The sequence below is a fragment of the Kiloniella litopenaei genome (assembly GCF_000982415.1).
Classification (GTDB): domain Bacteria; phylum Pseudomonadota; class Alphaproteobacteria; order Kiloniellales; family Kiloniellaceae; genus Kiloniella; species Kiloniella litopenaei.
The window spans coordinates 460377-518047 of sequence record NZ_LANI01000002.1; the positions used below are offsets into that span (position 1 = coordinate 460377).

Here is a 57671-nt window from a genome sequence, read left to right on the forward strand (position 1 = left end):
GAGGTTGTTGCATCCAATGTTCCTGTTGGATTGGGTGATCCTGTCTATGACAAGCTTGATTCAGATCTGGCAAAGGCCATGATGTCAATCAACGCGGTCAAAGGCGTTGAAATTGGCGACGGTTTTGAAACGGCGGCCTATAGCGGCGAAGAAAATGCTGATGAAATTCGCATGGTCGATGGCAAACCACATTTCACCACCAATCATGCTGGCGGCATACTCGGCGGGATATCAACGGGTCAGGATGTTGTCGTTCGTTTTGCCATAAAACCAACCAGCTCGATCCTGACGCCGCGCAAAACGGTCACAACTGATGGTGAAGAAACAGATATCTTTACCAAAGGACGCCATGATCCCTGTGTCGGTATTCGCGGGGTTCCGGTTGGGGAAGCAATGATGGCCTTGACACTTGCCGATCACTGGCTACGCCATAAAGCCCAAAACAAATAGCACGACAAAAAATAGTACCTTACCGTATTCAACCAACTTTAATCTGTTTCGCAACAATGAATTAAAGCTGTTTTAACTTGTGATCAATATTATCCGATATCGGATAACAGGGGTATTTTGATCACGATGCAGAGCACGCGTAACGACATAGAAATAACAACGAATGCAACGAACAGCGTTACTGTCCGCTACCTGTTCATTCTAACGCTTTGTACCAGTGCCTTTCTATTATTCTTAATTCAGCCAATGTTCACCAAACTTGTGCTGCCTTTACTCGGCGGTGCCCCAGCTGTTTGGAACACTGCGATGATATTTTTCCAAACAATGTTGTTGGCGGGCTATCTCTATGCACATTTCTTGTCCGCAACTTTTGAACTTAAAAAACAGCTGATTATTCATCTGGCCTTGATGATCGCAGCCTTGCTATTTCTACCAATCTCTATTCCTTCTGGATACGAACTGCCCTCAGAAGAATGGCCATCCTTATGGCTGTTAAGCCTCTTTTCGCTGGCTATTGGTCTTCCCTTTTTCATTATTTCTGCGAATGCCCCCCTTTTACAGGATTGGTTTCGTTCCTCTGGCGACACTGAAGCTCATGATCCCTATTTTCTCTATGCAGCAAGCAATGTAGGCAGTATTACAGCTTTAGTTGCCTACCCACTTTTCATCGAAATTCAATTTGGCTTAAAAACGCAAACCTGGCTTTGGTCTTTTGGTTTTATTGTACTGTTATTTTTGATCTTCACTTGCGGTATAGCACTGCGGCCCAACAGAAAAAATATAGAGGCCGCGACGCAGGAAAATAACAAAAGGCAAAAAGACCAACAAGACGAACAGCTCGTCCCAACGCCCACTTCTCCAGATTTTAAATATTACGCGAAATGGATAGTTCTGGCTTTTGTTCCATCGGCCCTTTTGCTCAGTGTTACCAATAAAATTACGACCGATTTGCTTTCAACACCATTGCTCTGGGTTTTTCCGTTAATTCTTTACTTGCTGACATTTGTTATTGTCTTCTCCAGACGTCCGATAATTCCCCATCGTTTCATAGAAAAGTTTGCGCCTTATTGCCTGATCTTAATTGTTTTTTTTAATACTTCAGTTACTCACGCAAACACCCTACTTTTCTTTACCTTTGGGAATTTATTTTGTTTTTTCGTGCTCGCCCTTTATTTTCACGGGCTTTTGGCATCGAAACGCCCCCCAGCAAAGCACTTAACAAACTTTTATATTGCGATGTCTTTTGGGGGCGTTTTAGGGGGTATTTTCATTGGACTTATCGCCCCAATAACCTTTTCTGATATATACGAATACATCATCTTATTGGTTATTGCCGCCCTTTTGATGCCCACCAAAGCAACAACACTTGTTGCCATAATTAAAAGCAGAATAGGACCGAAAGCACAAAGCTATCGAGCAGATATAATCTTTTCCCTGTGTCTCATCGGGTTGCTGCTCATCGCCCTGCAGGTGGGAACAGAAACCATAAGTACAAAGCTAATCTCAATCGTAGCACTCACGATGTTCTTTTTGCTAATGCTTGAAGGGGTCGGGCGCCCTCTGCGCCTTGCCTTAATCGTTACAACTGGATTATTTATTGTACCTTATATTCTTGGATCCCATAAAGATGTGCTTTTCCAAGAACGAAGTTTTTTTGGTGTTTATGCCGTAAAAGAAATGAGTTCGGGCAAAGCTGCCGCTCCTTCATCAAACAAAATCGCACATGTTGCCAAACACGGTACAACAATACATGGCATTCAGGTCTTGGGATCACTGGAACCACAAAGCTATTATCATCAGGAATCTGGGCTCGGAAAACTATTTGAATCTTATGAGGCTAAAGATAAAAAAATCAGATCAGTTGGAGCAATCGGTTTGGGTGCTGGCACAGCTATCTGTTATAGACAAGCCGAACAGAACTGGACGTTCTTTGAAATTGATCCCTTGATTGAAACCATGGCCAGAGATCCAAAACTTTTTACCTATATGCAAGAATGTGCTGATCAAGCAGAGATCATCATTGGTGATGCGCGTCTCTCCTTACAAAACATTCCCGATGGGACTTATGACCTGCTTATTGCCGATGCCTTCTCCTCAGATGCCATTCCCCTTCATTTGATGACAAAAGAGGCATTTGATCTCTACAAGAACAAAGTGAAGGAAAACGGCATCGTTGTTTTGCATATTTCCAATCGGTATTTTGATCTGGAACATATCGTCGCCGCGACGGCAAAAGCATCTGGACTGACCTCACGCATGTATCACTACACACGACAAGAAAGTGACATTGCGGAACATCCCTTTCGTTATTCCGCAACATGGGTGGCCTTGGCCCAGAACACCAAAATCCTGGATGACCTTATTCCAATAACAAATAACACTGTTGATAAAGAGATCAGTGGATGGAGAGAACTTTCATTCGAAGAAACCGACAGCCCCTGGACAGATGACTATTCCAACGTTCTTTCTGCCCTTAAATAACATCAGGGCTAGACCCATCCCTGGAGTTCACGAAGCGTAATTTCTTTAATCACGTCCATGCCCGCATCGCTATCGTTCAAACAGGGAATAAAAGCGAAGTTTTCGCCCCCGTTTTCCAAGAAGGCTTCGCGCACACCAATATCGATCTCTTCCAAGGTTTCCACACAATCGACCGAGAACCCAGGCGTTAGAATAACCAAATTTTTCACCCCATTACGGGCCATTTCTTCTACGGTTGGCTGCGTATAAGGTTTTAGCCATTCTTTTGGTCCAAAAAGTGACTGAAAACATAGTTTCAATTTATCTTCGGACCACCCCAATTTCTCGCGTAGCAAACGTGTGGTCTTGGCGCAATGACAGTAATAAGGATCACCTTTTTCATGATATTCAACAGGCAGACCGTGAAAAGACGCTATAGTTACATCCGGTTCCCATGACAGTTCGGCGATGCCTTCCCTTACCGATTTAGCAAGTGCGTCAATATAAACCGGGGCATCATGGTATGCTGGTACGCACCGAACAGCTGGCTGCCATCTCATGGTCTTCAAGGCATCGAAACACTTGTCATAGGCCGTTGCCGTTGTTGTGGCAGAATACTGTGGATACAGCGCAAACAGAAGAATACGGTTACACCCTTGTTTCTGTAGCTCTTCTATTCGCTCTTTCACAGCCGGATTACCATAACGCCATCCCCAATCAACAACGACATTTGGGTAATCCTTTGCCAGTGCCTTTTGTAGCTTGGTTGCCTGTTCCCGCGTGATTGTACGCAGAGGGGATTCATCTTTTTCCTTGTTCCATATTTCTTTATAGGCCTCGCCACTCTTGCTTGGCCGCGTCGTCAGAATAATACCCTGCAGGATTATCTGCCAGAGCCATTTCGGAGCCTCTATCACCCGGGGATCACTTAGAAATTCACTAAGGTAACGGCGCATAGACCAATAGTCTGTACCATCGGGCGTTCCCAAATTCATTAATAACACGCCGACTTTTTCATTTGGTATTTTCGGATGATCTTCGGGGGTAAATTGCAAGGTCATAAAACTATCAAAGGCCATATAATTATAGAAGAAACTCAGCTGGGCATACAGACTAATATGGAGTTCAAGAAACCATATAAGTAAATGACTGACCAGCAAAGCGTGTATTTGTTACTTTTGGCAATTACGCCATAATGCCTCATACAAAACTATATATGTTATTTAGGAAAAGGGTTTATCTCTACAAGTCCTGTTCATCATTTTCATCATCCATAAAATCATCAAGTTCAAAACAACCAACCACTTCAAGATGACCGCTCCAGATGAACTGATCCACTGGGGTCACTTCTTTAAGGGTATAGCCCCCTTCGACCAGAATTCTGGCATCACGGGCAAAGGTATTGGGATTACAGGAAACATAGATAATGGTTTTGATATCTGATTGCGCCAATTCGGAACATTGTTCTTTCGCCCCTGTTCTTGGCGGATCCAATACCACGCAATCCCCCCCTTGCAATTCATCAGCTGTTACAGGGTCCTTTACAAGGTCCCGACAGTCAGATGTAATCCGGTGAAGAGTATCGTTTCGGCGTGAAGCTGACGTCAATGCTGTAATAGCCCGTTCGTCACCTTCTACAGCATGGACCTGTGCACGCTTGGAAAGCGGAAAGGTAAATGTTCCACAGCCAGAAAACAGATCTGCAACAGTTTCCAGTTCTTCTGGCAAATAGCCTAACACCAAATCTGTCAGTGCATCTTGCCCTTCCTGGCTAGGTTGCAAGAACGCACCTTCGGGCGGCAGCACCTGAACATCGCCGAATTTCTGATAGGGATTATCTCTGATGGCAACAGGTTCCGGTTCCTGTTTCGGACGGCTCCATGCAAAACGGGCGACTGAATGTTTGTCAGCAAATGCCGTGATTGCTTCGCGACCTTCAAGAACCAACTTGGCATCTGTCACTATCAAAATATCCGGACCAGCAGACGAGCCAATAACCGTGACATCTGCTTTTGCCTGTTCCGGCCCTAACAACACTTTGAGCAGCTCTCGCAAAGGTTCAACCAATTGATTGAGCTCAGAAGTCAGCAACTTGCAGTCAACAACATTAACCACCTTGTGGCTTTCACGTTCATGAAACCCAAGATCAATTTTCTTGCCCCGTGCTGCAGCAGCAAAAACAGCACGTCGTCTGGTACCGGCGTCAATCTGAACAAGATCCGCGACTTCACCGCCACTAAAGCCCTTACGGGTCAGCGCCTGAACAACCGCATCCCTTTTCCATTTTCGGTAAAAGTCAGACGCGACATGCTGAACATTACATCCTCCACATGGGCCAAAATGCTCACAAGGTGGTTCAACATGATTTGCGCCCAGTTCTTGTAGTTCCAGGATATCAGCTTTAAACCCGCCCGAGCGTTCGCCCACTAACTTTACCCGAAGTTTGTCCCCCGGCATTGTCATAGGCACATACACAGGACGTCCTTCGTAGTCGGCAACACCGTCACCACGCGCCCCCAGAGTATCAATCTGGATCTCTATTTGCTTCCCGCCACCACGGCGTGCCTTACGTCTCATTATTCCTGACACCTGACTTTATGGTTTACCCCCGGCTATTAATTAGCGGGGTGATTTTCCGCCAATCTAACAGCTTTTTTAAAAGCCGCAATCTTCCGCATTACCTTTTAGCCAAGTCATCCCTGATATTTGCCCAACATTTTTATGAAACTTCCACTAAATTCCAGCCCTCAGGATATCCGGCACTTGCAAAAACGCCTTTGGCCTATCATCCTTGTGCGCAGCTGTTGCCAAATAAATTTCAGGTTTTGAATTCATGTCTTTTTTTAAGTTTATCTTTAAAGGTATCGTCGGGCTATTTGCAGCCCTAGGCCTACTTGTCATTCTTATCGGCGTCTTAATTGGTGTAACCCTGAGCAACGTCGAAGAAGTAGGCAAAACCGTCGATAACCAAAGCTTGCCACAGGAAATAATTCTAACAATAGATCTTGCCGAAGGTCTTTTCGAGGGACCAACAAAAGCATCTTATTTCAGCAGCTCGTTTCAACCTGGGTTACCCTTGCATGATGCCATCGATGCCCTTTATCGCGCGCAAGATGACAACCGGGTAAAAGGCCTATTGATAAAGGCAGGACAAGGACCACTTCAACTGGCTCAGGCACAAGAACTCAGAAAAGCGATCCGCGCCTTTGCCAAGACAGGAAAGTGGACGGCCTCTTTTGCTGAAACCTATGGCGAAACAGGGCATGGCACGCTGCACTATTACCTTGCCAGCGCCGCAGAGAATGTATGGGTACAGCCATCCGGTGATCTTGATATTTCCGGTTTCAGTATGGAAAGCCCCTACTTGCGTCCTGTTTTGGACGAACTGGGTATCCTGCCTCAGTTCAGCCAGCGTTATGAATACAAAGGTGTCATGAATATGTTCACGGACGATCATATGCCAGCACCAGTTAAAAGAAACACACAAGGCGTTCTGGATTCAATTTTTGGCGAAATCGAAAAAGAGATTTCTATTAGCCGAGAGAAACCAGGTGAAATTGGCAGTTTAATGGATAGATCCCCCCTTAGCGCTGTCGAAGCGATTGATGCTGATTTGGTTGACCGTGTTGGTTATTGGGACGAGATTTCGGATGAAGCCCTCACAGGAGATCGTGAATTCGTACATTTGGCTGACTATGCCATGAGCACGACGCCCGAAGTTTCTGAAACAGCATCCAGAATTGCGGTCATTTATGGCATTGGCGAAATTCATCTGGGGCAAAGCCGTGGTGATCCCTTCTTCGGTGGGGGCATAACCATGGGGTCAGATACAATTGCCCAGGCAATTTCGGATGCAATTGATGATGATTCTATCGAGGCTATTGTTCTGCGTGTCGATAGCCCCGGGGGATCCTATGTCGCATCAGATGTTATGTGGCGAGAAGTGGTCCGGGCCAAAGAGGTTGGCAAACCCGTTATTATCTCTATGGGCGATGTTGCAGCATCTGGCGGATATTTTGTATCGGCCCCAGCCCACAAAATCCTTGCCAATCCAGTGACAATAACCGGGTCAATCGGCGTTGCCGGTGGTAAAATGGTTCTTACAGATTTGTGGAATAAAGTCGGGATCAAATGGGACGGTGTAAAAGCAGGGGAAAATGCTGATCTCTACAGTGCAAACAAAGCTTTCTCAGATGAAGGTTGGACTAGATTACAAGGTTCCTTAGACCGTATTTACGAAGACTTCACCGTTAAAGTAGGCGAAGGTCGCGGTAAAAGCCCACAAGAGATCCACACAATTGCCAAGGGACAAATCTGGAGTGGGGCACAGGCGAAAGAGAACGGCCTGATTGATCAACTTGGTGGTTTCAGAGAAGCCATCCAGGTCGCGCGCGAAGCTGCAATGATCGACGCAGATACAGATCACCAGCTTGTCTATTTCCCCGAACCCAAAGATCCACTTGAAGAACTGTTGGAAAGCGCAATGGGGGGGCAAATGATCTTAACCGATCCAGCTGCTCTCCAATCACTAGGTGCACTGATCAAAATAACAGCCCCTATTCTGAAACCTTTTGAACAGGCTGTTCAGAACCCCAAGGCTAATGTTTTGAATTCCCGTGTAAAACCTATCGGCCAGCAATAGACAAAATATCCCTCAAGAGGATTTCGCAACCGTTTGCTGGAGTAATGATGCCCGATCAATCAAACGATCAGACGGGAAATTAATTGTTACCGAAGTACCTTGATCAGGCTCGCTCTCGATAGAGAGTGAGCCTTGATTGCGTTCAATGATTGCCTTCACAATACTCAAGCCCAAACCGCTTCTTTCTTCAGCATCTTCATCCGCTTTCCAAAAGGGATCTGTAATAAAGGGCAAGTCTTCTTCTTTGATGCCGACACCCGTGTCAGAAAACCGAATGCTTAAACCGGAATAGGCATCATGAAGTACCGTGATATCAACTTTACCATCACGTGGCGTAAAGTGAATCGCATTACTCAACAGATTGACAATGATTTGCTTAAAGCCCTGCGCATTGGTTCTAAGATAAGGCAAATCATCCTGGATAGAGCATTCAACTTTGACCCCTTCATCAGATGCCCGCAAATCCAATGCCCGAACACAGCCCAAAATCTCATCACTGACATCAAGCTCTTCGTCCTGCAACCCGGCTTCTGCAGACTCAAGTCTGGATATTTGTTGAATATCGGTCACCATGGTCATCAAACTAGAACCAGCTTCAAAGATATAGCCCAGATATTCTTCTCTGCGTTTTTGATCGACTTTATAGTCGTCCTCTTTCATTAGAATTTCAGAGAACCCAATAATGGCATTAAGGGGTGTTCTGAGTTCATGACTCATATTAGCTAGAAAAGATGTCTTCGCGCGGTTGGCAATTTCTGCGGTTTCCTTGGCTTCGGTCAACGCCCTGTCATGCTGTTCGATCGTGATCAACATATTATTATAGGCTTCGACAGTTTGGCCCAATTCATCATCAGACCGCCATTTCACCAAAACAGGCTTCTTCTGATTAGCCATTTCGTCAATAGAATTGGACAACAGTTTCAAAGGGCGCCCAACAGCGCGATTAATGGCAATCGCAGCGCCGCCCCCTAGGGTTGTCAAAATCAGTAAGAAAATAAAAGCATCGACAAAAACCCGGGTCCACACGTCGGAATAGGCACGTTCAGTCGTATACCCAACTTCTAAATGCCCCAAGGTTTCATTGTTATCAAAAACCGAATAGATCAACGGAATACGGATATATTCCACTTCGGATAAATCCAGGTCATTTTCTGGAGTGTCTTCTACAGGATGGAATTCTCCCGCACCGTCCGGCAGAATAATTTTTACACGAACAAGATCAGGATCCCTTACCAAGGTTTCAAGCACTAATATCACTGTGCTTTCATCATAATCCCAAAGGGACCTGGTCAAAGGAATTGAAACTTTCGTTGCGACATCACGAGCACGTTGGGCGATACGTTCTTCTTCCAAACGAAAAAAGCGTGCCTCAAAAAAGAGGAACGGCACCAACCCCGTGACCAGAACGCACAGGGTACAAATCACCAGTAATTTAGTACGGACAGATTTAAAAGCCATCTTGATCTAACGCCTATTATTCCCCGCAACTCCATGTACAGACGGGTAAAAGACTATGATCGTTGTCTTTTTTATTTCCACACCCCTGCCCCAAAGTAATTATCTCTATCGATAGTGGGTCGTCTTTGCAAAACAACCACAGTCTTACGGTCTACCAGACATCCGTTTGGAAGACGTTTTCTGTACGTTAAAAGCAAATCCGACGATTCTTATACCTGTTTTCTATGACAAAGATACCGCGAGACAGTTAACAGGGAATAAAGATATTAACCTTATAAAAAGAATGCATTCACAAGGGCTTGCTTATTACTAAGCCGTTTCAAGACAGGTTCGTTAACCATTTTCTGGTTAGCAAAATGCACAACCTATATAAATTTACGCGCCGCGATCAAAAACTCGATATTCCCCTCGGGTCCTTTAATCGGGCTTTCTGTTAGGCCCAATACGGCCCAGTCGGTTTCTTCATTTAACCAGGTTTCGATGCGGTCACAAACTTCCTGATGCAACTCAGGTTCGCGCACAACCCCACCTTTTCCGACACGTCCCTTTCCAACCTCGAACTGAGGTTTAATCAGGGCGATCATTAAGGCACCCGGTCCGGCCAGCGCCATCGCAGCTGGCAAAACAGTTTCCAAACCGATGAAACTGGCATCACAAACGATCATATCCAAAGCTTCGGGAATTTGCTCGGCCGTCAAGTGGCGCGCATTTGTTCGCTCCATGACCACAACCCGTTCATCCTTGCGTATTTTCCAAGCAAGTTGTCCGTGACCAACATCAACCGCATAAACCTTCTCGGCGCCATTGGTCAGCAGTACATCCGTAAAACCACCTGTTGACGCGCCAACGTCCATACAAACTTTGCCAGTTGGATCAATATCAAATTCCTTGAGGCCCTTTTCCAGTTTAAGCCCCCCCCTGCTAACCCAAGGGTGATCTTCGCCCTTAACAGTAAGGGGGGCATCCTCTGCCAAGGGTTGCCCGGGTTTATCGATCCGTTTGGTATCCGTGTAAACTTGCCCTGCCATGATCCGTGCCTGAGCCTTGGTCTTGCTTTCGACCAAACCTCTATCCACCAGTAATTGATCAGCTCTTTTTTTCCCGACTTTAGCCACGTTCGATGCTCTTGTAATTCATTAATCCCAGACGCTCTCGCCATGCAAAGCGTATTACAAAAACAACCGAGACAAAAGCAAGACCAGCCGCCAAACCTAACCAAATACCTGTGCCACCACCGCCAAGCACGAAGCCGCAATAATACGAAATAGGCAAACCAAGCACCCAATATCCCACGATAGCCCAGATCATCGGAACTTTGGTATCACTCAATCCACGCAACACCCCGGCAGCAACGACCTGACATCCATCAACCAGTTGAAAAAGTGCCGCAACAGCCAGGTACGAGATCGCAAGTCCAAGAGATACTTGGTTCTCTGGCACATCAAGATCCAGGTAAAACCCGATAAAAAACGTTGGTATCAACCAAAAAGCCAAACAGGTCGTGATCATGAAACCTGTCCCCATGATAATAGAAACCCATCCCGCTTTTTTAATACCTTCAGGATCATTTTTACCCAACGCCAACCCAACACGGATTGTCGCCGCCTGGCTAATTCCCAGAGGCACCATAAATGCGATAGAAGCACATTGCAGAGCAATCGCATGAGCAGCCAACTCGTTTGTCCCAAGCCAACCCATCAAAATTGTTGCGGCAGCAAACAATCCTGTTTCAGCTGTCAGAGTGCATCCAATTGGTAATCCAATACGAAATATCTCTTTAAAGCGTGCCCAATCGGGTTTCCACAAACGCACAAGGATAGCATAGCGCTTATACCGTTTATGGGTCATAATATAGCCGAGTGTTAGCAAAAACATCACCGAGTTTACGAAGGTTGTGCTAATCCCGGCCCCGGCAAGTTCAAGCCTTGGAAAGCCCCAATGACCAAACATCAGTGCATAGTTACAAATGGCGTTTACGAAAATACCGATAATTGTAATGTTCAAAATGATCGTTGTCTTGCCATGAGCAGACAGCAAGCACCGCAAAACAAGAAACAGAAATGCCGGTAAGAAGCTCCAGACAGCAAAACGAATATATCCCTCTGCCAAAGCAGCATTTTGCTCGGTCTGCCCAAGAAAAAGGAAGAGTGCTTCTGCATTCCATATCACTGTAATAAGAACAGCTGTAACAACAACGGAAACCCAAAAACCCTGTCGTGTTGTACGGCGAACCGATTTAAAATCGCTCCCCCCGATTGCCTGTGCCATCATGGGCGCAACAGCGCTTATGATACCAATCCCAAAGAGTAAGAAAGGACTCATAAAACTGGTTGCCAAAGTCCCAGCCGCCAGAAACTTGGGACCAAGCCACCCCATCATGATGACATCAGTTGTGTAGAGAGCCATCTGCGCCACCTGCGCGACCACAAGCGGCCAGGCAAGACGGAAACTTGCTTTGACTTCACCTGTCCACCCGATAGAAGGCGGCAATGGCTGGCCAGAAGCCCCAGGGGCTCTGCCTGCTATAAGTCCGGTTGACATTATACGGATCCCAAAATTGAAATTTGCCAACGCACGCAGCCGATTATACGGTTGTTCGTCGCCCCTATAGGTATGGCAAACTTGACTCGAAGAAGAATACCCTAGCTTCTTGCAGCTAAGTTGTATAGAGCTTTTGTAAAGTTACTTAAAGTCGAGATGTTTTAGAAACAAACTCCCGAGATTAAAGTGCCTAGGCAATTGACGAAGAAGACTTTGCGACTTCCTGTCCCAATGCGCTCATCGCTTTCCTAAAGATTCCATCCACATCCAGACCAGCCTGTTCCAATTGTTTTGCCGGACTATCATGATCAATAAAGATATCCGGCATACAGACAGGGCGGAACTTTAACCCGTTATCAAACAGGCCTTCGTTCGCCAACAGATTGGACACCAGTGAAGAGAAGCCACCGATTGATCCCTCTTCAACCGTCAGGAAAACGTCATGATTAGCCGCCAAATTTTTGACAAGGTCAACATCTAATGGCTTGGCAAATCGTGCATCAGCAACAGTTGCACTATATCCATGTGCAGCCAATTTGTCCGCAGCTTCCAGACAATCAGCAAGACGCGTCCCCAACGCAAGAATAGCAACATGCTTTCCTTCGCGAAGCACACGGCCTTTACCAATTTCCAGAACAGTTCCTCTTTCTGGCAGATCGACTTTTCCAGTGGCTTCGCCGCGCGGGAATCTGATGGCACTCGGCTTGTCATCAATAGTGGCAGAAGTTGCCACCATGTTCATTAATTCAAGCTCGTCAGAAGGCGCCATAATAACCATATCCGGAATACAGCCAAGATAAGCAAGGTCATAACTGCCCTGATGCGTCACGCCGTCTGCGCCAACCATACCAGCACGATCAATAATGAAACGCACGGGCAGACTTTGGATGGCAACATCGTGAATCACCTGATCATAGGCGCGTTGCAAAAAGGTTGAGTAGATCGTCGCATAGGGCTTATAGCCATCACAAGCCATCCCTGCACAAAAAGTTACCCCGTGTTGTTCGGCAATACCGACATCAAAAGTACGGTCCGGAAATTCTTCCTGAAACAGGTTCAACCCTGTACCGGATGGCATCGCAGCCGTCATGGCAACAACTTTGTCATCATGCTTGGCTTCGGCAATCAGCGCCTTGGCAAAAACATTCTGGTACAAAGGTGCCTTTGGCGGTGTTTTCTCTTGCTTACCGCTCACCACATCAAATTTAGAAACACCATGATACTTATCAGCAGCCTTTTCAGCTGGCTCATAGCCCTTACCCTTTTGTGTAACGGCGTGGATAAGAACCGGCCCATCAAACCCACAATCACGAACATTTTTCAGAACAGGTAAAAGATGAGAGAAATCGTGTCCATCAACAGGGCCTATATAGAAAAAGCCCAACTCTTCAAACAGCGTTCCGCCCGTAAAAAATCCACGTGCATATTCTTCGGCACGTTTGGCCGCAGTCTCAAGACGTGGGGGGAACTTGCTAATAATTTCTTTAGCAAGATGGCGCATGGATTGATAAGGTTTGGCAGAAATCAACCGCGACAGATATGCACTAAGGGCACCAACGGGCGGTGCAATAGACATGTCGTTATCATTCAAAATCACAACCAAACGTGAATTCATGGCCCCGGCATTATTCATGGCCTCATAGGCCATACCAGCTGTCATGGACCCATCACCGATAACCGAAATGACGTTATTGGTTTTGCCGGCCAAGTCACGTGCAACTGCATACCCAAGTCCCGCAGAAATAGACGTAGAGCTATGCGCTGCGCCAAAGGGATCATAGATAGATTCTTTACGCGTCGTAAAACCGGATAGCCCGCCACCCTGCCTGATGGTACGCATTTCATCCCGACGTTCAGTCAAGATTTTATGTGGATAGCATTGGTGCCCGACATCCCAAATCAGCTTGTCATCGGGTGTATTAAAAACATGATGAATAGCAACGGTGAGCTCAACAACCCCCAGTCCGGCGCCCAGATGACCACCAGTTCGAGAGACAGCATTGATCATGTCCAAACGCACTTCTTCAGCCAACTGAGGCAGTTGACTTTCATCCAGTTTTCTCAGATCAGCTGGATTGTGAATTGTGTCTAACAACGGGGTCTGACGATTGTGCCCGAACTGGCTCACCCTTATCTCCATCACATCTTTTCCCAAGATCCGTTATCCACAGATTTGAGATTATTTATGTCCCTCAACAGCTAATCCTAAAGTATAATTCCTTTTGGGTTAACAATTCCATAGGAACTAACTCGTCCATAGGAACCTGCTGGGACCTAATCTTGTACCTTAAGACCTACGTTCGACTATAAATGTGGCCGTATCGCGAAGTAACTGCGCCTTTCCTGCGAAAATATCAAGTCTAGATTTTGCAGAATCAATTAATACATTCGCCTTTTCGCGCGCATTTTCCAGCCCCAACTGCCCAACAAAGGTGGCTTTGCCGGCACCACTATCAACCCCTGTAGGTTTTCCTGTTTCTTCTGGCGTTGCTTCGTGATCAAGTAAATCATCGACAATCTGAAAGGCCAGTCCAATATCTTCAGCATACAGGCTCAGCGCCTGATACTCTTCTGGTTTGGCATTTCCTAAAATAGCACCAGCCTCACAGGCATAACGAATAAGCGCCCCGGTTTTGAGGGCTTGCAATCTTGTTATACCCGCTAAATTCAGATCTGCGCGGGATGGAGACAGATCAATCATCTGGCCACCGACCATACCTTTGGCCCCCGAAGCCACAGCCAGACCGGATATCAACTTCAAACGAACAGCCATATCGGGATGTGTCGCAGGATCGGCCATCACGGCAAAAGCCTCGGTCAGCAATCCATCACCAGCCAAAATCGCGGTCGCATCATCCCATTTTTTATGGACCGTCATCTGTCCACGACGCAAATCACTATCGTCCATTGCCGGAAGATCATCGTGCACCAAACTATAACAGTGCACCATTTCTAACGCAGCCGCGACCTGTAAGGCATAATCTTTTTCAACATTAAAAAGACTGGCGGTTTCCATGACCAAAAATGGGCGCAACCGCTTCCCTCCACCCAAAGCACTATATCGCATGGCTTCGACGACTTCGCCTTCTGGGGTTCGCACTGTCGGCAAAAGCTTATCGAGCTTTTCTTCCACAGCACGCGCGCAATTCGTCAAGGCCCCGAAAATATCAGATGAAATATCGGTCATGAAAATACTTAATCTATTACAAATTTAGATGTAGCAAAAAAACCAAAACACACTAAGACCAAAACACACTAAGAAACGTCAAACGGCTCAGTACGTGGTTGCCCATCTGGCCCCATGGCAATCTTTTCAATTTTCTCCTGCGCTTCACGCAGCTTTGCTTCACAATGTGCCTTTAGCTTTGCACCGCGATCATAAGCATCGATCGCCTCATCCAGCTTACCTTCGCCTTGTTCAAGGCGCTCAACAATTGTTTTCAACTCTGCAAGAGCAACCTCAAAACTCATGGTATTGATATCGGTCAAGCTATCTGCGGGTTGCGTATTTTCCATAGAGAAACCTCAAATTACAAATTCTTCTGCACTCTACGTCTTAAGGCAGCTGTAAACAAGGATAAGTCTCGCCTCTTTGAGCTTAATTTTCGGTGGTAATTTTCTTAAATAATTCCAGTAATAACACTCGGCAAAAAATCCAAACTAATCTGTTGCATTCATCAACGCCCGAACATGCAGAGCAACCGATCTCGACAAGGCCCCCGTATCATACCCCCCCTCAAGAATCGAAACGAGACGCCCTTGGCAAAGTTCCAGGGACAGTTCGACAATGCGTTTGCTCACCCATCCAAAATCTTCATCTTCCAAATTCAAGGAAGCCAGAGGGTCTTCGCGATGCGCATCAAAACCTGCAGACACAATAATAAGCTCGGGCTTAAAGTCCCGGACACCCGGGAAAATATTGTCTTCTATCACCTTGCGAAATTCGTAAGAGCCAGCCCCACTGGGCAAGGGGCAATTCAATATGTTTCCCGCAACACCAACCTCGCCCTCGCTCCCTGTGCCGGGGAATAGAGGCGATCCATGTGTTGATCCATAAAACATATCGGGATCATTCCAAAAAACGTCTTGCGTACCATTCCCATGATGAACATCGAAATCAATGACAGCTATTTTTTGCAGGCCGTGTTCATTTCTGGCCTGATAAGCACCAATAGCCGGATTGCAAAACAAGCAAAACCCCATAGCACGATCACGCTCGGCATGATGTCCCGGCGGCCTGCTCAAACAGAAAGCATTGTTTACTTCACCATTCAAGACAGCATCAACCGCATCACAAATACCACCCGCGGCCCGCAATGCCGCCTCGCCTGAATCTTTGCAGATAACAGTATCACCATCAATGGCAACATACCCTGTATCCGGTATCGCCCGAAAAACACGGTCAACATGATCACCTGTATGCGCCCACAATAACTTCGCAGTATCGATGACAGTTGCTTCGCGTCTATCCAGCGCATCAAAATCTGTTTCAGACAGAATGCTAAGAATTTTTTCAATTCTGCGCGGTGATTCAGGATGATGAATCCCTGTATCATGCAGAAGACTGACCGGATGATAAAAAAGCGCCGTTGCCATCAAAATCTCCTTATAAAACGGCGAAACGTCTGAAAAGCGTTACAGGCTTCACCTCACAATTTTCTTAATAGATATAACATTATTTCAAACAGAACGACGGAAAAAACAGAATTGTGCGTTTAACAGAACAAAGGGCTATCAACCCTTTACCTGGCTACCAAAATGTAATTTTATGATTTTGTATTATAAGGTGCTCTTTACAGATCCAGTAACAATCCACTAAAGTACAAAAAGAGAACAGCGCCGTATTTAGTGCATGTTCAGCTACTTTCCTATAACATCGCCAGTGGTGTTGAGCTAATTTTCAGCAACCATTGAGTTAAATCGTTTCAAATATCGATCAGACACATTTGTCTGGTTTCATGTCGGGAGGCCGGTTTGCGCCATCTGTTTGTCACTTCTTATCTTCTGATAGCTGCAAGCTTGACGATTGTCCCTCTATCAGCATCAGCACAGCAACCCTCACTGGTTGGTGTTGATAAAGTACGCATAGAGTCCATGAGCCAGACAGTTCCCGTTATTGGACGTCTGGTTGCTCAACAAACGGGTAATGTATCAGCACGCATAGCTGGCCCGGTCGATGAATTGATGGTTGAAGTCGGTGACAAGGTTGTCAAAGACCAAGTCATCGCCAAGTTGAATGCTGCCACCCTCAAGGCAGATCGAGACCTTGCCGCCAGTGAAGTTGCAGCCGCGACAAGCAAACTAGGCACCTTTCAAGCCCGTCTAAAACTGGCCGGACAGGAATTAAAACGTCTGGAAAAACTGAAAAAATCAGCCGCTTTCAACAAATCTCGCTACGAAGATGCCATCCAAAACAGCTCGATAGCCAAGGCTGAAGTATCCCAGGCCCGTGCGGATATAGGTACAGCACAAGCGCGCCTTAAACGGGCAGAGATCAATCTTGCCTATACAGAGATCAAGGCCCCCTATGACGGGATCATCATGTCGAAAGAAACAGAAACGGGTGCGTATGTGGCAACTGGCGATGCCGTTGTAACGTTACTTTCACGCGAAAGCCTTGAAATCGAAGTGGATGTCCCTGCTCGCCGCCTTGCCGGGATAAAGCCTGGCATGGAATTTACACTCAGCCTGACAGACGATACGCCGTTACTTGCAACAATCAGGGCTATTTTGCCGCGCGAGAACCCTTTGACTCGCACGCGCCCTGTCAGATTAACAGCAAAGCTTCCCAATCAGGATACTTTGGCAAATAACCAGAGTATCACTCTTCTGGTTCCAGCTGGCCCCAAAAGAGAGGTCGCAACTGTTCATAAAGATGCAATTATCCAAAGCCCGAATGGAGCAATGGTTTTTCTGAATGTTGATGGTAATGCCCAACCACGCCCTGTTCAATTGGGCCAACAGGTTGGTGAGCGTATCGAAGTTATCTACGGCCTAAAGGCAGAAGATGAAGTTGTCATTCGTGGGAACGAAAGACTGTTCCCGGGTGTTCCTCTTCAGATTAATGGCGCGGAACCCCCTGTTGAACAAGACAAAATAGAAGAAAACACAGCAGATCAAGCCCCAAAAGAAGATCTGGATAAAAGCGAGGGAGCCTCGTAATGAATCTGATCAAAATTTCTATCGAACGGCCTATCGCGATCATATCCGCGGTGATTATGGTTGTTCTATTTGGGGCCGTAGCCTTACAGCTTATCCCGATCCAATTGACACCGGATGTGAACCGTCCGGTGATCACCATCAGAACCAGCTGGGCAGGTGCAGCCCCGGCAGAGGTCGAACGCCAAATCATCACAGAGCAGGAAGAAAAGCTTAAGGGCTTGGAGAACCTGCACAGTATGACCAGTAATTCATCCTATGGATCTGGGCGTATTACACTGGAATTCAACGTCGGCACAGACATGGGCAAAGCCCTGCTGCTCACAGCAAATCGACTGGACCGTGTCAGCGGCTATCCTGACGAAGCGGATGAACCGACCCTTGATACTGCTGGTGCTGAAGATAGCCCGATTGCCTGGTTTATATTAACCAGAAAAGACGGAAATACAGCGCCGATCCACACCTATGGTGATTTTGTTGAGGACGTTGTCAAAGACAGGATTGAACGTGTCCAAGGTGTTAGTGGTGTCAATATTTATGGCGGCAGTGAACGCGAGATTGAAATTGTTGTTCTTCCCGAACTTCTTGCTCGATATGGCTTAACTGCAAGCTCGGTCGTCAGCACACTACGAAGCGCAAGCGCATCCATATCCGCTGGGGATGTTGAAGAAGGGAAAAGGCGTTACATTGTCCGAACTGAAGGCGAATTAAACACGCTTGAATCTGTCAGACAAGTTGTCTTGCGAAGTACGCAAGACGCCTTTACCGGTGGCGTATCCCGGGTGACAGTCGGCGATATTGCCCGCGTCAATTTCAGCTACAAAGATCCAAGCGCAAAAATTCGTATGCTTGGGAATGCTGCAATGGCGTTCAATGCCACGCGAGAAACCGGGGCCAACGTTATCGCAACAATGGATGGCATATATCAAGCAGTTGAAGACCTGAATGCCCGGGCAATCCCAGAAGCAGGACTACAGCTCGAACAAGTTTATGACGAAACGGTCTACATCAATTCAGCGATAGATCTTGTACGTCAGAATATCTGGTTTGGTGGGGTACTGGCCGCGATTATTCTTCTGACCTTTTTAAGATCGGTCCGGGCAACAGTCATCATTTCCATGGCTATTCCAGTTTCTGTTGTCGGGTCCTTTGTTGCTATGGCGGCTCTTGGTCGGTCAATCAACGTTATTTCACTCGCAGGGCTCGCCTTTGCTGTCGGCATGGTCGTCGATGCAGCCATCGTTGTTCTGGAAAATATTTTCCGCCTAAAAGAAGAAGGAAAATCACCCGCTGTTGCAGCTTACGAAGGCGCACAACAGGTTTGGGGTGCGATCCTTGTATCTGCTCTGACAACCGTGATGGTCTTTATTCCCATCATGATTATGGAACTGGAAGTTGGACAGCTATTCAGGGATATTGCCGTTGCCATATCCGTGTCAGTTACCTTGTCACTTGTGGTCTCCATTACAGTTATTCCAGCCCTGTCCAGACGCTTTTTGCGTGATCACGACACGGATGGTAGCGATACTGTAAAACGTATCCCTCTTCCCGGAATTGATCAGTTTGGTTCTGGCTTTGTGAAGTTCGTCATGAGCTTCCAGTCAATCGTTGTCCAGAAGAAGATTGTTGCCATCGCTTTGGTTGGCGCAATAACTGCCATTGCCTCCCTGGGAACATGGAAATTCCTGCCCAAGCTTGAATACCTTCCAGAAGGGAACAGGAATCTTGTATTCGGCATAATCATACCGCCCCCCGGTTATAACCTGGATACGATGACATCAATTGCCGTCGAAGTTGAAAACTCCATACGTAATCTGTGGGCAAGCGAGACAGGCCCAGAATCGGAACCCGGTCAGCCCCCCAAAATGGAACGCTTCTTTTTTGTTGCAACGCGTTCAAATACCTTCCTTGGTGCCGTTGCCATCGATGGTCAGCGGGTTGCTGAGCTTATCCCCGTACTTCAAGAACCTGTTTTTAAAGAGCCAGGTACATTCGGTTTCATCAACCAACCCTCTCTCTTTGGGCGCGGGATCGGCGGAGGACGCAAGATAGATCTCGATATATCCGGATCTGATCTCAACGAAATTCTCGCCATTGCAGGACAAGCAACCGGCAAGATGCTATCTGTTTTTCCTGCAAGTGAGGGAAACCAGTTTCGCCCAAGGCCGGGGCTCGAACTCGGTGCGCCGGAAGTACGTGTGTTGCCTGACAGAATAAGACTGGCAGACAGTGGACTATCTGTTAATGAACTAGGCACTTCGATTGATGTCTTTAACGATGGCTTGAGAGTGGAAGAAGTCACCGTCGGTAACAAGCGCCTTGATTTGACCCTCAAGGGGCCGGATAAAGGCGTCACCCAGACACAGGGTATTTCCAGCCTTCCCGTTGTTACATCTGATGGCACTATTGTTCCCGCATCCAGCCTTGCAGAGATTATTCTAACTGCGGGCCCGACAGAAATTCGCCACCGCGAACGCATGCGAACAATTACCTTGGAACTGCGCCCTTCTGCAGGTGTCCCCCTTGAAGCAGCTCTGGAAACCTTGCAGGCAGAAGTCATTGGGCCAATGGAAGAAGCCGGATTGCCAAGTGATGTAAAAATGAGCCTAAGTGGGACAGCTGATAATCTGGCGCAAACCTGGGATGCCATGGTGATCAATCTTTTGCTTGCGATTGTCATTGTTTATCTGGTTATGGCTGTTCTCTTTGAAAGCTTCCTCTATCCCCTGATTATCCTACTGGCGGTTCCATTGGCGACGGCCGGTGGTGTCGCGGGCTTGGTCTTTCTCAACACCTTTGTATTCCAGCCTCTGGATATGTTGACACTCCTCGGCTTCGTCATTCTTGTCGGGATTGTGGTGAACAATGCTATTTTGGTCGTCCATCAAACCCTTCATCATTTGAGGGTCGAAAATCTACCCGCTCAACAGGCTATTTTGGAAGCCACCAGAAACCGTATTCGTCCGATCTTCATGTCAACATTGACATCGGTTGTTGGCATGCTGCCCCTGGTCTTGGTTCCCGGCGCAGGTTCTGAGCTTTACCGTGGTTTGGGGTCTGTTGTGGTCGGAGGCCTATCGTTATCCGCGGTATTAACCCTACTAATCATTCCACCAATGCTATCCTTAATGGAACGTACTCTTGAGAAAGATCGGCGCCATAACCAGGAACTAAAAGCACGACCTGGTTTGGCAGAAGCCGCTGAATAGTGTGATTGTGGTTTGCAAAAAAGAAGCCTTTGGTCCCCAAAGGCTTCTTTTCTTTCTGTCCCCCTCTTGTCCCCCCCCCAAAGAACACCCAATAAGTCTTAATCAGCAACGAGCCTAAGATCATGACCTCAGGTCTTTACACGCCGATAAATACACTTAAACCAATCGGGCAAGACATATGGATTGCGGATGGGCCTTCTGTATCTTTTTACGGTATTCCCTTTCCCACCCGCATGACCGTAGTTCGTTTGGATAAGGGGAAACTCTGGGTGCATTCTCCGATTGCTATCAACAAAGAGTTATTGGATGAGATTAATCTTCTCGGCGATGTAAAACACCTCATCGCCCCCAACAACATTCACTATCTCTCCGTTGGCAAATGGCAAGAAATGTATCCAGATGCTCAAGTATGGGCGGCACCAAATGTTGCCGACCGGGCAAAAAAATACAATGTCGCTTTTCCCACATCTCAGGAATTGGGAAATACGCCCCCCAAGGCCTGGTATCAGGAAATTGATCAGGTCTATGTGCAAGGAAACAAGATACTACACGAAATCGATTTCTTTCATAAAAAGACGAAAACGTTAGTACTCACCGACCTTATTGAGAATTTTGAGGCACAAAAATTGCCTTGGTATTTCGCATTTTTATGCAAGTTGGCTGGCAATCTCTCCCCGGATGGGAAAGCCCCGATCGACATGCGTTTGGCTTTTTCAGGCGGGCGAAGCCAAGCCCGAGAAGCTATTGCGCACATGATATCTTGGAAGCCGGAAAAAATCATCCTCGCCCATGGTAAATGGTATGACAAAAACGGGACAGCGGAACTAAAGCGCGCCTTTCGCTGGTTACTCTCGTAATTCGCAACATTTTCGGCTTAGGTCATTTTTTTAATCTTCATGACAAGAATGTCATCCGCCTGTTCTTCGAATGATATCAACTCGTGCCCCGTCGTCTCGCAAAAATTTTTAAAATCCAATTCTGCGCTTGGATCTGTTGCGTGTATTTCCAGAATTTCACCAATGGCCAACGGTTTCATCGCCTTACGCGCACGTAACACCGGGATAGGACATTTTAACCCTGTTGCATCAAGAAAGTTCTCAGACATCTTCTTTCCCCACAAACTTTGCACCATAGAGCGCAGTTACAAGCCACCCCAAAATATATAGACTTCCGCCCACAGGTATAAAGGGACCACCAAGAGAAATATCAGCAAGTGCTTTGATATAAAGCCCCCCGCTGAAAAGTAAGAGTCCCAAAGAAAAACATGAACAGGCCGCCACAAGAATTTTTGTACGTTTTTGCCCTAGTTCCCCCAACCCAACGATCACAAGCAATGCAACAACGTGGACCAGACCATAAAAGCTACCCGTTTCGGCCCACCCCATACGGGCTTCATTACCATTCAAGCCATGCGCACTATAGGCACTAACGGCAACACAAATTCCGCCCCAAATAGCCGCATAGGCGATAAAAAACCTTAAGAGGTTACGCCCCATATTCATCAACCTCGTCTATTATTTCCTGATCTTGTTTTGGCTGAATTAACGGGATCATTGCAGCAAAGATAAAGAACATAACAAACCAACGATTTTGCCAGATACCATAACCAAGCAAAGCAATAATAAAGGTAGAAACAAGCATGGCCTGGATTTCAATTCTCTCAGACAATTGTCGAGATTTAAGATATCCAAATACGGACCAAATAATCACTGAGATCAGGATTGCGCCTATAAGGCCGAGTTCCAACCAGACCTGCAAAGCAAAGTTATGAGGATGCAAAGAAATAATTCGCCCACCCAAGGCACGCTCATTCCCCTTTGCATTAACATGAACATAGTTTTCCACCCCATTATTTGGGTAGTCCCGCGCAGAATCAAATCCCCAACCTTTAATCGGATTTGTCAGTATCTCCCCACTTACAAAATCCCAGATAAAGAAGCGATGTTTTGCTGAAAAGGGAATGGATTGCGAGGATTCCGCATCATAAAGTGGCTCCACATATCGCGTTGCAAAAGGCATCGAAAGAACAGATATGATCATAAGTATCGGAAGCACTTTAAAACCAGCTTTTGGAAACATAAAAAAGGCGAAATACCATATCCCGGCAAGTACAACAGCCAAAAGTGAGCTCTCACTGGGGGCGAAATAAAGCAGCGCTAAGGGCACAATCGGAAATAATAACTTCCATACCAGAGACAGTTTCTGTGAATAGATTACAAAAACAATCCACAATGATATGCCAAGGAACGATGCCCCCCTGTTAAAGCGAGAGAGATTCATGGCCGCATCAAGTTCTTTGCCCTTTATCGTCTTGGTAATCGGCGCATTTAAAAGGGATTCAACAAGTAAAAGAATGCTTGCAAGAATTACCCCGATCAACAATGCCTTTGCAATGCGACGCCTTGTTTCTTGATCCTGAACCTCTATCGCCTTTAACAACAACAAACCTGTTAAAGTCAGTCCTATTAGACGTAAATCCAGCTTTAAGGCTTCTACCGGATTGATCGTCCAAAAGCATGTAATGGAAATCCAGGCAAAAAGCAGGCCGAACAAAATCACCTGTTTTCTCGAAAACGAAGGGAATGCTTTGTTTTCTATATAGCCAAAAACTGTCGTTAAAACCCCAACAAGAACAACCAACGGGACCAAAGCGTTTGAGCTAAAAACACTAACAATTGGGGCCGCGAAAAAAAACAGTCGCAAAAGATGACTATTCATGCATTCAACATTTCTATTAACAGGCTGAAAAAACGAGCGTTATCTATAGACAGCTTTTTACCGACTGTACAGCCATCAAGCTTTTCTAATATCTGCGTTGATAGCTGAAATATGGCGCAATCTGTCGCATCCACGAAAACCAAACCATACTATAATGTGTTTAAATACACTTTTGATTATCGAGCTATCCCATGCCTGACTTTACACCACACTTCTTAACCTCTCCCCATTCGCTTGCGCAGGCAATGCAGCTTCTGCCAACAGAAGGGGTTGCAGCCTTTCCTTTGGTTGATCAGGCAGGGTGTCAAAAAATGTTGGCTGCGGTGAATGAGCTTCCCTTCAGGGCCTGCACCCCTGTTGTCGGCCCCAAAGGCAAAGAGGTTGAGCAAGATTTTCAAATCGCCATGAACTTTGATCAACCAACTATTCTTGATGATTACCAAAAGGCTTTGGAAAAACAAATCAACCAGGCTTTTTCCCTGATGCAACCATCGCCCTATCCCCAACCCTTTTCTTTTAATGACAAGGCAGCACTTATCTATAAAGAAGGATCCAAAGGCATCACACCACACCGAGATCTTCTGTGTTTTGAAGCAGTCATTGCCATTCTCACATTATCCGGCGAGGCAGGGTTTTATATTTGTGATGACCGCGAGAAACTTAATGCCCGCCGTTATGCAGCTGAACCTGGCGTAATGATACTAATGCGCGGGCGTAATTTTGCTGGCATTGAAGAACGTCCTTACCATTATGTTAAAGGTGTATCCAAAGAGCGTGTTGGATATGGTCTTAGATACAATGTCAAAGAACCTGCTGAAAAAGCCAGATAGAAGTCCGGTATTCCGCTTCATCTTTCGGTACTATACTTTTTAATCATAGCAGTTATCCCGCCTCAGCCCTTTGCGTCTTGGGCTTTCTTCTGCTACCAATCGGCTCGATTTGCTCTGGTATTCTTATAAATACGCAAAGAGCCTCAGGAATAGATGAATGAAAACCGATCTCTTTGATTTTGAATTGCCCCGCGACGTCATTGCCCAACGCCCTGAAAACCCGCGCGATATGGCAAAGCTTCTGTCTGTTGGCAACAACCTGACAGACCACAGAATGATTGACCTGCCAGATCTTATTCAAGCTGGCGATCTGCTGGTGTTTAATGACACCAAAGTCATTCCTGCCCGATTGAAAGGCAAACGTGGGGAAGCTGGTGTCGAGGTTACCCTTCACAAGCAGGAACCACCTTCGGCCGAAGGTGGTGCGAGATGGTGGACATTCGCCAAGCCGGCAAAGAAACTCAAACCAGACGACATAATCCGTTTTGCAAATGGCTTCACAGCAAAGGTAGAAAACAAGTTGGATGGCGGCGAAGTTCTTTTGAACTTTGATCTTACACCGGAAAAGCTGTATCCCCATCTGGAAGAACACGGCAAAATGCCTTTGCCACCCTATATCCAACGCGAAGTCGGATCGGACAAGCAGGATGCAGAAGATTATCAAACACGCTTTGCCAAGCACCGTGGAGCTGTAGCAGCCCCAACCGCCAGTTTGCATTATACGGACAGATTAATGTCTGCACTGGATGCCAAGGGTATAGAACACATTACCCTTACCCTGCACGTTGGCGCAGGTACTTTTTTGCCAGTCAAAGTTGACGATCTTCGTGATCACAAGATGCACAGTGAAATCGGTTTCCTTGACCAGGAAACGGCAGACCGTATCAACCAAGTACGGAAAAACGGCGGACGTATCATTGCCGTGGGAACGACGGCTCTAAGACTATTGGAAAGTGCCGCCGCACAAGATGGAACGCTTCATCCCTTTGATGGCGAGACTGACATTTTCATCACCCCGGGCTATAAGTTTAAAATTGTCGATCTGTTGCTCACCAATTTCCATTTACCCAGATCAACCCTGTTCATGTTGGTGTCCGCCTTTGCGGGGCTTGACCGGATGCGCAACGCCTATAAACACGCCATAGATAATGGCTATCGTTTTTATTCCTACGGAGACTGCAGTCTGTTACAGCGTGAGGATCATCTATGAGTAATACCCCAAAATTTGGATATACCCTGCAAGCAAAAGACGGTCTTGCGCGTCGCGGTGAAGTTACCACGGCCCACGGCACCTTCCAGACGCCAGCCTTTATGACTGTCGGCACCGCTGGAACAGTCAAGGGATTGACTCCGGATCAGTTGCGAACCACAGGTGCAGAAGTTGTCTTGGGCAACACCTATCACCTGATGTTGCGCCCAACGGCTGAATTGGTTGACCGTCATGGGGGACTGCACAAGTTCATGAACTGGCCACATCCGATCCTGACCGATTCAGGTGGCTATCAGGTGATGTCTCTTTCCGGTCTTCGGAAAATCACCGAAGAAGGCGTGAAGTTCCAATCCCATATTGACGGCAGTAAACACAACCTGACACCAGAGCGCTCCATGGAAATTCAGCATCTGCTGGATTCAAACATCACCATGGTACTGGATGAGTGCACACCTTACCCCGCCACGCACGAAGAAGCCGCCCATTCCATGCGCCGTTCCATGCGTTGGGCAGAGCGTTGCCGGAAAGCTTTCAAAGACAGAGACGGATACGGCCTTTTCGGCATTGTGCAGGGGTCAACCTATGAAGATCTGCGCAAGGAATCAGCCGAAGCTCTGATAGACATAGGTTTCGAAGGCTATGCCGTTGGCGGACTTGCTGTTGGTGAAGGCCAGAAAGTCATGTTCGAAGTTCTTGATCATACAATGCCCCACCTGCCAGAAGACAAACCACGCTATCTGATGGGGGTTGGAAAGCCATCAGATCTGGTTGGCGCCGTTGCCCGCGGGATAGATATGTTTGATTGTGTCCTGCCAACCCGTTCTGGCCGGAATGCACAGGCCTTTACTCGTCGTGGAGCTTTGAACATGCGCAATAAGAGGCATCAGGATGATCATCGGCCGGTTGATGATCAGTGTAAATGTGCCTGCTGTACACAATTCAGCCGCGCCTACCTGCGCCATCTGTTCGTGGCAAAAGAAATGCTTGGCCCCATTCTGTTGACCATTCACAATCTTGCCTATTACCAAGAGCTTATGGCCGGCATGAGGGACGCGATTGCCACTGGTACCTTCGAAGCTTTCCAAGAAGAGTTCTACAGACTGCAAGATGGTGGTGATATCCCCGCATTGGATTAAAATAGCAACAGACATGTGCTATAAATAATTGAATCAGTGTAAGATGTAGAGGGAGAGAAAGAGGAAGATGAGCAAAAAATCAAAACAAAGCTCAGCTTCCCTGCTCGACCCTGCGTCGGCTATTCGGGAAAAGGCTCTTGAATTAAAGTTCAACACTGTTGGTTTTTCGCCAGCAAAAATAAATGAGAAAAACCAAAAAAATCTGCGTACATTCCTTGATCTGGGATACCACGGCGATATGGCGTGGATGGAAAACCGGATAGAATGGCGCGAAGACCCAACGGCGATGTGGGAAGACGCAAAAAGCATTATTGTTCTGGGCGTCAATTATGGCCCGGCAGAACCTGCGCTCGCCAATCTCGACTTTGATGATCGCGGCAATATTTCGGTCTATGCCAGAAACAAAGATTACCACGACTTTATCAAAAAACGACTAAAAGCCCTCGCCAGATGGATGGTTGAAAACTTGGGATGTCAGGTCAAAGTTTTTGTTGATACCGCCCCTGTACTAGAGAAAGTTGCAGCTGCACAATCCGGTATTGGCTGGCAAGGTAAAAACACTCATTTGGTTTCCAGAGAATATGGATCATGGCTTTTCCTAGGTGAAATTTATACCGATCTCGACCTCAAAACAGACCGGCACGAGGAAGATCACTGTGGTAGTTGTAACAAGTGTTTATCAATTTGCCCGACAGATGCCTTTCCGTCCCCCTATGTACTAGATGCAAAGCGCTGTATTTCGTACTTAACAATTGAATATCACGGCCATATAGCCGAAGAGTTCCGCGCCCCAATGGGCAATCGTATCTATGGCTGTGATGACTGTATCGCGATTTGCCCCTGGAACAAGTTTGCAGAAGTAACCACTGAAGAACACGTTTTCCCACGGATTGAATTAACAGCACCCCGCCTTGCAGACCTTGCCGAACTTGACGATGCAACATTCCGTCAGGTTTTCTCTGGCTCCCCCGTAAAACGTATCGGTCGGGATCGATTTATAAGAAATGTTCTAATCGGAATAGGAAACTGCGGTGATAAATCCATCGTCAAGCGCATTACACCACTTTTGAAAGACTCATCCCCCTATGTACGGGCCATGGCCGTCTGGGCGATGAAACGCCTGCTCGACAAACAGGAATTCGAAGATTTGAAACTTGAATATAAAGATGACGAACCTGATGCCGATGTATTGGTTGAGTGGCTATAACACAGCCCCTTTTAAAAGCCTTAAATTATCCACCAACGGGGCTGGGCTTTGGGCCACGGGGATAGCAAACAAATGATGCACGTGCTCCTTGGAACATCGGGCAACTATTCCAAAGAAGATCTTCACCCCTAAGTTCTATACGACCATCACCACAGGTTTCTTTTGCAAAGGCCAGAACTTGACCTGGGTCGTTCAATCCCTTGCCATAACAAACCCCAAAGCCCCATGGGGTGTATTTGTTCTTTCCGTATATTTGCGCCCCTTTGGCCACGGCTTTAGCCACAGGCCGTGCAGCATCAACTTTAATGGGTTCGTTCGCACATCCGGCAAGTATGGCAAAAGCAAGCATAGCGCATAACCAGCGCCAACATTGTTTGATATCGTTCATGCTTCTTCTCCTCTCTTCCCGTTCATGACAAACCTGCTCCCCAACCTTTTGTATACTGCTCCTTTTATCTGGGTAATAATGATACCCAACAGAATAACCCCTAATGCAACAAAGGCTTGGGTATCATAACTCTCGGATAAAAAGAGGAACCCCCACACCATCCCGAATACCGGGACCAGATAGTTATTCAACGCGGTAAAATTAGCGCCGACAGCACCCAAAAGATAATACAAAATAATATAGGCAATCGCAGTTGATACAATAGAAAGCATCAAAAGCGCCCCAAAGCTCAAAAGACTTGGCTCTAAAGACATTGGATCTTCAACAATAAACGCCATGGGCAATGCCATTAAAGACGCACAAAGTAAAATTGCCGCTCCATTCACGATTGGATCCTGTTTAACCAGTCCAACTTTACGAGCAAATACAGAACTTGCCCCATAACAAAAACTGGCAAAAGCAACAGCAAGCTGCCCAAGAACAGAATCACCCAACCCCTTTAAAGCCTCTGGCCCGACAAGAAGAACAACACCCCCAAATCCAGTTACCGTCCCGATAACCTTAGGTAATGACATTTTCTCATCTTCTGTCCAGAAATGAGCAATCACCAAAGCCGTAAGGGGTACTACAGCCATCAAAATAGCTGCCAGACCAGAATCTATGTGTAGTTCCCCCCAAGAAATCAGAACAAACGGCAAAATATTTCCCGTCACCCCAATCAATGCATAATACCGCCAGGTTTGAAGATCTCGGGGAAAACGCTTCCCCAAAACCCAAACCAATCCACTTAGAACAATTGATGCAAATAAAAGACGAAAAGCCGTAAGCGTTACAGGCGAAACACTCTCTAAAGTGATTTTAATAAGGAAAAAAGAGCTTCCCCAGATTGCCCCCAATAGTACAAGAAGTACGTATTGATGGAGCTGTGGCTTGTCTGACAGCATGCGAAGGATTCCATTGGGAGTTTGAATTCCCCCCAATGTTTCAAGAAACCAAAGCAAAGGCAATCTCATTTTACGAGATGATTACTTTGCTCTAAATATGACCGAAATCCTTTACGGGATTCAGGTCTCTACAGCCACATCCAAAGTCGTTTCGCTTGATGGCAATCCACCTCTGGCCTGTGTACTGATGTTTTTTAGCTGCTCAACATGTGAGGAAAGAGATTGAACAATACCACCGATTTCTGTTGTTGCCTGACTTGTTTGCCCTGCCAATTGCTTCACTTCGCCCGCAACAACGGCAAAACCTTTACCTGCATCCCCTGCACGCGCAGCTTCAATTGTAGCGTTTAAAGCCAATAAATTCGTCTGACGGGCGATTGCATCAATCTGTTGCGCAACCTGTCCTACATTTTCAATTTCAATACTTAATTGAGCTATCTCGTCAAAAATTTTGTCAATGCTTTGCTCAATAACATCCTGATTTGGATTCATTTAATTCACGCTCCCGTTAGACCTAGATAACACTGATAACAACTTGCCATTAACGCGAGATTAACCAGAACAAGAAAAAGTAATTTTTGGGAAAACATACCTTTTTTGCACGAAATTTTCACGCCTGGGTCATCAGGCCTTGTGATATAATGACAACAACAATCATTTATCACTGACAAGCATCACACTGAAAGGTATCAAAACTGGGGGAGACTGACAGGGAATACGGGATAATTAAAAACATTCGTTTCTATCGGTTGAAAAAACTCCCACAATAATCTTTTGTTCGGTATAAGTAATAACAACGAAACACTATTCATTCATTTTTGCTTAAGAGGATAGTGTTAATTTATAATTGGTCTTTGCTATTAAAAAGCTGGTTGGCAAAAACTACGATTAAGCATTGATACGTTTGGGTGTGGAGCGCCGGTTGAATTTAAATATACGCAACTCCATTTGCGGTAAGCTGCTATCGATCTATATTCCATTGATCAGCATCAGCTTGCTGCTTCTCTTTACCGTTCTTGAAAGCCGGAATATTCATAAACTGAATTCCGAGCTTGGAACGCGTTTAGATAAAATGGTTGATATTCAGGGCACCGCTTTATCAACACCGGTCTGGAACTATGACCTGGATTCAATTCAGGCGATATTACTGGCTTTATCCAGAAACCCGGAATTCCATTCAGCACAGGTTTACGACACTGACGGCCTTATCCTTGCGGAACTGGCCAGCGAAGATGCCAAATCTATTGATGCTGCGCTTTCCAGAGAAACTGAAATTAAACACAATTCCTTTGATCGCCTCGAAACGATCGGAAGTGTCAGGGTTTTATTTCATGACGAATTGATTTCAGCGGAAATAAAAGAACGTTTAATCTTTGACGGTTTGGTAATGGTCGTTACCATTCTTGTCCTCTCTGCCCTCACCTTTCTGGGTGCGAATTCCTATATCGGTGTTCCACTAAAGCTTCTGTTGGAATCAATTCAATCCGAAAAACAGCACAAAACGCGAGTAGCTGTTAACTGGACATCAAATGACGAACTTGGTGCCGTGGTTACCGCCTATAATGATTTGTTGCAAAAACAGTCAGCCTATGAAGCCGCGGTTAAGGCATCTGAGCTTCGAGCCAAAAGATCAGAAGCACAGCTAACACAAGCTATCGAAACCATGTCAGAGGGTTTTGCTCTCTATGATCAAGAAGACAAGCTTGTTCTATGTAATAGCAACTATCGAAACATTTCAGCGAAACGTGCACGTATTATTACGCTGGGTTCTCGATTTGAAGATCAGGTTCGCGAACTCGTTTATGCAGGTGATTTTGTCGGCACAGAAGGACGTGAAGAAGAATTCATTAACGAAACTTGCGCCAGCCACGAATCCCTGCAGGAACGGATGATATTGCACCTCAGCAATGGCACCTGGTTACAATTCAATCACCGCAGGACCCCGGCAAAAGAGATTGTTGTTCTGGCAACTGATATCACGCCATTGAAAAATCAGGAACGAGAAATCAGACGCGCCAAAGAAATTGCAGATCAGGCCAATACAGCAAAATCTCAATTTCTCGCCAATATGAGCCACGAGCTTAGAACGCCACTCAATGCTATTCTTGGTTTTTCCGAGATTATGAAGGGCGAACTTATGGGGCCGCTGGGATCAACTCACTACAAATCCTACTGTCAGGATATCCATTCGTCCGGCACCCATCTTCTTGATTTGATTAATGACATATTAGATCTATCCAAAATTGAAGCAGGTGCCTTTGAGCTTCAGGACGAAACAGTTGATATTACACAAACAGCCCGCGCGGCCCACAAACTGGTTGTGGGGCAAAGCTCTTCTGAATTTGTCCCCGTCACGCTTGATATTCCTGACAACCTTCCCTTTGTTCGTGCAGATCTGAGGGCTATAAAACAAATTCTTCTCAACCTCCTCTCAAATGCGGTTAAATTTACACCACAGGGTGGGGAAGTTATTCTCAAAGCCAACGAAAACGAAGATAACAGTCTAAGTATAGAGATCAGGGATACCGGGATTGGCATTCCAAAACACGAATTAGAACGCATCCTGGAACCATTCATTCGTGCCGATACCCCGATGACACGGGCTTTTGAAGGCACGGGCCTTGGTCTCCCCCTTGTGAAGTCCTTGATGGAACAACATGACGGCCAACTTGGCTTGGAAAGTGAAATTAACAAGGGAACAGTTGCAACCATTACCTTCCCTGCCGCCAGAGTAATTCCGCGCAGAGAAGGTGATACTCTTTTGAACCAGACCGTAAATAGTGCTTGATCCAAAACATGCCTAGCCAAGCAACTAAACGCGATACCCCTCGTCGAAAATGATTGTACTTTTCTTAGCAAAAAGCCCGCAGATAAAACTGCGGGCTTTATTGATATTGATCTACCCCACAATATGAACACTTAAAAGCAGGATAAAAAAGTTTGCTTATTTAGAGATGGTGATATTCACCCATCGCATCCAGAAGCCAATCAACCAGATACTCGGCAAAGGACGGACGGACAAACATCCGGTAAGTCGGCTTGTCATCCAACATTTGCAACAGCACAGGGGCTTTCCCAACACGTGTTTGAACGGCCTGTCCCGGCGCAAAAGACTGTGCATCCATATCCAGACGACAGCTTTTCTTCATCACATTACGTGCCTGTGCCCCTGTCAGATCAAGTGCCGTGCGGTTACCGGAAACATCAATAACCGCAACATGTAATCCATCAAGCGCATCACGCAGTTTTTGAACAAGATCATCTTGCCCGTCAACCGGACCAACAACCTGCCATTCGTCAGGGCCTAGCCAGAAAACAGTAAAGTCGCCTTTGGTGACATAGGTGTTTGGATCTGTTGGCACAGCAACACCAACGACCTTTTTCACCCCGGCAACAAACTTTTTATCTTCGGCATTCCCGCGGATATTCACCTGAGCCAGAAAAGGGACTTCTGACAAGCTGACACCTTGTTCGCCACTGACAGAACCATTGATCATGGCCTGTTCTTTGTGCGCGATAATACTGCTACGGAATGTATCAACCATCACGACGTTCTCCTTTTGGATCGTAGAAGACCGGGCTGACAATTTTCACCTTTGTCACCTTGCCGCGGTCATGCGCGTAAATCCATTGTCCCATACGGTTATGTCCATCCTTTACCAAGGCCATCGCAATAGAATGGCCCAGGTTCGGGCTCCAGTAAGAAGATGTAACATGACCGACCATCGGGGCAGGTGTCGGGTTCACACGCTCATAGGTAAGCTGTGCGCCCTCTTCCAGAACTTCCTTTGGATTTTCTGTAACAAGACCGACAAGCTGTTTACGACCTTCACGGGCCGTATCTTCACGGGCAAATGAACGGCGACCAATAAAGTCACCTTTCTTCTTTGCAACGATCCAGTCCATACCAAGATCCTGTGGTGTCTGTGTCCCATCAGTTTCCTGGCCAATAATGACAAAGCCTTTTTCTGCACGAAGGACGTGCATGGTTTCGGTTCCATACGGCGTAATGTCGTACTTTTCCCCTAGCTCCATACATTTCTTCCACAGGTGAAGACCATGCCAGTTTCTGACATTGATCTCATAGGAAAGATCACCGGTAAAGGAAATCCGGAAAACACGCGCAGGAACACCAGCAACTTCACCTTCGCGCCAAGTCATGAACGGGAAAGCTTCGTTAGAGAAATCCATCTCTGGTGCAAGCTCTTCCAGTAGCTGACGGGCTTTGGGACCACCGATAGAAAGTGTCGACCACTCTTCTGTAACAGACGTACAGTAAACTTCCAGATCGGGCCATTCCGTCTGCAGATACTCTTCCAGCCAATCAAGAACACCGGCGGCACCGCCAGTTGTTGTTGTCATGTGGAAGTGATTTTCGCCAAGACGCGATGTCACACCATCATCAAAGACCATGCCGTCTTCTTTGAGCATAAAGCCATAGCGGCAGGACCCAACAGGAAGTTTTAACCAAGCGTTTGTGTAAACCAGATTAAGGAACTTTGCTGCATCTTTACCCTGAATATCGATTTTACCCAGTGTGGACGCATCAAGAATACCAACACCTTCACGCAGAGCAGCAGTCTCGCGCGCCACGGCCGCATCCATGTCTTCCCCGGCTTTCGGGTAGTACCATGCACGTTGCCACTGACCTACAGGCTCAAAAGCAGCCCCATTTTCCAGATGCCAGCTATACATGGAAGTACGGCGAACAGGATCAGCAAGGTCGCCATTAATGCCACGTCCAGCCAAAGCACCAAAGTTAACAGGGGTATAGGGCGGGCGGAAAGTCGTTGTACCGACCTTCGGGATAGCCTTTTCCAACTGCGACGACAGGATCGCCAAACCGTTTACATTGGAAAGTTTCCCCTGATCCGTCGCCATACCTGTCGTGGTATAACGCTTCATATGTTCGACAGAGTGCATGCCTTCACGCGCCGCCAGCATGATATCTGCGGCGGTAACATCGTGCTGATAATCAACGTAATGCTTGCGCTTGCCCTGACCGACGGGATGATCCGTTGGCACAACCCAATAGGCCTTGATGGCTTTTTCTTCAACAACAAGTGCTTTCGGTGAAGCCTTTGCCTTGCCTTTGCCAAACCCGGCATCTTTGGCCGCCGCAGCACCCGCCGCAGCACCTTCATCAAGGGCAGATTGCAAATCAAAAGAACCTTTACAGGCACCAACAGTACGTTCGTTCTGTGCAGAGATATTCGGTACAAAACAAACTTTCTCTTCATCATAACGGAGCTTGCCGATTGACTGAGAGAAAAGATGGACCGCGGGGTTCCATCCACCAGATGTCAGGATCGTGTCGCAATCAATCTTGCGTCGGCTACCAGTGATCTTGGTGCCATCCGAAGAAACTGTTGCAACCTCAACACCTTTGACACGTTTACTGCCAAGGGTGGCAACAATGCCTGACCCCGTCAGAATTTCAATGCCTTTTTGGCGCGCTGCGTTGGGCAGATCACCATCGACAACTTCACGCAAATCAATAACGGTTGGAATATCCATGCCCGCATCAACCAGATCAATTGCTGCCGAATAAGCACTGTCATTATTCGTGAAAATAACACCGCGACGCCCGGGTAGTGCACCATAACGGTTGGCATAGGCCTGCCCCGCATTGGCCAGCATAATGCCCGGGCGATCATTGTCAGCAAAAACCAGTGGGCGTTCGTGCGATCCAGTTGCGAGCACAACCTGTTTGGCGCGGAAATGCCAGATACGATGTTTGCTCAGACCCGGCTTGGCGCCCGGACCGAAATGATCCGTTCTGCGTTCATGAACCGTGATGTAGTTGTGATCGTAATAGCCAAAAGCATTTGCACGTTTTAACAAACGCACATTATCCATTGCTTCCAGTTCAGCAACAGCAGAATTAACCCATTCCTGAGCCGACTTGCCGTCAATGATCTGTTTTGTGTTCAACAAAGAACCACCAAATTCAGGCTGTTCATCACACAGAACAACGCGGGCGCCGGTACGTCCGGCTTCAAGTGCTGCACTCAACCCGGCAGGCCCGGATCCAACAACCATGACTTCACAGAACTCGTTCATGTGATCATAGGTATCGGGGTCTTTTTCACGTGGCAAAACGCCCAGACCAGCCATACGACGAATGATCGGCTCGTAAACCGTCATCCACATTGACTTCGGATCCATAAAGGTTTTGTAGTAGAAACCTGCAACAAAGATACGGGACGCCACAGAGTTAACTGCAGCAAGGTCAAAGTTTACAGACGGCCAACAGTTGACAGATTTAGCTGTCAAACCTTCGTAAAGTTCAATCTGTGTCGCACGGACGTTCGGCTCGCTACGCGGTCCGGTTTCCAGCTGGATAATTGCATTCGGCTCTTCAGAACCGGCTGTCAAAATACCACGGGGACGGTGCGTCTTGAAACTACGCCCTACCAGATGAACCCCGTTTGCAACCAATGCAGATGCCAGGGTATCCCCTTTGACACCTGTGTAATTTTTACCGTTAAAGGTAAAATTAATGACGTTGGAACGGTCAACCCGTGTTCCCTGTGTCGTACGGAACTTCTCGGTCATCACGCGCCCTCTTTCTTGTTAACAGGGGCCTTTATTGCAACTGCTTTCTTAACCGGGGCTTTCTTAGCCGGAGTTTCTTTCGCAGGCGCAGGTTTGGTCGTTACTTCTGCGGGTAAATCCGGTTTTTCACCCACTTTATAAACAGAGACGATTTCATTGGTTACAGTGTTACGTGCAACATTGAACCAACGACGACATCCGTCAGAGTGCACCCAACGTTCGCGGTGAACACCCTTGGTATTCGTCCGCATGAAAACGTATTCAGCCCATTCTGCATCGGTCAATTCATCGGGGTTTTCAGGGCGCACGATATGTGCCTCGCCACCGTAATGAAATTCTGTTTCGTCGCGTTCACCACACCAGGGACATTTGATATAAAGCATCCAATTTACTCCTTAGTGGGCCACACCGGCAGCACCGTGTTCATCCACAAGCGCACCGGTAATAAAACGATCAATAGAGAACGGCGCATTAAGATCATGCGGTTCGTCTTTGGCGATTGTATGGGCATAGCACCAACCCGCACCCGGTGTTGCCTTAAAGCCACCAGTCCCCCAACCAGCATTAACGTAGAGGTTCTTAACCGGGGTTTTACCAACAATCGGAGACGCATCAGGACAGGTATCAACAATCCCGCCCCAGGAACGCATCATCCGGGTCCGCGAGAACAGAGGGAAAAGTTCCATGGCTGATGCCAACTGATCTTCGATCACATGTAACGAGCCACGCTGGCTATAACCAACATAGGCATCAATACCCGCGCCCATAACCAATTCGCCTTTATCAGACTGTGACACATAAACGTGCACCGCATTTGACATAACCACGCAATCGATGACGGGTTTCATTGGCTCGGAAACAAGCGCCTGCAGCGGATGTGATTCGATTGGCAAACGGATACCAGCCATGTCAGCCACAACAGAAGTATGCCCGGCACAGGCCATCGCAACTTTCTTGGCTTTGATATCGCCAAGTGACGTGCGAACGCCTTTTACAGTACCGTTTTCGATCATCATTCCCTGAACTTCACAGTTCTGAATAACATCGACACCCATATCGTCTGCGCCACGGGCGTAGCCCCAGGCAACCGCATCATGACGGGCGGTACCACCACGACGTTGCAAGGTCGCCCCCATAACCGGGTAACGGCTGTCTTTGGAGATATTTATGATCGGGCAAAACTCTTTTACCTGTTCCGCATTCAGCCATTCAGCATCAATACCGTTGAGGTTATTGGCATTCACGCGGCGAATTGATTCGCGAACGTCGCCAAGGTTATGCGCCAGGTTCAAAACACCCCGCTGAGAGAACATCACGTTGTAGTTCAGTTCCTGGGAAAGGTTTTCCCACAGCTTCATCGCGTTTTCGTAGAACAGGCCAGATTCGTCCCACAGATAGTTCGAGCGAACAATCGTTGTATTACGTCCGGTGTTACCACCGCCAAGCCAGCCTTTTTCAATAACGGCAACATTGGTAATACCGTGTTCTTTTGCCAGATAATAGGCGGTCGCCAAACCGTGGCCACCCGCACCAATAATCACAACATCATATTCCGGCTTCGGATCTGGACTACGCCATTGGCGGGGCCAGTTCTGATGCCAGCTCATGGCATTTCTTGCCAAGCTGAAAATCGAAAAACGGGACATAGCCGTTCACACTCCTCTATTAGTTATCCATATCCTACGCCTAGTTTCAAAACTCTACCATGTACGGCGAAGACAAGATCATTGTATCCTTGCGACATTCTGATAATCTTCATGTTCAGAAGCGACACATAACTCTTAACAACGACAAGAAAAGACAGCAGAGGAGAAGTCATGAACAGACCATCAGACATGACCTCTATAGGTAAACCATCGTTTGAGGTTACTTCAAAAGAGACAACCTCATTAAGTGTCGCATTTATCCTCTTGCCAAACTTTACCCTGACCCCTTTTTCATCGGTAATTGATACACTACGTCTGGCAGCTGACGACGAAGATTATAGCCGACCTTTAAAATGCCGCTGGTCCATCATCAGCCCCAAACCAGGTCGGCCGGTAAAATCCAGCTGCGGCGTTGAGATCACACCACCCAACGACATCAGCGATCTAGCTCAATATGACTACCTCGTTGTTGTCGGAGGCCTGCTACACAAAGGGCCACAGACAGATCTTGAAACCATCAAAGTCCTACAAAAAGCAGCTGATCACGGGGTCTCTATTATCGGGCTTTGTACGGGTACCTTTGCCATGATTCGCGCAGGTCTTATGCAAGGCAAAAGATGTTGTGTAAGCTGGTATCACTACAATGATTTTCTGGAAGAATTTAGCGACGTCAAACCTGTCGCAGATCAGGTCTATGTTATTGATGGAAAACGAATTACTTGTGCTGGAGGTGCCGGTGCTCTCGACCTCGCAGCCTGGTTAGTTGAAAAGCATCTGGGCAAGGCTGTCGCGCAAAAGAGTCTTCGGATTCTTCAGGTAGATAAGGTTCGCTCCGCATCCGCCCCACAGCCTCAACCGCCAGCCATTCAGCTCTCTCATAACGAAAGAGTGCGCAAGGCAGTTCTGACGATGGAACAAAACATGTCTTCCCCACTTTCCATTGAAGAGCTCTCTAACCGAGTGAATATATCCAAAAGGCAACTTGAACGTACCTTTAGCGAGCACCTCGGGGTCTCTCCACAGGCCTGTTATCGGGATCTAAGATTGCGCCATGGGTTATGGCAACTGCTCAACACAGATAAAGCTATAAGTGATATTGCAGCTGATTGTGGCTTTTCGGATGCTTCTCATTTTTCCAGGCACTTCAGTAAAACTTACAAGCGCCCCCCTTCTTCCATTCGCAACAATCGTGAAGAAGGTCAGGACCTTTTACAAACCCTGACGCCAGAGAACTTCCCCTCAGTAAATATTTAGAATTTTGAAACAGGGCAGACCTAGCTCCCCTTCCCCTATAGATCCCCCAATACAAAAAAGGCCGATACAATCAAGTACCGGCCTTTCTTTAATTCTACCACCTTATCGTTAGGAAATACCGCGAATTTTGTCAGAACGACGACGCAGGATTTCTACTGTGGTCAACATGATAATTGACATAGCAACAAGCAATGTAGCCACTGCCAGAATGGTCGGGCTAATCTGCTCACGAATACCAGCCCACATTTGCATAGGCATTGTTCTCTGCTCGACACCCGCAATGAAGATCGCAACAACAACCTCGTCAAACGATGTCATCAAAGCAAAGAGGGCACCTGAAATAACACCAGTCATGATCAGCGGCATGGTGACCTTGAAAAAGGTGTAGGTTGGCGTAGCACCTAGGCTGGCCCCTGCTTTAATCAGAGTAGTATCAAAGTTGCTCAACGTAGCCGTAACAGTAATAACCACAAAGGGTGTTCCCAGTGCTGTATGAGCTAAAATCAAACCCAAATAGGAATTAGAAATTCCTAAGGCAGAGTAGAAGAAGAACATCCCTGCAGCTGCAATAATAAGAGGAACAATCATCGGGGAAATTAGAAGCCCCATAATGATGCCTTTATACGGCAGTTCTGATCGACTCAAGCCCAAAGCAGCAACAGTCCCCAGACCTGTAGATAAGATTGTCGAGAAGAAGGCAACAATCACTGAGTTCTTGATAGACTCTTGCCAACGATCACTCGTGAAGAAATCCTGATACCATTTAAGTGAATAAGCATCCGGATCCAAGGTTAACATGCCTTCAGTAAAGCTAAAGTATGGCTCTACATTAAAAGACAAAGGTACAATAACCAGTATGGGCGTAATCAGAAAAATGAAAATCAATACGCAAATAGCGCGAAACCCATAGTACCAAGCTCTTTCAAGAGGCCCTGCATAAGAAGGTACAGCCATTCTCTTATCCTAACTTAACTTTATTATCACCAACAACGCGGCTATAGAGGGCAAAGATCGCTAACACCATTACCAGAAGCATAACCCCAAGCGCTGCTGCCAATCCCCAGTTAAGAGATTTTTGCATGTGATAAGCGATCATGTTCCCAATAAATCGACCAGATTCCCCCCCAACTAGAGCTGGTGTGATGTAATAACCAATAGAGAGAATGAAGACCAATATCGCTCCAGCAGATACCCCTGGAACCGTTTGCGGCACATACACACGCCAGAAAGCTGTCCAGTTAGTCGCCCCCAGAGACCTTGCGGCTCTAACATAGCTAGGTGGAACCGTTTTCATAACTGAGTAGAGCGGCAAAATCATAAATGGCAACAAGATATGGGTCATAGCGACCACAGTCCCTATCGCATTGTAGATCATCTGCACCCTTGCTTCGTTCGAAATAACTCCAAGCCACACGAGAAGATCATTCAAGATGCCTTCGGTCTGTAACAGAGCAATCCAAGAACTGGTTCGCACCAACAATGATGTCCAGAATGGTAACAGGACCAATATCATCAGAATATTGGCTGTCTTCATCGGTAAGGAAGCAAGAAGGAAAGATACCGGATACCCCAACAACACGGTCATGAAGGTTATGAGAAGGCTCATCCAAACTGTGCGCCAGAATAATTTCAGATAAATCTGTTGTTTTTCCGGTGCAAAGGAGATTTCACCATCCGGGGATTCCACCATATCAAACGCATTGATAAAGAAAGAACCCGTAACAGGAGATCCTGTTTTCTTAATAATTTTCCATGTATCAATATCACCCCACTTCTTTTTGATACCGATAAGGGACTCTTTATAGGGGGCAACAATCTTTTTATGCTTACGTGCCGTACCGGTAATAAGGCTACGCATCCCGCTTTTTTCATAGTTTAATCGGGTCGCCGCTTTACCAATGGTTTTTGCCTTCCGCCCCTCAATTAAATCTTTTGCGAGAGCAGCATAAATAGTTTCATCCGGAAGTTCTTGACCATCCCAACTTTTAAGCGCCTCGGTAACATTTGGCATGTATGTGTGAACTTGAGGGTTATCAACAGACCGAACAAGCATATTACCAATGGGGAAAATGAAGGTCACCAAAATGAATGCAACCAATGGCGCAACCAACAGGATCGCTCTTATTTTTTTCTGCCTTAACGAGCGGCTCAAGTCTCCTTTGAGCCTTTTCTGCTCTTCAGGACTCAAATCGCCTGTTGAATCAACTGTAATTGCCATGATTTTTCCCAGATATTTTATCATTATGACACTTATGAAAAAGACGCATGAAAGGCAGCCCCAGACATCTGTTCACCAGACATCTTTTTCATAAGTGTCAGGGGAGAGCACGATGTCTCCCCTGCACCTATTAGCTTATTGAGCCAACCAAGCGTTGAAACGCTCGCTTAGGTCATCTTTGTTATCAGCCCAGAAACCAGGATCTTTTTTAACTGGTGTCTTGAAGTTGTCTGGGTGAGTCGGCATGTGCGGGCCCATATCAATACCAGTAGTGATATGAGTGCTTACCAATGGAGCAGCGGAAGAACGTGCTGGACCATAAGAAATGTATTTAGCTTGGTCTGCATTACGCTGAGTATCAGTAGCGTAACGTAGGTAATCCATTGCCGCCTTCATATTTGGCGCACCTTTAGGAATTACGTAGCCGTCAAGCTCAAATACCTGACCATCCCAGATGATTGTAAAAGGCTGTTTTTCATTTACCTGTGCATCAAAGATACGGCCATTGTAGCCTGAAGCGATGGATACTTCACCATCAGCAAGCAACTGAACAGCTTGTGAACCAGCTTCCCACCAAACAACCTGATCCTTGATGGTGTCTAACTTAGCGAACGCACGATCAACACCTTCAGGTGTATCCAGAACGTTATAAACTTCACCAACAGGAACACCGTCAGCAATTAGAGCCCACTCGAGGTTAGCATCAGGCTTTTTCTCAAGAGCACGCTTTCCTGGGTATTTTTTAAGGTCAAATACATCAGCAATCGTTGATGGCTTATCACCTGCGAAAGCAGTCTGATTGTAAGCAATCACTGTTGAGTAAACGATTGTTGGTACGAAGCAACCGTTCAATGAACCTGGAATGAAGTCATCAAGTGGCGATGTGCCGTCAGGAGCAGCATTCAAGTCTTTGTTATAATCTAGCTCAACAGCAAGGCCTTCGTCACAAGCAAGCATGGAATCACCCTCGAGAATATCGAGAACATCCCATGTTACGTTACCAGCTTCGGACTGAGCGCGAAGACCCGCAAGTCCGTTACCAGCCTGATCAGAATCAAGGATCGTGATTCCAGTCTCAGCAGTAAAAGGATCACTATAAGCTCCACGTTGGCTAGCAGTATAAGCGCCACCCCAGGATACAACAGTGATGCTATCAGCAGCCTGCACAGCTGTTGCAGCAACAACAGAACCCAGCACGAGAGCTGTGGAAAGTTTCAAAGTTTTCTTCATTCTTAATATGCCTCCCTAAGGCTTTGTGACCTTGTGTCAGAAAAACACGACATAATTTTCTACATAAAAGCAGAAAATGGTCTGAAAGATCAGGCGTCCAGCGCCCGACAGTCATCAATACTCCAGCCCACAGGGATTGTATCTCCTTCTGCGAGCCCCTTCTTGTCAGAAGAGTTTGGAACCTTGACGATAAAGTCATCATGTCCGCAAACGTTCATACGAACACGGATATGATCACCCAAATAAATAACTTCTTCAGCTTTACCTGAGAACACGTTCTGACATTGTCCTTCAGCAGGATTGAGGAACACTCGTTCAGGCCGCAGAGAAAGAGTTGTTGCTGTACCAGCACCATCGGTGTTGATATCCAAGGCTTTAACACGTTCACCGCTATCCAGGACAACCTCACAGATACCATCTGCTAAGGCATCAACTTTACCGCTGAGTTTATTATTCTCACCGATAAACTGGGCAACAAATGCGTTTTCTGGCTTCTCATATAGCTCAGTTGGCGGTGCCAACTGTTGAATACGTCCATCTTCAAACACGGCAATGCGGTTTGACATCGTCAGAGCTTCGGATTGATCGTGCGTCACGTAAACAACAGTAACACCCAAGCGATCATGGATATGTTTGATTTCATACTGCATCTGTTCACGCAGATTTTTATCAAGCGCCCCCAGTGGCTCATCCATCAAGACAAGATCTGGCTCAAAAACCAATGCGCGGGCCACAGCTACACGCTGTTGCTGACCACCGGACAACTGTGCGGGACGACGATTACCGAATTCCCCCAGCTCAACCATATCCAATGCACGTTGAACTTTTTCTTCGACTTCGGCTTTACCCATTTTCCGAACTTGAAGCGGAAAAGCCAGGTTCTCTGCAACGGTCATATGCGGGAACAATGCATAGTTCTGAAAAACCATGCCAATGCCACGTTTATGCGGCGCAACATTATTAATAGAACGCCCGTTCAGAAAAATATCACCATGCGTTGCGGTTTCAAAACCAGCAAGCATCATCAAGGAAGTTGTCTTACCGGACCCGGAAGGCCCCAACATTGTTAGAAATTCGCCCCTTGGTATGTCAACGTTAAGGTCTTTCACAACCAGATTAACGCCGTCATAACTCTTTTGGACCCCATCAAAGCGTACATACGCCTCACTAGATGCGGGATTCGCCATAGCGCCTATTGCCTCGCTACCTGTTTATTTTTTTACGCCGTATGCGCATTTTTTATACGCACACATTAGAAACATTAATTTCGAATGAATCAAGCACCCACGAAAAAAAGTTGTGCATGTTCAAAGAAATAAACATCACTTTGATTAACTACTGCAATGGTTGGATTTATTTTCCGACTTGTTGACCAAGTCATGCCTCCCATATTCGGCACGAATAGATATCATGCCTTATTTATTATACTGAACGGCTCTGAAAATTTATTTTCCAGCGCAACACCCTTCTTCAACGAGGATTATGAACAATTCAGTTTATGCCTTACTTCAACTACGATGACCCACGAACCAAACACTGTCATGAATAAATGTGACATTAACATGAACGATTGAGACATAATGACTTAATTTTTACCTAAATACGACATTATCATCTTCAAAACCGCCGATTTTCAAAATTTAATTTACCGCCAACTTTCCTATACAACTTAGGGAAATTATATGGAAACAGTTCAACAATATTAAAAGAACAAGGCTCAAACCTCAGGAATAATCTTACCCGGATTCAACAACCCCTTGGGATCTAGTGCCTGTTTTATTCGGCGCATGACCGAAACGGCGTTATCCCCATGTTCTTTTACCAAATATTTCTTTTTACCCATACCGATCCCATGTTCTCCCGTACAGGTTCCACCATAGGAAATCGCCATATCCACCATGGCCTGATTAACGCGCCCTGCCTTTTCCATCTCATCCGTATTCGCCGGATCAACGATAAATAAAACATGAAAATTTCCATCGCCAACATGACCAATAATCGGCGCAACAAGGCCCTCTTTATCAATCAACTCTCGCGTTTTTAATATACATTCAGACAGTTTGGAAACTGGTACGCAAACATCGGTTGGCCACCCCTCACAACCAGACCGCAGGTTAATTCCCGCATAATAGGCATCGTGCCGTGCCTGCCATAACCTGTTGCGATCCTCTTGCTCAGAAGCCCACTGAAAATCACCGCCCCCATAGTCATTGACAATTTCACCAACCTGTTCGGCCTGCTCTACCACACCTGTTTCAGTTCCATGAAATTCGAAGAAAAGCGTAGGGGTCACTGGATAGGAGAGTTTAGAGTAACGATTAACGGCATCCATCTGCACTTCGTCCAGAAGCTCTATCCGCGCCACAGGAACCCCCACCTGAACAATCAACATAACAGCATCAACAGCTGCTTCCAGGTTTGGGAAAGAGCAGACAGCCGATGAAATCGCTTCGGGGATACCGTAAAGTCTTAACTGTAGCTCTGTGATAATACCCAATGTACCTTCTGACCCGACCATAAGCCGCGTCAAATCATAACCGGCAGAAGACTTACGTGCACGACCACCCGTTTTTATAACCTCTCCATCAGGCAAAACAACGGTAAGCCCCAAAACATTGTCACGCATTGTTCCATATCGCACCGCATTCGTGCCAGATGCCCGGGTTGCCGCCATCCCCCCCAAGGACGCATCAGCGCCAGGATCAATCGGAAAAAAAAGTCCCTTGTCTCGTAAATGATGATTAATCTGCTTTCTTGTCACACCTGCCTGAACCCGGCAGTCCAGATCCCCATCGCTGACATCCAGAATATTCGCCATCTCAGACAGATCAATACATACCCCCCCGGCAACAGCGGCAACATGCCCTTCCAAAGAAGTCCCGGCACCAAACGGCACCACGGGGCAATCATGTTCATAACAAAGCTTCATAACGGCCGAGACTTCTTCCGTAGAGTGAACAAAAGCAACAGCCTCTGGCGGCATAGCCGGATGATGGGATTCCCCTTTGCCATGTCTTTCACAAATTGCCGCAGATAGATTTAGGCGATCCCCTAAAATTTCAACCAGAGCAGCCTTCAAACTATCGCTGAGACGTACTTTATTCCTCATCCATTCACCTGTGACATCATGAAAATAGAACCTGTTAGTATATGCAAATTAACAAAACACACTGGACTAACACTATGGGATCGTTACCCTATCACGGAAGAAAATAACCAGCCAGTCAGCAATAACATATATTTGAATTTCAGAAAGATAAGCCCCCTTTGAAAGAAACGGATCTATACCCCCCAATAAAAGCATATCTTGAAAACCAAGGGTATGAAGTAAAGTCTGAAATCAAGGGGTGTGATGTCATTGCGGTTCGGGGTAATGAAACCCCTGTTATTGTAGAGCTCAAAACCAGCTTCAATCTAACACTCCTCTTTCAGGGCATTGATCGACAATCCCTAAGCGAAGACGTCTATATGGCCTTTGCCATTCCCCACAAATTGAAAAGAACCAATCCTTGGTTTCGCCACCAAAAAGACATCGTTAAATTATGCCGTCGCCTAGGATTGGGTCTAATTACCCTGCGCATGGGTGAAAACCAGCCAACTGACATTCAAATTCACGTAGATCCCGGCCCCTATCAACCACGCAAAAACAAACGCCGCCAAGGATTACTGCTACAAGAGTTTGAACGCCGTGTCGGTGACCCAAACAAGGGGGGAAGTAACAAACGTCCGATCATCACAGCATATCGTCAAGATGCCCTACGCTGTGCCAACTATCTGCACCACCATGAAAAAGGAAAAGTCTCAGATATTAAAAAGAACACCCTGGTAGAAAAGACAGCCGCAATACTTCAAAGGGATGTTTATGGCTGGTTCATACGGGTTGAAAGAGGCATCTACGAGCTTTCCCCCAAAGGGCAAGAAGCCATAAAAGAATATGACGATATTATAGAGAACCTCAAAAAATAACCTCTACAGACCTGCTTACAAAATAGTATCCCCCTTAACCCTGATATCTGAACCCCGACTTTAATGTAGGGGGAATTGCTGTTGGCCAGAGACCTATCGGAATCGGCATGCATCAATAACAGCGACAAGATTTAACTTTATTTGATAACTTGCCATAAGAGTGCCCCATTACCCCTTTAGAGATAAGGTATGAAATATCTTTTTAAATCGCTAAAGCGAGTCACAGCTCTCGTATTGCTATTACTTATTGGGCCTGGGCTTGTCATCCTAACCGGTCAGGTAGATCTAAACACGCCCTGGAGCAAAGCAAATCGCGACAGAGCTGGTATCGCACCTGATCCAGATACAACCCCTGAAGCTATCGTACAGGTTTATGGCGCCCGAACCTATAACTGGCGAGGCGCATTTGCCGTCCACACATGGATAGCTTTTAAAGAAGAGAATGCCCGCGAATACACCCGGCTCGAGGTTATTGGCTGGCGTCACTATCGCGGCATGTCCGTCACATCAGTGTCAACCGGATGGCCCGATCGAAACTGGTTTGGGTCAAAACCGGAAATCTATCATAACATTCGAGGCAAGCAGGCCGCTGAAATTATTCCTCAGATTATCGAAGCCGCCAAGACATACCGCTTTCCCGACAAATACGAAGCTTGGCCCGGGCCGAACTCCAATACCTTCACCGCCCATGTAATTAGACAGATCCCCGCATTAAATGTGGACTTACCCCCAACCGCAGTCGGCAAAGACTATCTTGATGAAAACGATATTTTTTTTGCAGCAGCCCCCAGCAATACGGGTTTACAGTTTTCATTTTATGGGATGGCGGGAATTACACTTGCCACATCTGAAGGTATTGAAATCAATATATTGGGATTAAACTTTGGCGTAGATCCCGATAACATGGCCTTGCGCTTACCCGGTATCGGCAAAATCGGCTTGATAGAAACCTCTTCTGCGGCCTCATCGCAAAAATGACAAGAAGCCATGTTACAAAGGCATAATCAGGGAAAAAAGACATTATCATTATAGCCTAAGCCTGCGATGATACTTTTGTCTTCTTTCCCTGGGCCAGGGATTGACTCTCAAGCAGTGGCAAGCTAGTGCAAAAGAGATATACTATAGTAAGTTTTCGATATCCTTATGATGGGGATAAGCCTCTTCTAAAAACAAAGGCAAAATAAGCATACAATGAGTATTTGGGGAAAAATTGTTGGTGGAGCAGCAGGCTTCCTGGTAGGCGGACCTATCGGTGCATTTCTGGGCGCCATGGCTGGGCACGCAGTTGATCGCATGCGGTCGGAAACTGACGAAGATGGCACAAACAGCACAAAACAAATCACCTTTACTATCGGTGTGATTGTGCTCGGCGCCAAAATGGCCAAAGCAGACGGGGTTGTGACCAAAGATGAGGTTGCCGCCTTTAAACAGGTCTTTCGTATTCCCCCGGAAGAAATGAAAAATGTTGGCCGTCTTTTTGACCGTGCCAGACAAGATTCAGAAGGTTTTGAACCTTACGCAAATCAGATTGGCCGGACCTTCAAAGATAATCCGGCGGTTTTGGAAGAGCTTTTGAACGGACTGTTCCACATTGCAAAAGCTGATGGCAACGTCTCCCCCGAAGAAGTCACCTATCTTCAACGTGTCGCAGAGATTTTTGGCTTTAGCGAGGCTCAATGGGATCGCCTCCATGCATCAAATGTTGGACCGGATAAATCTGATCCCTATAAAATCCTGGGCGTTACCCGCGAAAGCAGTGACCAGGACATAAAATCAGCCCACCGCAAGCTTGTTATCGAAAATCACCCCGACAAGCTTGTTGCTCAGGGTATGCCCCAGGAATTCGTTGATCTTGCGAATGAAAAGCTTGCCGCAATCAATGCAGCATACGATCAAATTAAACAACTCAGAAATTAAGAATTAAAAACAAAATGGCGCCTCCTTCTCATCTTGTCGCTCTCAACAGCGCCGGATTGCGTTTTGGTACAAAAACGCTTTTTCAGGATCTTACCTTTGGCCTTGCCCGCGGCGAAAAAGCCTGTCTGGTTGGTCGAAATGGTACAGGCAAGTCAACGCTGTTGAAAATCATGGCTGGGCAACAGGAGCTGGACGAAGGGCAACGCTTTCTCCAACCCGGTATAACTGTCGCCTATCTACCACAGGATCCCGTTTTCAATCAGGATGAAACAGTCTTTGATCACGTCAAAGCCGGTTTGCGTCCGGATGTCAGTGAGGCCGATTACCTTGTTGACGCCATGCTCGATCATGTAAAACTCCCCGGCGACAGGCGTCTAACCGGCCTATCCGGTGGCGAAGGGCGACGTGCAGCATTAGCCCGAGCATTGATCAGTGACCCAGAAGTCCTTTTGATGGACGAACCCACCAACCATCTGGACCTGCCAACAATACAATGGCTGGAAGAAGAACTTAAAAACTTTCGCGGCGCCCTGATGGTGATCAGCCATGACCGGACCTTTCTTAATCACCTCACCCGTCAAACCTTTTGGCTGGACCGCGGCACAGTTCATCGACTTGGCAAAGGTTTCGAGCATTACGAAGCCTGGGCCGAGGAAATGCGCGAGAACGAGGAACAGGAATTTCATCGCTTGAAACGTAAAATTGTTCGCGAAGAACACTGGCTTCAGCGCGGTGTCACCGGACGACGTAAACGCAACATGGGCCGCTTACGAAATTTACAAGATCTTCGCCAAAAGCGCGCAGAATGGATGAAGGGCCCCGGAACAGCCAAGCTTCAGGTGGAAACACTTGATACTGGCGGCGACAAAGTCATCACTGCCGAGAACATCAGCAAATCCTATCCTCTGGCGGGTGGAGGCACCCGCAAAATCATCAAAGATTTCAGCACCAAGGTCAAACGCGGGGACCGCATTGGCATTGTTGGCCCCAATGGTGCCGGAAAGTCCACTCTTGTCAAAATGCTGGTAGAAAAGATTGAACCGGACACGGGCAAAGTTGATCTGGGCACAAATCTGACCATGCTCTATTTTGATCAAAAACGTGAAGATCTCGACCCCAACAGCACTCTTTGGGAAACCATGTCACCCGGTGGCGGAGATTCCATCATGGTACGCGGACAGCAAAAGCATGTTGTCAGCTATCTGAAAGATTTCTTGTTCGACGAAGGACAGGTCCGCCAACCCGTTTACACCCTCTCAGGTGGCGAAAAGAACCGCCTGTTACTCGCCCGCATGTTTGCCCAGGCCAGCAATTTGCTGATACTTGATGAACCAACCAATGACCTGGACATGGACACGCTAGACCTGTTGGTCGAGGTCCTAGATGATTATGACGGTACCCTCTTACTTGTCAGTCATGACCGTGATTTTTTGGACCGATTGGCGACAGCCATCTATGCGGTCGAAGGCGATGGCACTGTTGTTGAGTACGCCGGGGGCTACAGTGATTATCGGGCACAAAAAGCCTTGAGCGAAACCGCAACAGCCCCATCTGACACAACACCAGTAAAATCAAAGCCGCAAAAGAAAGAAAATGCGCCTCGAGCAAAATCCTCGGCAAAGCTTGGCTACAAAGAACAAAGAGAGTTGGACTCGCTGCCGGGATTGATCGAGAAACTAACAGAACAATCTGATAACCTACAGGCAGAGTTGACCAACCCAGAACTATACAGCAAAAACCCGGAACGCTTTCAAGAAGCCACTAAACTTCTTGAAAAAACACAAAATGAGCTGGAAGCATCGGAAGAACGCTGGTTGGAACTGGAAGAAAAGCAAGAGAACCTCAAAGCGGGGAAACTTTGACCTTAGAGGTTTCAAAAAAGTTACAACTCCAAAAAAATTATAGATTACAATCAAGGACAAAGACGCGGACATGGAACAGGTTGATTGTGTTGTCATAGGTGCCGGTGTTGTTGGCATGGCCTGTGCCCGTGCGCTAGCGATATCCGGACGCGACGTCATTGTGATCGAAAAAGAGTCCCTGCCCGGATCTGAAATCTCTGCACGCAACAGCGGGGTCATTCACGCCGGTATCTACTACCCACAAAACAGCCTAAAGGCTGAACTTTGCGTCAAAGGCAAAGAACTTCTCTATGACTATTGCCGCGACCATGCCGTCCCCCACAAAAATTGTGGAAAGCTAATCGTTGCGACAACACCTGAAGAAGAAAGAACACTGGAAGATATCAGGCAGCGTGCAATCAAAAACGGTGTTGATGACCTTTACTATCTGACAGCAGAAGAGGTTAAAAACCGCGAGCCAGAGCTTTTCGCAACAAAGGCCCTTTTCTCTCCGTCCACAGGCATTGTTGACGTTCACAATCTTATTTTAGCATTTCAAGGCGATCTGGAAAATAACGGGGGCATGATTGCCTTTCACACACCAGTGAATGGTGGTGAGATCAGCAGCGAAGGGATTGTTCTGCATACAGGCGGTGAAAGCCCGATGACCCTTTGCGCGAAAACAGTTATTAATGCTGCGGGTCTTCACGCCCCGGCGTTGGCCGGAAAACTTACCCACTTTCCGCCAGAATGTGTGCCCGAGCTTTTCTACGCCAAAGGCAACTATTTCAGCCTAAGCGGGAAAGCCCCCTTTTCAAATCTGATATATCCGGTTCCAGAAGCCGCAGGACTGGGCGTTCATGTTACGTTGGATATGGACGGGCAAATCAGGTTTGGCCCCGATGTAGAATGGGTTGACACCCTGGACTATGAAGTTTCTTCTGACAGATCAAAACCTTTTTATGATGCAATCAGACGATACTGGCCAACCTTACAAGACAATACATTAACCCCTGATTACTCTGGCATCCGCCCCAAACTTCAATCAGCTGGTGCCCCTGCGTCTGACTTTGTTATTCAGGACAAAAAAACACATGGCATTCACGGACTAACAAACCTTTTTGGAATTGAATCTCCTGGTCTGACAGCCTCTATGGCGATTGCCGAAAAGGTTCTGAAACTTAACTCCTAAGGCAAAAACATCCGGACCATACAGCGGCATCATTGGCTTCGCCAGAAAATCTCGCCCGTTCACTTCACCATCAAAACAAAACCCATCTAAACACGGCATTTTGCTTTTGGCTTGGCGTAAATTGAAGCATTGCAAAAGTTGAGATTTTGTTTGATTTTTTCTCATAACAACAAAGCTCCACTCTATATAAAGTTTTAAATTTTCAATTATGATCAATAGTTAAGATCACAGGGGATTGTTATTCAAACTGGAATTTGTCATACTTGAATGAGGTTTTCTCATAGGAAAAAGAATGCGTCGACAGCTCCCGCCCCTTAATGCTCTCAAAGCCTTTGAAGCCGCAGCCAGAAGACTGAGCTTCACCGATGCCGCAGATGAATTACATGTCACGCAAGGGGCGATTAGCCGTCAAATAAAAACACTCGAAGATTACTATCAAATCCAACTTTTTGAGCGCGAACATCGGGGGCTGACCCTAACCGATGGCGGCAAAAAACTTCTACCCGTTTTGAGCGACGTATTTGACCGTGTTCACGCAATATCCGAAGAACTTACAGGCACATCAGAAGAGCTCACCATCAAGGTTTTTCCTTCTTTTGCCGTCAGGTGGCTCATTCCCCGGCTATCACAATTTCAGGCTCTAGAGCCAGATATCAATATCCGCCTGACCACCGCCTGGCATGCCGTAGATTTTGACCGCGAGACATTTGACGCCGGCATCGTTCATAGCCACTGCATGCCAACAGGCCTTCACACGACAGCTATAACGAATGAATGGATGACACCGGTCTGCGCCCCCTCAATACGGGATAGGCTCTCAGATCCCAAAGATCCAAACTCATTAAACGAAGTCATGCTTTTACACTGTAGCAGTTCAGCAAAAAGCGATAGCTTGACGACGACACCCAGCGAATACAGAGAATGGGCACAATGGGGGCACGAAGCCCAGGCAACAACGCTAAACACAAATAGCGGAGAAGCCTTTGATACCACAGACAGCGCCCTTCAAGCCGCGGCAATGGGGTACGGCGTTGCACTGGGTGATTTAATGATGATCGAAGATGACTTAGCTTCTGGGCGATTGGTCATGCCCTTTCCTGATCTCGTCTCCCTTATTGGCCGTTATTATATTGCCAGCCCCAAAAACAAAGCCAACAAACCAGCCCTGCGGAAATTCAGGCAATGGCTACTCTCTGTCACAGAAAGCATTGTTGCCAACAATCCAATTCTGCAGAAACTGGAACAAAGTCCAGATAGATCGCACACGATAAAAACGGACAGTGCACGATGAAGATTAATCATACCTTTGGCTCTCCCAATTACGGACCGCGCCCCCAGAATGGGGAAATAGATATGCTTCTGATGCACTACACCGGCATGCAAACAGGCCAAGAAGCCCTTGAACGCTTATGCGCCCCAGAAGCACAGGTGAGTGCACATTACCTCGTTGAAGAAGACGGAGAGGTTTTTCAACTTGTTTCCGAAGAAAATCGAGCCTGGCATGCAGGCCTTGCCTATTGGAAAGGGGTAACAGACATTAACAGCTGCTCAATAGGAATTGAAATCGTCAACCCCGGTCACGAATGGGGATACAGATACTTTCCCACAGCTCAAATGGATTCTGCCATCAAACTTAGCAAAAGAATTATAGAGCAGCACGCTATTCCTGCACACCGAGTATTGGCTCATTCTGACGTGGCCCCCGACCGCAAAGAAGATCCGGGCGAACTATTTGATTGGCGGCTCCTTGCGCAACAAGGCGTTGGCCTCTGGCCCGATACAACCACACAGAGTGACAATCTTTTGCAAGATGAGTTTATCTTAAAGCTTGGCGAATACGGCTATAACGTTGATATGGAAAGTCCCACAGGGTCTTTGACTAAAGCAGCTATCATTGCCTTTCAAAGACATTTTCGGCCAGGCAAACTGGATGGACAGGTTGATCGGGAATGCTGTCAAATTCTAGCCAACCTCCATTCACAACTTGACGACGACTGAGAAGCCGCCTAACTGTAGCACGTCAGACGGTCCGACAGGCTGCTCTTTCTGGCAGGTTTCACCTGAACCGGAAAGGGAGGAAAGTCCGGGCTCCACGGGAATACGGTGCCGGGTAACGCCCGGCGGGGGCGACCCTAGGGAAAGTGCCACAGAAAGCAAACCGCCTGTAGGTCCCATTTCCTTATGGATTGTGACAAGCAGGTAAGGGTGAAAGGGTGTGGTAAGAGCACACCGCGCGGTCAGAAATGGAAGCGGCATGGTAAACCCCACCGGGAGCAAAACTAAATAGGGTCGACAGGTTCACAAAACTTCGTTTTGAGGAATCAGGTGTTTTTCCGCACCGTCGACCGGGTCAGTTGCGAGAGGTGTTCAGCAATGAGCATCCCAGATGAATAGCCTTCCGTTGTCACAGGCCTTGGCTTTGTGGCAAGCGACAAAACCCGGCTTATGACCGTCTGACATAATTATTTTTCTTTCCCCTAAACGACACCAGAAATCACAACCTGTGATTTTACGGAGTGCCTTTCCATCAATCCGTATCGGTTAAGTTACAATTTTATTAATAAAATCAAATATCGAGTGGCTTCAACACACCCTTAATAATCAAAAATTAACTATAAAAAATAAGTAATTAACTATGTTTTAACCATACTCACCAACACCCTGAAACCATTGACACCCATCTAATCCCATGTTATCCCAGATTATCCCATTTGAGATACGAAACGACCCATTTCAGACCAAATCGGGAACAAGGCAAGTTAAGAACGCAGGGGTGCGTTCATAGATAGACCACTATTGGTCAATTCATTTTGAGGCGAAATCAGTGACCTTTTTTATAGGTACATTCGAAAACAAGGTAGATAAAAAGGGCCGCGTCTCGGTTCCCGCTACCTTTCGCCAAATGCTTGCCGATCAACCCTTTCAGGGAATTGTTATTTTCCGTTCTTATCGTGCTGACGCCCTGGAAGCAGCCGGTATGGATTTCATGCGTCGCCTCCATAAAAGCATGAGCTCTAACCTGGATCTGTTCTCTGATGAGCACGATGACCTTGCCACGGCAATTCTTGCGGACTCTCACCAGCTTTCTTTTGATGGAGACGGACGTATTCTGTTGCCGCCCGCGCTGATCGCACATGCCCAAATCAGCGATCGTGCGGCCTTTGTCGGCAAAGGAGACCTGTTTCAGGTTTGGAACCCGGCCACATTGGAACAGAAGAAACAGGAAGCACGCGATCGTGCGAAAGCCCAAAAACTGACGATCACACTTGATAGAGAAGGAGAAAACGGATGACCCCTCTTTTTTCACCAATCTCTATAAAAACATCTGTTTTCAATCCAGAGGGATCATCTTCATCCGGCCCGGATCTTAATGCACAGCAAGACGGACACTACTCTGTCATGCTACCGGAAGTCATCGCAGCCCTGGCCCCACAGGACAACGAGGTATTCGTTGACGGCACATTCGGCGCAGGTGGTTATAGCCGTGCGATTGCTCAACAGGCTGACTGTAAAGTTTTTGGCATCGACCGGGATCCAACGGCGCACGAGAATGCGAAGAAGCTGCCCGAAGTTGCTACTGGCAAAATCTCGACCCTTTCTGGTTGTTTTGGTGACATGCAAGCTCTTTTGAAACAGGTTGGCGTCAACAAGGTTGATGGCATTACACTGGATCTAGGTGTTTCATCTATGCAGCTGGATCAAGCCGAACGCGGCTTTTCTTTTCAAGAAGATGGCCCGCTTGATATGCGTATGGACGGGCCAAATTCTAATCAACGTCCACCTGCATCACATATCGTAAATACCTACGAAGAAAAAGAAATTGCCGATATCCTTTACAAATACGGGGAAGAAAAAAAATCTCGCCTGATCGCGCGTGCGATCGTGACAGATCGGGTTGAGAAACCTTTCGAAACGACACTTCAGCTTGCAGAACTCATCCGTCGCATCATCAGACAAAAACCCAGAAAAGACGGAAAGTCCATCCATCCAGCGACCCGTTCTTTTCAAGCCCTGCGTATTTTTGTCAACGACGAACTGGGTGAGCTAGAGCGTGGCTTGGAAGCAGCAGAACAACTTCTGAACCCCGGTGGCCGTTTGGCAATCGTCTCATTCCATTCACTTGAAGACCGCATCGTTAAAAACTTTTTACGCGAACGCAGTGGGGGAACGCCGCAAGGCTCCCGTCATTCTCCGACGGTTGAGCCTGCGGCGTTGCGTAAGGCTCCCTTCTCATTACCAACAAAAAAAGCCATCGCACCAAGTGACCAGGAATGTAATGAAAATCCTCGATCTCGGTCTGCCAAGCTTCGTGTCGCGATCCGCACGGATGCTCCTTGCACCAAAGGAGAAGCCGCATGAAGAATCTTGGTCTCACAATCTGGATCGTTGTTGGCGCAGCCTGTGCCATCGTACTTTTTCAAATCAAAGAAGAAGTGAATGCGCTTGAAGGGCAGCTGGCACAGGTGGAAACCCAAATCAAAAAAGACAAGGAAGCCATTCGGATTTTACAGGCAGAGTGGAGCTATTTGAACCGTCCAGAACGTCTGGCCCGCCTGTCTTCTCAGTATCTAGAGCTAAAACCCCTTGATCCAGCTCAGATCGTAACGCTTTCCGACATTCCCTATAAAGATCAGGACAAGACCCCAGGCACCAGTATTAAATTACCGGGGTCAGCAACCCCCGCCAGCGCAGAGGTGACAGAATGAGCGATTGGCGTGACGATAACAAACAGGGACGGTTAACCAACCTGAATAGCCCCCAGACCCCAAAAGCAGTTATTACGCTGGATGGTCGCTTGCGTCAGGCACTAGAGGTCGGGCGGACAAGATTGATTGTTTCTGGTGCATTGATGGCAATGGCCTTTATGGTTATTTCTATCCGACTGGTAGATTTAACCCTTTTGCAGGGAACAAGAACAACACAAACAGTACAGGAAATCGACGAAGCCCCCCCTGTTCAAACCACACGTGCCGATATTGTCGATCGAAACGGTATTGTGTTGGCAACAACACTTCCAACCGCGTCACTTTATGCTGAGCCAAGAAAAATTCCGAACCCTGAAACTGCAGCCAGGGTTCTCGCAGATATCCTGCCTGAACTTTCCCAAGATAAGTTGCTAAAGAAGCTCTCTTCAAATCGTGGGTTTATCTGGATCAAACGCAACCTGACTCCGCGCCAGCAATACGCCATCAACAACCTTGGCATTCCCGGTCTAGAGTTTGAACGCGAACAACGTCGCTTTTACCCTCATGGCAATCTTGGCGCCCATATTATCGGCTTTACAAATGTTGATAACAAAGGTCTGGCCGGGATAGAACGCTCTTTTGACCGGGTGTTACGTGAAAACCCCGAACCAATACAGTTGAGCCTAGACCTGAGAGTTCAACACATTATGCGTGAAGAAATGGCCCGCTCTATGAAAGAGTTCAGTGCCATTGGCGCCGCGGGCATTGTCATGGATGCAAACACGGGTGAAATCATTTCTTCTGTATCACTCCCCAGCTTTGATCCCGGTAATCCGGGTACCGCGTCTGATGACGCACGTTTTAATCGTGCCACACTGGGTATCTATGAAATGGGGTCGACCTTTAAACTCCTGACCTCTGCAATGGCTCTGGACGAGGGTGTTGCATCGGTTTATGACGGTTATGATGTCAGCAAGCCTATTCGTGTATCCCGCTTTACCATAAACGATTACAAGCCTCTGAAACGCTGGTTGTCTGTCCCCGAAATTCTTATCTATTCCAGTAACATTGGTACAGTCCAAATGGCAATGGAAGTCGGAACAGAGGGACAACGTAAATATCTGTCGAACTTTGGCCTGTTGCGTCCGGCATCTGTCGAGATCAGCGAAGTAGGAACACCACTGGTTCCTTCGCCCTGGCGCGAAATCAATACAATGACGATTTCTTATGGCCATGGAATTGCGGTCAGTCCGCTACAGCTGAGTTCGGCTATTTCCAGTTTGGTTAATGGCGGTCTGTTAAAACCGGCTACGTTCATTAAACGCGCCAAGGACGACGTCCCCCTTGGGCGACGTATCCTGAGCGAAAAAACATCAGATTACATGCGTGATTTAATGCGACTTGTTGTTTTGCATGGTTCAGGTAAAAACGCCAACGCCAAGGGCTATCTTGTCGGTGGGAAGACCGGTACCGCAGACAAACTAAGAGGCGGTCGGTATGTAAAAAATTCACGCGTATCATCTTTTGTTGCCGCCTTTCCGATGAACAACCCACGTTATGTTGTTTACGTGATGGTAGATGAACCCAAAGGCACAAAAAAAACATATGGTTTTGCGACGGGCGGCTGGGTTGCAGCCCCTGTGGTCAAACGCGTTGTAGAGCGTATGGCTCCCCTTATGGGTATAGAGCCAGCCTATATTGAAGACGCAGATAACGTAGGAAACACAATTTTGAAAAAGGCCAAGGCCCGCATGGAAGGACGTAAGATTGCGGCTAGATGAACTGTTGTCAAAAATACCAGAAGAATTTCGC

47 protein-coding genes, 1 other RNA gene and 1 pseudogene (2 of these 49 cut by a window edge) are annotated in these 57671 nt (G+C 46.9%); 25 read left to right on the forward strand and 24 right to left on the reverse strand.

Translation table 11 applies throughout. The features are described 5' to 3' along the window. Together aroC and WH95_RS03705 are read left to right on the forward strand one after the other, a co-directional pair. A protein-coding gene (gene aroC / locus WH95_RS03700) for a chorismate synthase (protein WP_046502988.1) crosses the window boundary here: on the forward strand, positions 1 to 450 show its end. It extends 633 nt beyond the left edge of the window; the window shows 450 of its 1083 coding nt (coding positions 634-1083); its start codon lies beyond the left edge, outside the window; the stop codon is at positions 448 to 450. A 126-nt stretch (positions 451 to 576) separates the two neighbouring features. Continuing rightward, on the forward strand, positions 577 to 2931 hold the full coding sequence (locus WH95_RS03705; RefSeq protein ID WP_052741766.1) for a spermidine synthase: 2355 nt from the start codon (positions 577 to 579) through the stop codon (positions 2929 to 2931). 8 nt (positions 2932 to 2939) lie between these two features. On the opposite strand, the gene hemH is transcribed toward WH95_RS03705, so the two are convergent. Both hemH and rlmD read right to left on the reverse strand, forming a co-directional pair. Continuing rightward, positions 2940 to 3971 (reverse strand): ferrochelatase, encoded by a 1032-nt coding sequence (gene hemH / locus WH95_RS03710; protein WP_082113972.1) that lies wholly within the window; start codon positions 3969 to 3971, stop codon positions 2940 to 2942. A gap of 181 nt (positions 3972 to 4152) precedes the next feature. Further along, on the reverse strand, positions 4153 to 5487 hold the full coding sequence (gene rlmD / locus WH95_RS03715) for a 23S rRNA (uracil(1939)-C(5))-methyltransferase RlmD (RefSeq protein WP_046502993.1): 1335 nt from the start codon (positions 5485 to 5487) through the stop codon (positions 4153 to 4155). A 256-nt stretch (positions 5488 to 5743) separates the two neighbouring features. Here rlmD and sppA point away from each other — a divergent pair, with 256 nt between their 5' ends. Further along, a complete protein-coding gene (sppA, locus tag WH95_RS03720; RefSeq protein WP_046502996.1) occupies positions 5744 to 7552 on the forward strand; it encodes a signal peptide peptidase SppA in 1809 nt (602 codons plus the stop codon). Between the two features lie 12 nt (positions 7553 to 7564). Here sppA and WH95_RS20400 read toward each other — a convergent pair whose 3' ends face one another. From WH95_RS20400 to WH95_RS03755, 7 genes are all read right to left on the reverse strand, one after another. Next, a complete protein-coding gene (locus tag WH95_RS20400) occupies positions 7565 to 9010 on the reverse strand; it encodes an ATP-binding protein (RefSeq protein WP_052741767.1) in 1446 nt (481 codons plus the stop codon). A 365-nt stretch (positions 9011 to 9375) separates the two neighbouring features. Beyond that, the gene (locus WH95_RS03730; protein ID WP_046502997.1) at positions 9376 to 10125 is read right to left on the reverse strand and encodes a TlyA family RNA methyltransferase; all 750 of its coding nucleotides are present in this window, start codon (positions 10123 to 10125) and stop codon (positions 9376 to 9378) included. Next, positions 10118 to 11551, reverse strand: coding sequence for an MATE family efflux transporter (locus tag WH95_RS03735; protein ID WP_046503000.1), 1434 nt, complete (start codon positions 11549 to 11551; stop codon positions 10118 to 10120). The genes WH95_RS03730 and WH95_RS03735 overlap by 8 nt, the downstream gene beginning before the upstream one ends. A gap of 190 nt (positions 11552 to 11741) precedes the next feature. Then, positions 11742 to 13679 carry a 1-deoxy-D-xylulose-5-phosphate synthase gene (gene dxs, locus WH95_RS03740; protein ID WP_204247698.1) on the reverse strand — a complete coding sequence of 646 codons (1938 nt, stop codon included), beginning with the start codon at positions 13677 to 13679 and terminating at the stop codon, positions 11742 to 11744. 159 nt (positions 13680 to 13838) lie between these two features. Continuing rightward, positions 13839 to 14738: a polyprenyl synthetase family protein gene (locus tag WH95_RS03745; protein WP_046503007.1), complete on the reverse strand. Its 900-nt coding sequence runs from the start codon at positions 14736 to 14738 to the stop codon at positions 13839 to 13841. Between the two features lie 68 nt (positions 14739 to 14806). Continuing rightward, the gene (locus tag WH95_RS03750) at positions 14807 to 15067 is read right to left on the reverse strand and encodes an exodeoxyribonuclease VII small subunit (RefSeq protein WP_046503009.1); all 261 of its coding nucleotides are present in this window, start codon (positions 15065 to 15067) and stop codon (positions 14807 to 14809) included. A gap of 144 nt (positions 15068 to 15211) precedes the next feature. Continuing rightward, a complete protein-coding gene (locus WH95_RS03755) occupies positions 15212 to 16147 on the reverse strand; it encodes a histone deacetylase family protein (RefSeq protein WP_046503013.1) in 936 nt (311 codons plus the stop codon). 378 nt (positions 16148 to 16525) lie between these two features. On the opposite strand from WH95_RS03755, the gene WH95_RS03760 reads away from it, so the two are divergent. The 3 genes from WH95_RS03760 (at position 16526) to WH95_RS03770 (ending at position 21776) form a co-directional block, all read left to right on the forward strand. Further along, on the forward strand, positions 16526 to 17713 hold the full coding sequence (locus WH95_RS03760; protein ID WP_046503015.1) for an efflux RND transporter periplasmic adaptor subunit: 1188 nt from the start codon (positions 16526 to 16528) through the stop codon (positions 17711 to 17713). After that, complete coding sequence (locus tag WH95_RS03765; protein WP_046503018.1) at positions 17713 to 20919, forward strand: efflux RND transporter permease subunit; 3207 nt, start codon at positions 17713 to 17715, stop codon at positions 20917 to 20919. The genes WH95_RS03760 and WH95_RS03765 overlap by 1 nt, the downstream gene beginning before the upstream one ends. Positions 20920 to 21041: 122 nt before the next feature. Further along, positions 21042 to 21776, forward strand: a complete 735-nt coding sequence (locus WH95_RS03770) for a DUF4336 domain-containing protein (protein WP_046503021.1) — start codon at positions 21042 to 21044, stop codon at positions 21774 to 21776. Positions 21777 to 21793: 17 nt separating this feature from the next. On the opposite strand, the gene WH95_RS03775 is transcribed toward WH95_RS03770, so the two are convergent. Genes WH95_RS03775 through WH95_RS03785 form a run of 3 tightly spaced genes read right to left on the reverse strand, consistent with a single transcriptional unit; the run spans position 21794 to position 23637 of the window. Beyond that, a complete protein-coding gene (locus tag WH95_RS03775; protein WP_046503025.1) occupies positions 21794 to 22024 on the reverse strand; it encodes a sulfurtransferase TusA family protein in 231 nt (76 codons plus the stop codon). Then, a complete protein-coding gene (locus WH95_RS03780; RefSeq protein ID WP_046503401.1) occupies positions 22017 to 22415 on the reverse strand; it encodes a DUF423 domain-containing protein in 399 nt (132 codons plus the stop codon). Before WH95_RS03780 ends, WH95_RS03775 begins: the two co-directional genes overlap by 8 nt. Continuing rightward, positions 22405 to 23637, reverse strand: a complete 1233-nt coding sequence (locus WH95_RS03785) for an O-antigen ligase family protein (protein ID WP_046503027.1) — start codon at positions 23635 to 23637, stop codon at positions 22405 to 22407. Before WH95_RS03785 ends, WH95_RS03780 begins: the two co-directional genes overlap by 11 nt. A gap of 191 nt (positions 23638 to 23828) precedes the next feature. Between WH95_RS03785 and WH95_RS03790 the strand changes: the two genes are divergently transcribed. From WH95_RS03790 to queG, 4 genes are all read left to right on the forward strand, one after another. Further along, positions 23829 to 24467: a hypothetical protein gene (locus WH95_RS03790; RefSeq protein WP_157845880.1), complete on the forward strand. Its 639-nt coding sequence runs from the start codon at positions 23829 to 23831 to the stop codon at positions 24465 to 24467. Positions 24468 to 24624: 157 nt separating this feature from the next. Beyond that, positions 24625 to 25677 carry a tRNA preQ1(34) S-adenosylmethionine ribosyltransferase-isomerase QueA gene (gene queA, locus WH95_RS03795; RefSeq protein ID WP_046503032.1) on the forward strand — a complete coding sequence of 351 codons (1053 nt, stop codon included), beginning with the start codon at positions 24625 to 24627 and terminating at the stop codon, positions 25675 to 25677. Then, positions 25674 to 26813, forward strand: coding sequence for a tRNA guanosine(34) transglycosylase Tgt (gene tgt / locus WH95_RS03800; RefSeq protein ID WP_046503035.1), 1140 nt, complete (start codon positions 25674 to 25676; stop codon positions 26811 to 26813). The genes queA and tgt overlap by 4 nt, the downstream gene beginning before the upstream one ends. A 67-nt stretch (positions 26814 to 26880) precedes the next feature. Next, entirely contained in the window at positions 26881 to 28020 is a 1140-nt protein-coding gene (queG, locus tag WH95_RS03805) for a tRNA epoxyqueuosine(34) reductase QueG (protein ID WP_046503036.1), read from the forward strand. Positions 28021 to 28045: 25 nt separating this feature from the next. On the opposite strand, the gene WH95_RS03810 is transcribed toward queG, so the two are convergent. The 3 genes and pseudogenes from WH95_RS03810 to WH95_RS21775 all read right to left on the reverse strand — a co-directional run. Next, complete coding sequence (locus WH95_RS03810; protein WP_046503038.1) at positions 28046 to 28408, reverse strand: hypothetical protein; 363 nt, start codon at positions 28406 to 28408, stop codon at positions 28046 to 28048. Further along, positions 28405 to 29352, reverse strand: a complete 948-nt coding sequence (locus WH95_RS03815; RefSeq protein WP_162199375.1) for a DMT family transporter — start codon at positions 29350 to 29352, stop codon at positions 28405 to 28407. Before WH95_RS03815 ends, WH95_RS03810 begins: the two co-directional genes overlap by 4 nt. 198 nt (positions 29353 to 29550) lie before the next feature. Next, a pseudogene (locus tag WH95_RS21775) lies at positions 29551 to 29844 on the reverse strand (methyl-accepting chemotaxis protein); the annotation flags it as partial. A gap of 430 nt (positions 29845 to 30274) precedes the next feature. On the opposite strand from WH95_RS21775, the gene WH95_RS20405 reads away from it, so the two are divergent. After that, positions 30275 to 32140 carry an ATP-binding protein gene (locus WH95_RS20405; protein WP_052741770.1) on the forward strand — a complete coding sequence of 622 codons (1866 nt, stop codon included), beginning with the start codon at positions 30275 to 30277 and terminating at the stop codon, positions 32138 to 32140. 160 nt (positions 32141 to 32300) lie between these two features. On the opposite strand, the gene WH95_RS03830 is transcribed toward WH95_RS20405, so the two are convergent. The 4 genes from WH95_RS03830 to WH95_RS03845 are packed head-to-tail and all read right to left on the reverse strand — an operon-like array spanning position 32301 to position 37556. Further along, on the reverse strand, positions 32301 to 32897 hold the full coding sequence (locus WH95_RS03830; protein WP_046503042.1) for a sarcosine oxidase subunit gamma: 597 nt from the start codon (positions 32895 to 32897) through the stop codon (positions 32301 to 32303). Beyond that, positions 32890 to 35910: a sarcosine oxidase subunit alpha gene (locus WH95_RS03835; RefSeq protein ID WP_046503044.1), complete on the reverse strand. Its 3021-nt coding sequence runs from the start codon at positions 35908 to 35910 to the stop codon at positions 32890 to 32892. The genes WH95_RS03830 and WH95_RS03835 overlap by 8 nt, the downstream gene beginning before the upstream one ends. Continuing rightward, on the reverse strand, positions 35910 to 36293 hold the full coding sequence (locus WH95_RS03840; RefSeq protein WP_082113961.1) for a sarcosine oxidase subunit delta: 384 nt from the start codon (positions 36291 to 36293) through the stop codon (positions 35910 to 35912). The genes WH95_RS03835 and WH95_RS03840 overlap by 1 nt, the downstream gene beginning before the upstream one ends. A gap of 12 nt (positions 36294 to 36305) precedes the next feature. After that, a complete protein-coding gene (locus WH95_RS03845) occupies positions 36306 to 37556 on the reverse strand; it encodes a sarcosine oxidase subunit beta family protein (protein ID WP_046503047.1) in 1251 nt (416 codons plus the stop codon). Between the two features lie 171 nt (positions 37557 to 37727). On the opposite strand from WH95_RS03845, the gene WH95_RS03850 reads away from it, so the two are divergent. Beyond that, a complete protein-coding gene (locus tag WH95_RS03850; RefSeq protein WP_046503051.1) occupies positions 37728 to 38810 on the forward strand; it encodes a GlxA family transcriptional regulator in 1083 nt (360 codons plus the stop codon). A gap of 108 nt (positions 38811 to 38918) precedes the next feature. Here the strand turns inward: WH95_RS03850 and WH95_RS03855 are convergent, their stop codons facing one another. From WH95_RS03855 to WH95_RS03875, 5 genes are all read right to left on the reverse strand, one after another. After that, positions 38919 to 39764, reverse strand: coding sequence for an ABC transporter permease (locus tag WH95_RS03855; protein WP_046503054.1), 846 nt, complete (start codon positions 39762 to 39764; stop codon positions 38919 to 38921). 4 nt (positions 39765 to 39768) lie between these two features. Next, positions 39769 to 41028 carry an ABC transporter permease gene (locus tag WH95_RS03860; RefSeq protein ID WP_046503057.1) on the reverse strand — a complete coding sequence of 420 codons (1260 nt, stop codon included), beginning with the start codon at positions 41026 to 41028 and terminating at the stop codon, positions 39769 to 39771. A gap of 135 nt (positions 41029 to 41163) precedes the next feature. Continuing rightward, complete coding sequence (locus WH95_RS03865; protein ID WP_046503059.1) at positions 41164 to 42258, reverse strand: ABC transporter substrate-binding protein; 1095 nt, start codon at positions 42256 to 42258, stop codon at positions 41164 to 41166. Between the two features lie 89 nt (positions 42259 to 42347). Continuing rightward, complete coding sequence (locus tag WH95_RS03870) at positions 42348 to 43445, reverse strand: ABC transporter ATP-binding protein (protein ID WP_046503061.1); 1098 nt, start codon at positions 43443 to 43445, stop codon at positions 42348 to 42350. 530 nt (positions 43446 to 43975) lie between these two features. Continuing rightward, positions 43976 to 45367, reverse strand: coding sequence for an FAD-binding oxidoreductase (locus WH95_RS03875; RefSeq protein WP_046503063.1), 1392 nt, complete (start codon positions 45365 to 45367; stop codon positions 43976 to 43978). A 158-nt stretch (positions 45368 to 45525) separates the two neighbouring features. Between WH95_RS03875 and WH95_RS03880 the strand changes: the two genes are divergently transcribed. From WH95_RS03880 to WH95_RS03935, 13 genes are all read left to right on the forward strand, one after another. Continuing rightward, on the forward strand, positions 45526 to 46224 hold the full coding sequence (locus WH95_RS03880; protein ID WP_046503066.1) for a DUF2161 domain-containing phosphodiesterase: 699 nt from the start codon (positions 45526 to 45528) through the stop codon (positions 46222 to 46224). A 189-nt stretch (positions 46225 to 46413) separates the two neighbouring features. Further along, complete coding sequence (locus WH95_RS03885) at positions 46414 to 47202, forward strand: DUF3750 domain-containing protein (protein ID WP_046503070.1); 789 nt, start codon at positions 46414 to 46416, stop codon at positions 47200 to 47202. 213 nt (positions 47203 to 47415) lie between these two features. Then, positions 47416 to 48141, forward strand: coding sequence for a TerB family tellurite resistance protein (locus WH95_RS03890; RefSeq protein ID WP_046503074.1), 726 nt, complete (start codon positions 47416 to 47418; stop codon positions 48139 to 48141). 14 nt (positions 48142 to 48155) lie between these two features. After that, on the forward strand, positions 48156 to 50003 hold the full coding sequence (locus WH95_RS03895) for an ATP-binding cassette domain-containing protein (RefSeq protein ID WP_046503076.1): 1848 nt from the start codon (positions 48156 to 48158) through the stop codon (positions 50001 to 50003). 70 nt (positions 50004 to 50073) lie between these two features. Beyond that, a complete protein-coding gene (locus WH95_RS03900) occupies positions 50074 to 51174 on the forward strand; it encodes an NAD(P)/FAD-dependent oxidoreductase (RefSeq protein ID WP_046503078.1) in 1101 nt (366 codons plus the stop codon). Positions 51175 to 51466: 292 nt separating this feature from the next. Continuing rightward, a complete protein-coding gene (gene gcvA, locus WH95_RS03905) occupies positions 51467 to 52465 on the forward strand; it encodes a transcriptional regulator GcvA (RefSeq protein WP_052741771.1) in 999 nt (332 codons plus the stop codon). Continuing rightward, a complete protein-coding gene (locus WH95_RS03910; protein WP_046503082.1) occupies positions 52462 to 53172 on the forward strand; it encodes an N-acetylmuramoyl-L-alanine amidase in 711 nt (236 codons plus the stop codon). Before gcvA ends, WH95_RS03910 begins: the two co-directional genes overlap by 4 nt. A 22-nt stretch (positions 53173 to 53194) precedes the next feature. After that, an RNA gene (rnpB, locus tag WH95_RS20410) (RNase P RNA component class A) lies at positions 53195 to 53635 on the forward strand. Between the two features lie 363 nt (positions 53636 to 53998). Further along, a complete protein-coding gene (locus WH95_RS03915) occupies positions 53999 to 54466 on the forward strand; it encodes a division/cell wall cluster transcriptional repressor MraZ (RefSeq protein WP_046503083.1) in 468 nt (155 codons plus the stop codon). Next, positions 54463 to 55533, forward strand: a complete 1071-nt coding sequence (gene rsmH / locus WH95_RS03920) for a 16S rRNA (cytosine(1402)-N(4))-methyltransferase RsmH (protein ID WP_082113962.1) — start codon at positions 54463 to 54465, stop codon at positions 55531 to 55533. Before WH95_RS03915 ends, rsmH begins: the two co-directional genes overlap by 4 nt. Next, entirely contained in the window at positions 55530 to 55880 is a 351-nt protein-coding gene (ftsL, locus tag WH95_RS03925) for a cell division protein FtsL (protein ID WP_052741772.1), read from the forward strand. The genes rsmH and ftsL overlap by 4 nt, the downstream gene beginning before the upstream one ends. Beyond that, on the forward strand, positions 55877 to 57640 hold the full coding sequence (locus WH95_RS03930; RefSeq protein ID WP_052741773.1) for a peptidoglycan D,D-transpeptidase FtsI family protein: 1764 nt from the start codon (positions 55877 to 55879) through the stop codon (positions 57638 to 57640). Before ftsL ends, WH95_RS03930 begins: the two co-directional genes overlap by 4 nt. Beyond that, positions 57627 to 57671, forward strand: partial view of a UDP-N-acetylmuramoyl-L-alanyl-D-glutamate--2,6-diaminopimelate ligase gene (locus tag WH95_RS03935; protein WP_082113963.1) — the 5' portion only. It continues 1476 nt past the right edge of the window; 45 of the gene's 1521 nt are visible here — the first part of the coding sequence; it begins with the start codon at positions 57627 to 57629; its stop codon lies beyond the right edge, outside the window. Before WH95_RS03930 ends, WH95_RS03935 begins: the two co-directional genes overlap by 14 nt.

Excerpts from the sequence above, each read along its gene's own strand:
- WH95_RS03790 (WP_157845880.1), top strand. The coding sequence starts at position 23,829 with ATGCCTGACTTTACACCACACTTCTTAACCTCTCCCCATTCGCTTGCG.
- WH95_RS03815 (WP_162199375.1), bottom strand. The coding sequence starts at position 29,352 with ATGCTGTCAGACAAGCCACAGCTCCATCAATACGTACTTCTTGTACTA.
- hemH (WP_082113972.1), bottom strand. The coding sequence starts at position 3,971 with ATGACCTTGCAATTTACCCCCGAAGATCATCCGAAAATACCAAATGAA.
- rlmD (WP_046502993.1), bottom strand. The coding sequence starts at position 5,487 with ATGAGACGTAAGGCACGCCGTGGTGGCGGGAAGCAAATAGAGATCCAG.
- WH95_RS03860 (WP_046503057.1), bottom strand. The coding sequence starts at position 41,028 with ATGGCAATTACAGTTGATTCAACAGGCGATTTGAGTCCTGAAGAGCAG.
- WH95_RS03775 (WP_046503025.1), bottom strand. The coding sequence starts at position 22,024 with ATGTCTGAGAACTTTCTTGATGCAACAGGGTTAAAATGTCCTATCCCG.
- WH95_RS03930 (WP_052741773.1), top strand. The coding sequence starts at position 55,877 with ATGAGCGATTGGCGTGACGATAACAAACAGGGACGGTTAACCAACCTG.
- WH95_RS03785 (WP_046503027.1), bottom strand. The coding sequence starts at position 23,637 with ATGAATAGTCATCTTTTGCGACTGTTTTTTTTCGCGGCCCCAATTGTT.
- WH95_RS03810 (WP_046503038.1), bottom strand. The coding sequence starts at position 28,408 with ATGAACGATATCAAACAATGTTGGCGCTGGTTATGCGCTATGCTTGCT.
- WH95_RS03780 (WP_046503401.1), bottom strand. The coding sequence starts at position 22,415 with ATGGGGCGTAACCTCTTAAGGTTTTTTATCGCCTATGCGGCTATTTGG.
- WH95_RS03855 (WP_046503054.1), bottom strand. The coding sequence starts at position 39,764 with ATGGCTGTACCTTCTTATGCAGGGCCTCTTGAAAGAGCTTGGTACTAT.
- WH95_RS03870 (WP_046503061.1), bottom strand. The coding sequence starts at position 43,445 with ATGGCGAATCCCGCATCTAGTGAGGCGTATGTACGCTTTGATGGGGTC.
- WH95_RS20400 (WP_052741767.1), bottom strand. The coding sequence starts at position 9,010 with ATGGCTTTTAAATCTGTCCGTACTAAATTACTGGTGATTTGTACCCTG.
- WH95_RS03910 (WP_046503082.1), top strand. The coding sequence starts at position 52,462 with ATGAAGATTAATCATACCTTTGGCTCTCCCAATTACGGACCGCGCCCC.
- WH95_RS03745 (WP_046503007.1), bottom strand. The coding sequence starts at position 14,738 with ATGACCGATATTTCATCTGATATTTTCGGGGCCTTGACGAATTGCGCG.
- sppA (WP_046502996.1), top strand. The coding sequence starts at position 5,744 with ATGTCTTTTTTTAAGTTTATCTTTAAAGGTATCGTCGGGCTATTTGCA.
- WH95_RS03770 (WP_046503021.1), top strand. The coding sequence starts at position 21,042 with ATGACCTCAGGTCTTTACACGCCGATAAATACACTTAAACCAATCGGG.
- WH95_RS03765 (WP_046503018.1), top strand. The coding sequence starts at position 17,713 with ATGAATCTGATCAAAATTTCTATCGAACGGCCTATCGCGATCATATCC.
- WH95_RS03890 (WP_046503074.1), top strand. The coding sequence starts at position 47,416 with ATGAGTATTTGGGGAAAAATTGTTGGTGGAGCAGCAGGCTTCCTGGTA.
- WH95_RS03865 (WP_046503059.1), bottom strand. The coding sequence starts at position 42,258 with ATGAAGAAAACTTTGAAACTTTCCACAGCTCTCGTGCTGGGTTCTGTT.
- tgt (WP_046503035.1), top strand. The coding sequence starts at position 25,674 with ATGAGTAATACCCCAAAATTTGGATATACCCTGCAAGCAAAAGACGGT.
- WH95_RS03895 (WP_046503076.1), top strand. The coding sequence starts at position 48,156 with ATGGCGCCTCCTTCTCATCTTGTCGCTCTCAACAGCGCCGGATTGCGT.
- ftsL (WP_052741772.1), top strand. The coding sequence starts at position 55,530 with ATGAAGAATCTTGGTCTCACAATCTGGATCGTTGTTGGCGCAGCCTGT.
- WH95_RS03830 (WP_046503042.1), bottom strand. The coding sequence starts at position 32,897 with ATGGTTGATACATTCCGTAGCAGTATTATCGCGCACAAAGAACAGGCC.
- WH95_RS03875 (WP_046503063.1), bottom strand. The coding sequence starts at position 45,367 with ATGAGGAATAAAGTACGTCTCAGCGATAGTTTGAAGGCTGCTCTGGTT.
- queA (WP_046503032.1), top strand. The coding sequence starts at position 24,625 with ATGAAAACCGATCTCTTTGATTTTGAATTGCCCCGCGACGTCATTGCC.
- WH95_RS03900 (WP_046503078.1), top strand. The coding sequence starts at position 50,074 with ATGGAACAGGTTGATTGTGTTGTCATAGGTGCCGGTGTTGTTGGCATG.
- WH95_RS03840 (WP_082113961.1), bottom strand. The coding sequence starts at position 36,293 with ATGCTTTATATCAAATGTCCCTGGTGTGGTGAACGCGACGAAACAGAA.
- WH95_RS03755 (WP_046503013.1), bottom strand. The coding sequence starts at position 16,147 with ATGGCAACGGCGCTTTTTTATCATCCGGTCAGTCTTCTGCATGATACA.
- rsmH (WP_082113962.1), top strand. The coding sequence starts at position 54,463 with ATGACCCCTCTTTTTTCACCAATCTCTATAAAAACATCTGTTTTCAAT.
- WH95_RS03845 (WP_046503047.1), bottom strand. The coding sequence starts at position 37,556 with ATGTCCCGTTTTTCGATTTTCAGCTTGGCAAGAAATGCCATGAGCTGG.
- WH95_RS03750 (WP_046503009.1), bottom strand. The coding sequence starts at position 15,067 with ATGGAAAATACGCAACCCGCAGATAGCTTGACCGATATCAATACCATG.
- WH95_RS03735 (WP_046503000.1), bottom strand. The coding sequence starts at position 11,551 with ATGTCAACCGGACTTATAGCAGGCAGAGCCCCTGGGGCTTCTGGCCAG.
- gcvA (WP_052741771.1), top strand. The coding sequence starts at position 51,467 with ATGCGTCGACAGCTCCCGCCCCTTAATGCTCTCAAAGCCTTTGAAGCC.
- WH95_RS03850 (WP_046503051.1), top strand. The coding sequence starts at position 37,728 with ATGAACAGACCATCAGACATGACCTCTATAGGTAAACCATCGTTTGAG.
- WH95_RS03705 (WP_052741766.1), top strand. The coding sequence starts at position 577 with ATGCAGAGCACGCGTAACGACATAGAAATAACAACGAATGCAACGAAC.
- queG (WP_046503036.1), top strand. The coding sequence starts at position 26,881 with ATGAGCAAAAAATCAAAACAAAGCTCAGCTTCCCTGCTCGACCCTGCG.
- WH95_RS03885 (WP_046503070.1), top strand. The coding sequence starts at position 46,414 with ATGAAATATCTTTTTAAATCGCTAAAGCGAGTCACAGCTCTCGTATTG.
- WH95_RS03835 (WP_046503044.1), bottom strand. The coding sequence starts at position 35,910 with ATGACCGAGAAGTTCCGTACGACACAGGGAACACGGGTTGACCGTTCC.